Source organism: Sulfuritalea sp. (genome assembly GCF_031426875.1).
Lineage (GTDB): Bacteria > Pseudomonadota > Gammaproteobacteria > Burkholderiales > Rhodocyclaceae > Sulfuritalea.
On record NZ_JASJPC010000008.1, the window covers coordinates 1 to 55279 of the forward strand.

The 55279-nt window shown below is 65.3% G+C and carries 58 protein-coding genes (1 of these 58 cut by a window edge); 34 read left to right on the forward strand and 24 right to left on the reverse strand.

The features are described from left to right. Positions 1–155 precede the first annotated feature (155 nt). The 8 genes from RMO95_RS03535 to RMO95_RS03570 all read right to left on the reverse strand — a co-directional run bounded on the left by RMO95_RS03535 (position 156) and on the right by RMO95_RS03570 (position 9815). Positions 156–2264, reverse strand: coding sequence for a sodium:solute symporter family protein (locus tag RMO95_RS03535; RefSeq protein ID WP_310449210.1), 2109 nt, complete (start codon positions 2262–2264; stop codon positions 156–158). After that, positions 2264–2527 carry a DUF4212 domain-containing protein gene (locus tag RMO95_RS03540; protein ID WP_310449211.1) on the reverse strand — a complete coding sequence of 88 codons (264 nt, stop codon included), beginning with the start codon at positions 2525–2527 and terminating at the stop codon, positions 2264–2266. Before RMO95_RS03540 ends, RMO95_RS03535 begins: the two co-directional genes overlap by 1 nt. Positions 2528–2707: 180 nt before the next feature. Further along, positions 2708–4234, reverse strand: coding sequence for a sensor histidine kinase N-terminal domain-containing protein (locus RMO95_RS03545; RefSeq protein ID WP_310449212.1), 1527 nt, complete (start codon positions 4232–4234; stop codon positions 2708–2710). Continuing rightward, the gene (locus tag RMO95_RS03550) at positions 4221–4925 is read right to left on the reverse strand and encodes a response regulator (RefSeq protein ID WP_310449213.1); all 705 of its coding nucleotides are present in this window, start codon (positions 4923–4925) and stop codon (positions 4221–4223) included. Before RMO95_RS03550 ends, RMO95_RS03545 begins: the two co-directional genes overlap by 14 nt. Positions 4926–5048: 123 nt before the next feature. Next, complete coding sequence (locus tag RMO95_RS03555) at positions 5049–5648, reverse strand: hypothetical protein (RefSeq protein WP_310449214.1); 600 nt, start codon at positions 5646–5648, stop codon at positions 5049–5051. Positions 5649–5676: 28 nt separating this feature from the next. Next, positions 5677–7563 carry a DUF294 nucleotidyltransferase-like domain-containing protein gene (locus RMO95_RS03560; protein ID WP_310449215.1) on the reverse strand — a complete coding sequence of 629 codons (1887 nt, stop codon included), beginning with the start codon at positions 7561–7563 and terminating at the stop codon, positions 5677–5679. A gap of 238 nt (positions 7564–7801) precedes the next feature. Next, positions 7802–9454: a chaperonin GroEL gene (gene groL / locus RMO95_RS03565; RefSeq protein ID WP_310449216.1), complete on the reverse strand. Its 1653-nt coding sequence runs from the start codon at positions 9452–9454 to the stop codon at positions 7802–7804. Between the two features lie 70 nt (positions 9455–9524). Continuing rightward, a complete protein-coding gene (locus tag RMO95_RS03570; protein ID WP_310449217.1) occupies positions 9525–9815 on the reverse strand; it encodes a co-chaperone GroES in 291 nt (96 codons plus the stop codon). Positions 9816–10156: 341 nt separating this feature from the next. Between RMO95_RS03570 and arsS the strand changes: the two genes are divergently transcribed. The 15 genes from arsS to RMO95_RS03645 all read left to right on the forward strand — a co-directional run bounded on the left by arsS (position 10157) and on the right by RMO95_RS03645 (position 20838). Then, positions 10157–11152 carry an arsenosugar biosynthesis radical SAM (seleno)protein ArsS gene (gene arsS / locus RMO95_RS03575; RefSeq protein ID WP_310449218.1) on the forward strand — a complete coding sequence of 332 codons (996 nt, stop codon included), beginning with the start codon at positions 10157–10159 and terminating at the stop codon, positions 11150–11152. Further along, entirely contained in the window at positions 11137–12216 is a 1080-nt protein-coding gene (locus tag RMO95_RS03580) for a methyltransferase domain-containing protein (protein ID WP_310449219.1), read from the forward strand. The genes arsS and RMO95_RS03580 overlap by 16 nt, the downstream gene beginning before the upstream one ends. A gap of 185 nt (positions 12217–12401) precedes the next feature. After that, entirely contained in the window at positions 12402–13514 is a 1113-nt protein-coding gene (locus tag RMO95_RS03585) for an inorganic phosphate transporter (RefSeq protein WP_310449220.1), read from the forward strand. Between the two features lie 10 nt (positions 13515–13524). After that, positions 13525–14211: a haloacid dehalogenase type II gene (locus RMO95_RS03590; RefSeq protein ID WP_310449221.1), complete on the forward strand. Its 687-nt coding sequence runs from the start codon at positions 13525–13527 to the stop codon at positions 14209–14211. Beyond that, positions 14212–14526 (forward strand): hypothetical protein, encoded by a 315-nt coding sequence (locus RMO95_RS03595; RefSeq protein WP_310449222.1) that lies wholly within the window; start codon positions 14212–14214, stop codon positions 14524–14526. Positions 14527–14578: 52 nt separating this feature from the next. Beyond that, positions 14579–16861, forward strand: coding sequence for a selenide, water dikinase SelD (gene selD / locus RMO95_RS03600; protein WP_310449223.1), 2283 nt, complete (start codon positions 14579–14581; stop codon positions 16859–16861). Between the two features lie 620 nt (positions 16862–17481). Further along, positions 17482–17649, forward strand: a complete 168-nt coding sequence (locus RMO95_RS03605; RefSeq protein ID WP_310449224.1) for a hypothetical protein — start codon at positions 17482–17484, stop codon at positions 17647–17649. A gap of 39 nt (positions 17650–17688) precedes the next feature. Further along, positions 17689–18171 carry a TVP38/TMEM64 family protein gene (locus RMO95_RS03610; RefSeq protein WP_310449225.1) on the forward strand — a complete coding sequence of 161 codons (483 nt, stop codon included), beginning with the start codon at positions 17689–17691 and terminating at the stop codon, positions 18169–18171. Between the two features lie 139 nt (positions 18172–18310). Further along, positions 18311–18574, forward strand: a complete 264-nt coding sequence (locus RMO95_RS03615) for a thioredoxin family protein (protein ID WP_310449226.1) — start codon at positions 18311–18313, stop codon at positions 18572–18574. 10 nt (positions 18575–18584) lie between these two features. Beyond that, a complete protein-coding gene (locus RMO95_RS03620) occupies positions 18585–19007 on the forward strand; it encodes a heavy metal-responsive transcriptional regulator (protein WP_310449227.1) in 423 nt (140 codons plus the stop codon). Then, positions 19004–19261 carry a thioredoxin family protein gene (locus RMO95_RS03625; RefSeq protein WP_310449228.1) on the forward strand — a complete coding sequence of 86 codons (258 nt, stop codon included), beginning with the start codon at positions 19004–19006 and terminating at the stop codon, positions 19259–19261. The genes RMO95_RS03620 and RMO95_RS03625 overlap by 4 nt, the downstream gene beginning before the upstream one ends. Beyond that, positions 19254–19958: a cytochrome c biogenesis CcdA family protein gene (locus RMO95_RS03630; RefSeq protein WP_310449229.1), complete on the forward strand. Its 705-nt coding sequence runs from the start codon at positions 19254–19256 to the stop codon at positions 19956–19958. The genes RMO95_RS03625 and RMO95_RS03630 overlap by 8 nt, the downstream gene beginning before the upstream one ends. A gap of 15 nt (positions 19959–19973) precedes the next feature. Next, positions 19974–20327: a mercuric transporter MerT family protein gene (locus RMO95_RS03635; RefSeq protein WP_310449230.1), complete on the forward strand. Its 354-nt coding sequence runs from the start codon at positions 19974–19976 to the stop codon at positions 20325–20327. A 12-nt stretch (positions 20328–20339) separates the two neighbouring features. Further along, positions 20340–20615, forward strand: a complete 276-nt coding sequence (gene merP, locus RMO95_RS03640) for a mercury resistance system periplasmic binding protein MerP (protein ID WP_310449231.1) — start codon at positions 20340–20342, stop codon at positions 20613–20615. A gap of 7 nt (positions 20616–20622) precedes the next feature. Beyond that, positions 20623–20838, forward strand: a complete 216-nt coding sequence (locus RMO95_RS03645; RefSeq protein ID WP_310449232.1) for a GDCCVxC domain-containing (seleno)protein — start codon at positions 20623–20625, stop codon at positions 20836–20838. 714 nt (positions 20839–21552) lie between these two features. On the opposite strand, the gene RMO95_RS03650 is transcribed toward RMO95_RS03645, so the two are convergent. The 3 genes from RMO95_RS03650 to RMO95_RS03660 all read right to left on the reverse strand — a co-directional run bounded on the left by RMO95_RS03650 (position 21553) and on the right by RMO95_RS03660 (position 24844). Continuing rightward, positions 21553–22164 (reverse strand): hypothetical protein, encoded by a 612-nt coding sequence (locus RMO95_RS03650; protein ID WP_310449233.1) that lies wholly within the window; start codon positions 22162–22164, stop codon positions 21553–21555. Between the two features lie 702 nt (positions 22165–22866). Continuing rightward, positions 22867–23898: an STAS-like domain-containing protein gene (locus tag RMO95_RS03655; RefSeq protein WP_310449234.1), complete on the reverse strand. Its 1032-nt coding sequence runs from the start codon at positions 23896–23898 to the stop codon at positions 22867–22869. Positions 23899–24004: 106 nt separating this feature from the next. Next, a complete protein-coding gene (locus tag RMO95_RS03660; protein WP_310449235.1) occupies positions 24005–24844 on the reverse strand; it encodes a cupin domain-containing protein in 840 nt (279 codons plus the stop codon). A gap of 138 nt (positions 24845–24982) precedes the next feature. Between RMO95_RS03660 and RMO95_RS03665 the strand changes: the two genes are divergently transcribed. The 5 genes from RMO95_RS03665 to RMO95_RS03685 all read left to right on the forward strand — a co-directional run bounded on the left by RMO95_RS03665 (position 24983) and on the right by RMO95_RS03685 (position 30202). Then, positions 24983–25552 (forward strand): carboxymuconolactone decarboxylase family protein, encoded by a 570-nt coding sequence (locus tag RMO95_RS03665; RefSeq protein ID WP_310449236.1) that lies wholly within the window; start codon positions 24983–24985, stop codon positions 25550–25552. A gap of 111 nt (positions 25553–25663) precedes the next feature. Then, positions 25664–25978 (forward strand): DUF2282 domain-containing protein, encoded by a 315-nt coding sequence (locus RMO95_RS03670; RefSeq protein WP_310449237.1) that lies wholly within the window; start codon positions 25664–25666, stop codon positions 25976–25978. 142 nt (positions 25979–26120) lie between these two features. Beyond that, entirely contained in the window at positions 26121–26642 is a 522-nt protein-coding gene (locus RMO95_RS03675; protein ID WP_310449238.1) for a DoxX family protein, read from the forward strand. Positions 26643–26717: 75 nt separating this feature from the next. After that, positions 26718–28097: a glutathione-disulfide reductase gene (gene gorA, locus RMO95_RS03680; RefSeq protein ID WP_310449239.1), complete on the forward strand. Its 1380-nt coding sequence runs from the start codon at positions 26718–26720 to the stop codon at positions 28095–28097. Between the two features lie 23 nt (positions 28098–28120). Further along, positions 28121–30202 carry an EAL domain-containing protein gene (locus RMO95_RS03685; RefSeq protein ID WP_310449240.1) on the forward strand — a complete coding sequence of 694 codons (2082 nt, stop codon included), beginning with the start codon at positions 28121–28123 and terminating at the stop codon, positions 30200–30202. Here RMO95_RS03685 and RMO95_RS03690 read toward each other — a convergent pair whose 3' ends face one another. Next, complete coding sequence (locus tag RMO95_RS03690; RefSeq protein WP_310449241.1) at positions 30203–30571, reverse strand: hypothetical protein; 369 nt, start codon at positions 30569–30571, stop codon at positions 30203–30205. A 169-nt stretch (positions 30572–30740) separates the two neighbouring features. Here RMO95_RS03690 and RMO95_RS03695 point away from each other — a divergent pair, with 169 nt between their 5' ends. The 9 genes from RMO95_RS03695 (at position 30741) to RMO95_RS03735 (ending at position 39403) form a co-directional block, all read left to right on the forward strand. Then, positions 30741–32915 (forward strand): FAD-dependent oxidoreductase, encoded by a 2175-nt coding sequence (locus RMO95_RS03695; RefSeq protein WP_310449242.1) that lies wholly within the window; start codon positions 30741–30743, stop codon positions 32913–32915. A 2-nt stretch (positions 32916–32917) separates the two neighbouring features. Then, positions 32918–33733, forward strand: a complete 816-nt coding sequence (locus RMO95_RS03700) for a DUF547 domain-containing protein (RefSeq protein WP_310449243.1) — start codon at positions 32918–32920, stop codon at positions 33731–33733. Positions 33734–33784: 51 nt separating this feature from the next. Next, the gene (locus RMO95_RS03705) at positions 33785–34591 is read left to right on the forward strand and encodes a YiiX/YebB-like N1pC/P60 family cysteine hydrolase (RefSeq protein WP_310449244.1); all 807 of its coding nucleotides are present in this window, start codon (positions 33785–33787) and stop codon (positions 34589–34591) included. Continuing rightward, positions 34588–35319: a DUF3047 domain-containing protein gene (locus RMO95_RS03710; RefSeq protein WP_310449245.1), complete on the forward strand. Its 732-nt coding sequence runs from the start codon at positions 34588–34590 to the stop codon at positions 35317–35319. Before RMO95_RS03705 ends, RMO95_RS03710 begins: the two co-directional genes overlap by 4 nt. A gap of 57 nt (positions 35320–35376) precedes the next feature. Further along, positions 35377–36444, forward strand: a complete 1068-nt coding sequence (locus tag RMO95_RS03715) for a hypothetical protein (protein ID WP_310449246.1) — start codon at positions 35377–35379, stop codon at positions 36442–36444. A 49-nt stretch (positions 36445–36493) separates the two neighbouring features. Further along, the gene (locus RMO95_RS03720; RefSeq protein ID WP_310449247.1) at positions 36494–36799 is read left to right on the forward strand and encodes a zf-HC2 domain-containing protein; all 306 of its coding nucleotides are present in this window, start codon (positions 36494–36496) and stop codon (positions 36797–36799) included. Between the two features lie 19 nt (positions 36800–36818). Continuing rightward, positions 36819–37229, forward strand: a complete 411-nt coding sequence (locus RMO95_RS03725; protein WP_310449248.1) for a hypothetical protein — start codon at positions 36819–36821, stop codon at positions 37227–37229. A gap of 188 nt (positions 37230–37417) precedes the next feature. Further along, complete coding sequence (locus tag RMO95_RS03730) at positions 37418–38632, forward strand: methyl-accepting chemotaxis protein (protein WP_310449249.1); 1215 nt, start codon at positions 37418–37420, stop codon at positions 38630–38632. A gap of 189 nt (positions 38633–38821) precedes the next feature. Continuing rightward, positions 38822–39403 (forward strand): NnrU family protein, encoded by a 582-nt coding sequence (locus tag RMO95_RS03735; protein WP_310449250.1) that lies wholly within the window; start codon positions 38822–38824, stop codon positions 39401–39403. A gap of 104 nt (positions 39404–39507) precedes the next feature. On the opposite strand, the gene RMO95_RS03740 is transcribed toward RMO95_RS03735, so the two are convergent. Next, entirely contained in the window at positions 39508–40065 is a 558-nt protein-coding gene (locus RMO95_RS03740) for a flavin reductase family protein (RefSeq protein ID WP_310449251.1), read from the reverse strand. Further along, positions 40062–42038, reverse strand: coding sequence for an acetoacetate--CoA ligase (locus tag RMO95_RS03745; protein WP_310449252.1), 1977 nt, complete (start codon positions 42036–42038; stop codon positions 40062–40064). The genes RMO95_RS03740 and RMO95_RS03745 overlap by 4 nt, the downstream gene beginning before the upstream one ends. Positions 42039–42159: 121 nt before the next feature. Here RMO95_RS03745 and dacB point away from each other — a divergent pair, with 121 nt between their 5' ends. Then, positions 42160–43578 carry a D-alanyl-D-alanine carboxypeptidase/D-alanyl-D-alanine-endopeptidase gene (gene dacB, locus RMO95_RS03750; protein ID WP_310449253.1) on the forward strand — a complete coding sequence of 473 codons (1419 nt, stop codon included), beginning with the start codon at positions 42160–42162 and terminating at the stop codon, positions 43576–43578. Between the two features lie 109 nt (positions 43579–43687). After that, positions 43688–43927, forward strand: a complete 240-nt coding sequence (locus RMO95_RS03755) for a hypothetical protein (protein WP_310449254.1) — start codon at positions 43688–43690, stop codon at positions 43925–43927. Here the strand turns inward: RMO95_RS03755 and RMO95_RS03760 are convergent. Next, positions 43924–44754 (reverse strand): SIR2 family NAD-dependent protein deacylase, encoded by an 831-nt coding sequence (locus RMO95_RS03760; protein WP_310449255.1) that lies wholly within the window; start codon positions 44752–44754, stop codon positions 43924–43926. The two genes, RMO95_RS03755 and RMO95_RS03760, sit on opposite strands and share 4 nt — an antisense overlap. Before the next feature lie 32 nt (positions 44755–44786). On the opposite strand from RMO95_RS03760, the gene RMO95_RS03765 reads away from it, so the two are divergent. Both RMO95_RS03765 and RMO95_RS03770 read left to right on the forward strand, forming a co-directional pair. Beyond that, the gene (locus RMO95_RS03765) at positions 44787–45173 is read left to right on the forward strand and encodes a YchJ family protein (protein WP_310449256.1); all 387 of its coding nucleotides are present in this window, start codon (positions 44787–44789) and stop codon (positions 45171–45173) included. 353 nt (positions 45174–45526) lie between these two features. After that, positions 45527–45724 carry a hypothetical protein gene (locus tag RMO95_RS03770; protein WP_310449257.1) on the forward strand — a complete coding sequence of 66 codons (198 nt, stop codon included), beginning with the start codon at positions 45527–45529 and terminating at the stop codon, positions 45722–45724. Between the two features lie 18 nt (positions 45725–45742). On the opposite strand, the gene RMO95_RS03775 is transcribed toward RMO95_RS03770, so the two are convergent. The 6 genes from RMO95_RS03775 to RMO95_RS03800 all read right to left on the reverse strand — a co-directional run bounded on the left by RMO95_RS03775 (position 45743) and on the right by RMO95_RS03800 (position 51232). Further along, entirely contained in the window at positions 45743–46222 is a 480-nt protein-coding gene (locus RMO95_RS03775; protein ID WP_409574924.1) for a glutathione peroxidase, read from the reverse strand. A 181-nt stretch (positions 46223–46403) separates the two neighbouring features. Further along, positions 46404–46787: a DUF2237 domain-containing protein gene (locus tag RMO95_RS03780; protein ID WP_310449259.1), complete on the reverse strand. Its 384-nt coding sequence runs from the start codon at positions 46785–46787 to the stop codon at positions 46404–46406. A gap of 110 nt (positions 46788–46897) precedes the next feature. After that, the gene (gene metK / locus RMO95_RS03785; RefSeq protein WP_310449260.1) at positions 46898–48064 is read right to left on the reverse strand and encodes a methionine adenosyltransferase; all 1167 of its coding nucleotides are present in this window, start codon (positions 48062–48064) and stop codon (positions 46898–46900) included. 304 nt (positions 48065–48368) lie between these two features. After that, positions 48369–49142 carry an acyl-ACP--UDP-N-acetylglucosamine O-acyltransferase gene (gene lpxA, locus RMO95_RS03790; RefSeq protein WP_310449261.1) on the reverse strand — a complete coding sequence of 258 codons (774 nt, stop codon included), beginning with the start codon at positions 49140–49142 and terminating at the stop codon, positions 48369–48371. Beyond that, positions 49139–50233 (reverse strand): DegT/DnrJ/EryC1/StrS family aminotransferase, encoded by a 1095-nt coding sequence (locus RMO95_RS03795; RefSeq protein WP_310449262.1) that lies wholly within the window; start codon positions 50231–50233, stop codon positions 49139–49141. Before RMO95_RS03795 ends, lpxA begins: the two co-directional genes overlap by 4 nt. A 21-nt stretch (positions 50234–50254) precedes the next feature. After that, entirely contained in the window at positions 50255–51232 is a 978-nt protein-coding gene (locus RMO95_RS03800) for a Gfo/Idh/MocA family oxidoreductase (protein ID WP_310449263.1), read from the reverse strand. A gap of 80 nt (positions 51233–51312) precedes the next feature. Here RMO95_RS03800 and RMO95_RS03805 point away from each other — a divergent pair, with 80 nt between their 5' ends. After that, positions 51313–52182, forward strand: coding sequence for a lysophospholipid acyltransferase family protein (locus RMO95_RS03805; RefSeq protein WP_310449264.1), 870 nt, complete (start codon positions 51313–51315; stop codon positions 52180–52182). Here the strand turns inward: RMO95_RS03805 and RMO95_RS03810 are convergent. From RMO95_RS03810 to xsc, 3 genes are all read right to left on the reverse strand, one after another. Then, on the reverse strand, positions 52177–52908 hold the full coding sequence (locus RMO95_RS03810) for a sulfite exporter TauE/SafE family protein (RefSeq protein ID WP_310449265.1): 732 nt from the start codon (positions 52906–52908) through the stop codon (positions 52177–52179). The two genes, RMO95_RS03805 and RMO95_RS03810, sit on opposite strands and share 6 nt — an antisense overlap. 28 nt (positions 52909–52936) lie before the next feature. Beyond that, on the reverse strand, positions 52937–53986 hold the full coding sequence (gene pta, locus RMO95_RS03815; RefSeq protein ID WP_310449266.1) for a phosphate acetyltransferase: 1050 nt from the start codon (positions 53984–53986) through the stop codon (positions 52937–52939). A gap of 188 nt (positions 53987–54174) precedes the next feature. After that, on the reverse strand, positions 54175–55279 hold the 3' portion of the coding sequence (gene xsc, locus RMO95_RS03820) for a sulfoacetaldehyde acetyltransferase (RefSeq protein ID WP_310449267.1). 707 nt of this gene lie beyond the right edge of the window; 1105 of the gene's 1812 nt are visible here — the last part of the coding sequence; its start codon lies off the right edge, out of view — the gene reads right to left on this strand; its stop codon occupies positions 54175–54177.

Below are 55279 nucleotides of genomic sequence, written 5' to 3' on the forward strand. Positions count from 1 at the left end.
CTTGTCAGTCATGGCTTACAGCGATTCCACCTTCAATTTAACCGGACAGCAGTGAAGTCAGACATAAAAAAACCGGCCCTTGGTTTCCCAGGGGCCGGTCCAATGAGGGTATGGGTATGCTCCCTAGCCCTCCTCCTCCTCCATAAGACTTTTAATCAGACGCCCTTGGTGTCGATGTCGCCTTCCAGGTTCGGATAGCGCACATGGTCGACCAGGTCCTGAATCTCCTTGTTCGGCGCCGGGGAAATCAGGCTGCCGATGATCACGCCGAGGAAGCCGGCGGGAATGCCGAAGGTACCGGCAGCGATCGGGTTGATGTCCCACCACAGCGGAGCATTGACGCCGAAGAACGGATAGGTCAGGTACATGTAGTAGCCGCAGATGCCCAGACCCAAGCTCATGCCCAGCACCGCACCAAGGTAGTTGGCGCGTTTCCAGAACACCCCGCAGACCAGCGCCGGGAAGAAGCCCGAGGCCGCCAGCGAGAAGGCCGCGCCGACCAGGAACAGGATGTTGCCCGGCTTCAGGCTGGTGACGTAGGCGGCAATCAGCGCCACCACGAGCAACAGGCCCTTGGACACGGCCAAACGGCGTACCGTCGAGGCGTTCGGGTCGATCATCTTGTAGTACAGGTCGTGCGACATGGCGTTGGCGATGGTCAGCAGCAGGCCGTCAGCGGTGGAAAGCGCCGCTGCCAGACCGCCCGCCGCCACGAGGCCCGAGATCACGTAGGGCAGACCGGCGATTTCCGGGGTTGCCAGCACGATCAGGTCGCCGCCGATGACGATTTCCGCCAGCTGCACGATGCCGTCCTTGTTGATGTCGGCGATGTTCATCAGCGTCTTGTCTACGACAGACCAGTTGCTGACCCAGGCTGGCAGCGAGGCGAAGCTCGAACCCACCAGGTTGCTGTACACCTCATACTTGGCCAGGATGGCCAGGGCCGGTGCCGTGAAGTAGAGCAGGAAGATGAAGAACAGGCCCCAGAACACCGAGACGCGCGCCTCATGCACCGAAGGCGTGGTGTAGTAGCGCATCAGGATGTGCGGCAGGGCGGCGGTACCGACCATGAGACACATGATCAGGGCGAGGAAGTTCTTCTTCGCGATGCCACGCTTCTTCTCGATCTCCTCCGGCGTCCCACCACTGACCGCAAAGGCCTCGGCATGGGCCTTGACCGGCGCGGCTCGGGCGCCGACGCCCTTCTCGGCAGCCCAGGCCTTTTTGGCAGCCGCAGCATCAACCGGGAAGTCCTTGATGGCCTTCTCAGCAGCTTCGATCGCCTTCGCATCGGGGGTCGCCTCGGCCTTGAGCGCGGCAACCTTGTCCGCCAGCTTCTGCTTTTCAGCGGCGAGGAAAGCCGGGCCGTCCTTCTCCAGACCTGCCAGCTTCGCGGTCGCAGCAGCCGCACGCTCGCGGAATATGGCGCGCACCGACTCTTCCTTTGCGCCCTTGGGCGTGGTCTTGTCGTTGAATTCCTTTTCCAGCGCCGCAATCTTCGGCATCGAGTGCGTGTAAGCAACGATCTGCGGGATCGGGATGCCGGTATGCTTCACCGACAGCCACACCACCGGGATCATGTAGGCCACGATCAGGATGATGTACTGGGCCACCTGGGTCCAGGTCACCGCCTTCATGCCGCCGAGGAAGGAGCACACCAGGATGCCGGCCAGACCGACGAAGACGCCGACCTGGAACTCGAGGCCGGTGAAGCGCGCGGTGATGATGCCGACGCCGTAAATCTGCGCAATCACGTAGGTGAAGGAGCAGACGATGGCCGCAATCACGCCGATGAAGCGCGGCAGATGGCCGCCGAAGCGCGCGCCGAGGAAGTCCGGAATCGTGAACTGACCGAACTTGCGCAGGTAGGGCGCCAGCAGGATTGCCACCAGGCAGTAGCCGCCGGTCCAGCCCAGCACGAAGGCGAGGCCGTCGTAGCCGGACAGGTACAGGGTGCCGGCCATGCCGATGAAGCTGGCAGCAGACATCCAGTCGGCGCCGGTCGCCATGCCGTTGAACAGGGCGGGCACGCGTCGGCCGGCGACGTAGTACTCGCCGACGTCCGCCGTCTTCGACATGAAGCCGATGCCGGCATACAGCATGATGGTGGCGAACAGGAAGATGTAGCCGAGGACCTTGTTCGGCACGCCCAACTGTTCGAGGATGCCGACGAGGATGACGAAGGCAACGAAGCCGCCGGTATAGAAGGTGTAATAACGCTTCAGGTTGGCGGCGAATTGCGATTGGGTGACTTGTCCGGCCATTATTCGAGCTCCCCTTCGTGGACGCCGTATTCCTTGTCCAGGTTGTTCATGTAGTAGGCGTAGTAGGCGATGATCGCGACATAAATGATCAGCGAACCCTGTGCCGACATGTAGAAGCCCAACGGGCCGAGAAAGGTGATCTCGTTGAGTTCGCGGGCAAACCAGCCCATGACGAACGTGGACACGAACCAGACGACAAGCAAGATGCTGCTTATCTTCAGGTTGATGTTCCAGTACTGCTTATGCTTCTCAGTGAGTTGCATCTGGCACTCCTCCTTTTTGGTATGCGGCGAACCGGATCAGTTCGCCGTTCCTGTAACGCACGTCGGGATTCCCCTCTATCGCGCGCCGGTTTTCCCCCGGAGCAGTACCAACGTTATAGATGACCAACGCCAATTGCCCCAAGATGCCTGCATTGTCCGCCGAAAATCCTGACGTGAAGCTTACAGGCCGATGGGGAAGTTTCCGGCACTCGGTTTTTGCGGCGCTGCAGCATGCTGGCCCACCGCATGCGGCCGCTCCGGAAAGCTGACCCGAAACAGGCAGCCACGGCCCTTGGTGCCCGGCAACAGCTCGATGCGCGCCTGATGCAGCTCGGCAATCTCGGCGGCGATCGGCAGGCCCAGTCCGCTGCCATCCACATCGGTGCCGAGAACGCGATAGAAGCGCTCGAACACATTGGCACTTTCCTCCACGGGAATGCCGATGCCGTCATCATCGACCTCGACCACGGCCCGATTGCCGCCGTGCACACGCAGGGTGACGCAACCATGCCGCGGCGTGTACTTGATCGCGTTGTCGACCAGGTTGGCCAGCAGTTCGCGCAGCAGCAAGGGCACGCCCGAGACCATCAAGGGTGCGCCGTTGCCCTCGAAACCGAGGTCGATCTGTTTCGCCAGCGCACGCACCACCCATTCGCCGGCGACGTCTCGTGCCAGGGCGTCGAGGTCAACCGGAACCACACGGTGCAGCTTTTCGTGACTGGCCTCGGCGCGCGCCAGGATCAGCAACTGGTTGATCATGTGCGAAGCGCGGTCGGTGCTTTCGGCAATCAGTTGCAGGGCATGGCGCATCTGTGCCGGATCGGTTTCGGAGAGCGCGATCTCGGTCTGCGTCTTGAGCCCGGTCAGCGGGGTTCGCATCTGGTGCGCGGCCTGGGCAATGAAACGCTGCTGCGCCTGGAGATTGTCTTCCAGCCGTCCCATCATTTCGTTGAAGGCGACCACCAGCGGTCGCACCTCGTCCGGTACCGGATAAACCGGTATCGGCGACAAGTCCGTGGGCCGACGGCGGCGGATCCGGTCGCGCAATTTGTGCAGCGGCGCAATACCGCGCGTGAGGCCCAGATAGACCAGGATCACCGCCAGCGGGATGATGGCGAACTGCGGCAGCAGCACCCCGGAAATAATCCGCGAAGCAAGCTCCTCGCGCTTGCGCAGGGTTTCCGCCACCTGCACCACGACCGGCGGCAAGCCGCTCTTTACCGGAATGAAGGCATAGGCGATGCGCACGTTGTCGGCTTCGATACGGTCGTCGCGGAACAGGACCTTGCGCGCCTCGACCTGCGGCGGCAGATTGGGCCAGGGTATTTCCCGATCGCCGTGTAGCAGCTTGCTGTTGTGGCCGACCACCTGATAGAACAACATATCGGTATCTTCGGCATGCAGCAGGGTGCGTGCCGACGCCGGCAGGTTGACGGTGACCCGGTCGCCGTCGATGCTCACCAGGCGCATGATCGAGGCGACATTGTCGGCCAGTGCCTGGTCGTAGGGTTGGTTGGCGATGTAGCTGGCAACGTGGTTGGTGGCGGCAATCGATATCGGCCACAGCAGCAGCAATGGCGCCAGCATCCAGTCGAGTATCTCGCCGAACAGCGAATTCGGGTATTCGCTGTGCTGGAACGGATTCGAATCGCGCCGCACCTTCGCCGCGGGCGCCGCAGCGGCTGCAGCGGCGTCAGGCTCGGTCATCGGCGGCAGCGGCGGCAACGGCGGAATCGGCGGGCTTCTCCAGGCAATAACCAAGACCGCGCACCGTGGTGATGCGGGCGCCGCCCGGTTCCAGCTTCTTGCGCAGGCGATGGATATAGACTTCGATGGCGTTATTGCTGACCTCCTCACCCCAGCTGCACAACTGGTCCACCAATTGCTCCTTGCCCACCAGGCGCCCGGCGCGCAGCAGCAGTATCTCCAGCAGCGCCAGTTCGCGCGCCGAGAGCTCGACGATCTCGCCGTTGAGGCGGGCCATGCGCTCCGACTGGTCGTAGGACAGGGTGCCGACTTCGATCAGCGTCGGATTGCCGGTACCCCGCCGGGTAAGCGCCCGCGCCCGGGCAAACAGCTCCGGCAGGGCGAAAGGCTTGGTCAGGTAATCGTCGGCTCCCGCATCGAGCCCGCGCACGCGGTCCTCGACGCCATCCTGGGCCGTCAGCACCAGTACCGGCATGGTCAGCTTGCGCGCACGCAGGCGTTTGAGGACTTCGATGCCCGACAGGCGCGGCAAGCCCAGATCGAGAATCAGCAGGTCATATTGCTGGGACAGCAGGGCCGTATCGGCATCGGCGCCGTTATTGACATGGTCGACCGCATATCCGGATTTGCGCAGGGCGGCGATAAGCCCCTGGGAAATGATGCGGTCATCCTCTGCAAGCAATACTCTCATGGCGGCCTCGCGAAACAGGGTTTGGAGCGACGTTCGGTACTACGTTTCGGTGGAGACCAGGGCCCGCCTGAATCGCCTCAAGCGCTGCGGCCGAAACTAGAACCTCGTCGAGCTTGCCACAAATCAGGCCGAGGGCAAGCGGGCGCTGACGCCCGCCCAGAATTCGTCGGCCTTTTTCCTTCCTGCCATGCCCTGAACGACCTGACGACATTTTTCGAGTCTTGCGGTGAGATCTGCGACGTTCGTACATTTCTCGACCAGCGCGGTCAGATCGTCGGCTCCTGGTCCCAGATAGGTAACCAGCGCGCGGCAGGCAAAGCGCGAGGCCGATACCAGCGAAACCTCGACGGGCGGCGCGCCGGGCACCGCTTCAGGCGTTGCGGCTGCCGTCGACGCTGCGGGTGCAGCGGCCGGCTCGGCGCCGGAAGCGATCTCGATATAACCGTCCGCCAGCAGGTTGTTGAGTATGCCTTCGCTGGTCGGGTGGGAGTTCTTTGTCAGCAACTCGCGCCGGGTGGTCTTGTCATCGACCATGATCAGCATGGTCCGTTCCCGCATGCCGAGTCTGTTCGCGCGGGTGGCGATCTCGGTTCTTCCTTTTTCGGTTTTGCGATAAATACCCTCGCTACCCATGGAACTCCTCCTAGGAATACAGGCTTCCGCCAAATGATAGCGTGTCCGCCGCCGCGCCGGGGAGTAGTTTTGCGCGCCGCGGATTTCCATTACAAGCAGTGCTTGAGCTGGCTGTCCGTCAGAGCTGGTAGTTCATTTTCAGGCGCTGCTGCAGCGCCCTGGCCTGGCGGAATGCCTCCTTCAGGATTCGGCGGTCGAGCTGATTGAGGCGGCCGATGAAAATCCGGTTGTCGCCTGGCCGTCCCTGGCCGGCTTCCAGGTGCTGGTGACGCAGACGCAATAGCTGGATGTAATGGAAGGCGTCGATCAGGCTATCCACGCCGTCGCCGCCGGGCAATTTTTCCGAGCGCCGCAGGCGCGTGACGGTCGATGCGGCATCGATGCCGTGGGCCAGCGCGAGCACGCGCGCGGCATCGACGAACAGCCGCGCGCCCGACTTCTTGAGATCGATGTAGGCCTTGCCCTGTTCGTCGCTCTCGGTGACGAAGTCGCGGATCATGCCCAGCGGCGGGGCGACCGTCAGCGCGTTCTGCGCCAGCATGCGCTGGAAGGCCGAATTCGCCATGCTCAGGCCGAACAGGTGTTGGTGCATGCGCGCGGCGAGGTCCCGCTTGCCGTAGATCGCGCGGAAATCGAAGAAGATCGTGGCGTTGAGCAGCGCCTCGGGCTGGGGCGAGCGTATCCAGTGGCTGAACTTCTGGCGCCATTCGTCGAGCGTCAGGCACCACTCGGGGTTGCCGGCCATGATGTTGCCCTTGCACAGCGGAAAGCCGCAGCGGTCGAGATCCTGGTTGACGTTCCGGGCGAAGGCCAGCAGGCGTGCGCGGAAGGCATCGCGCCGGGATGCATCGGCGGCCAGGAAAACGATGCCGTTGTCCTGGTCGGTGGCCAGCGTCTGTTCCTCGCGGCCCTCCGAGCCGAATGCCAGCCAGGCCCACTCGATCTCGTCCACGGCATGACGGCGCAGGTTCAGTTGCAGGATGCGCGCGGTCGCCGCATCGTTGAGCGTCGAGATGTACTGCGTCATCTGTTCCGCGCCTACGCCCTGCGCCAGCATGTTGAAGGCCGATTGCTGCACGTCGCGCAGCGCCGCCAGCAGCGCCTCGATGTCGTCGGCGGATTCGATGGCGCGGCGCACCTGGCCGACGCCGACCCGTTGCAGGGCGAACAGGTCGCGCTCCGAAATCACCCCCGACAGGCGCCCCGCCTGATCGACCAGCAGCAGGTGGCGGATGCCGCGCGAGGCCATGGTGAATATCGCGTCATAGGCCGTGGCGGTTTCCGGCAGCGTGGCCGGACTGTGCGACATCACCTCGGTCAGCGGCTGCTCCAGCGGCACCCGGCCCAGCACCACGCGCCGCACCACGTCGGACTGCGTCATCAGGCCGATCGGCGCACCGTCGCCATTGACCGCGACCACCGAGCCGGTCTTGTGCTCGCCCATGATTTCGACCGCGCGCCGGATCGGCGTTGTCGCTTCGACCGAGATCGGGGCGCGCTTGATCAAATCGATCAGCCGGGTATTGAGCGACTGCGTCGCGTTGGCCTGCTGCGCAAAATGCGCCTGCAACTGCTGCCGCGACTGGCTCACCAGCGACGCCAGATAGCCGGTGCAATGCCGGCTGAAGGCCGGGCTCAGCGCCAGCAATTGATGGAAGTCGGCGGCCGGCAGCAGCCAGGCCTCGACCCCGGTGAGCGCCGTATAGACATTGGCCGACGCACGGCGGCCGGAGAGCGCGCCGATCGGAAAGCATTCGCCGACCGCAAGCGTCAGCTCGGTCTCGCCCGCAGTGCCGGCGGCGCCGGCCGAGACGGCCTGGACCTTGCCGCGGACGATGATGAACATCGCCTGCGCCGCGCCCTGCTCGGGCGACACCATCACGGCGCCGGCGGCAAACTTCGCCGGCTGCAGATGCCCGTCGAGAAAGGCCAGCGCCTCTGGCTCGAAACGGTCGAAAGGCGGGTAGGGACGCAGGGTTTCGGCAAACGACGGAGCAGTCATCATCGCGGGCAACAGGCTTGAGGGAAGCCCGATTCTAATGGACCCGCGCCGCACCGCAACATGCGCGCCACATGCCGACGCCGTACCGCCAGCGCCAACTTTCGCGCCTCAAAAGCAAAACCCCCGCCCCTGTTTCCAGAGTCGGGGGTCTCGCTAAAGCACGGCCCCAGTAGGACGGGGGTACGGGGGGAACCTGGGTTCCCCCTGTTCGTAACTTTGGATATGCAATCGGTAAAACCGATTACATATCCATGCCGCCCATGCCGCCCATGCCACCCATACCGCCCATGCCGCCCATGCCGCCGCCGGCCGGCTTGTCTTCGACCAGCTCGGCCACCATGCAGTCGGTGGTCAGCATCAGGCCGGCCACCGAAGCGGCGTTCTGCAGCGCGGTGCGCGTGACCTTGGTCGGGTCCAGCACGCCCATCGCCACCATGTCGCCGTATTCGCCGGTCGCGGCGTTGTAGCCGAAGTTGCCCTTGCCTTCGAGCACCTTGTTGATCACCACGGACGGCTCGTCACCGGCATTCGCGGCGATTTCGCGCAGCGGCTGCTCCAGGGCGCGCAGCACGATCTTGATGCCGGCGTCCTGTTCGTGGTTGTCGCCCTTGAGCGAAATCGCGGCGCGGGCGCGCAGCAGGGCCACGCCGCCGCCGGCGACGATGCCTTCTTCAACGGCGGCACGCGTGGCGTGCAGCGCGTCTTCGACGCGGGCCTTCTTTTCCTTCATTTCCATTTCGGTCGCGGCACCGACCTTGATCAGCGCAACACCGCCGGCCAGCTTGGCCACGCGCTCCTGCAGCTTTTCCTTGTCGTAGTCGCTGCTGGCTTCCTCGATCTGGGCGCGGATTTGCGTGACGCGGCCCTTGATCGTGTCTTCGGCGCCGGCGCCGTCGATCAGCGTGGTGTTTTCCTTGGCGACTTCGACGCGCTTGGCCTGGCCCAGATCCTTCAGGGTGGCTTTTTCCAGCGTCAGGCCGACTTCCTCGGCGATCACCGTGCCGCCGGTCAGGATGGCGATGTCTTCGAGCATGGCCTTGCGACGGTCGCCGAAGCCCGGGGCCTTGACGGCGACGGTCTTGAGGATGCCGCGGATGTTGTTCACCACCAGGGTGGCCAGAGCTTCGCCATCGACGTCTTCGGCGACGATCAGCAGCGGACGGCCGGCCTTGGCGACTTGCTCGAGTACCGGCAGCAGGTCGCGGATGTTGGAAATCTTCTTGTCGTGCAGCAGGACGAAGGGATTGTCCAGAATCGCGATTTGCTTGTCCGGGTTGTTGATGAAGTAGGGCGACAGGTAGCCGCGGTCGAACTGCATGCCTTCGACCACTTCGAGTTCGCTTTCCAGTGACTTGCCGTCTTCGACGGTGATCACGCCTTCCTTGCCGACCTTGTCCATCGCATCGGCGATGATCTTGCCGATGTCGGCGTCGGCGTTGGCCGAGATCGAGCCGACCTGGGCGATTTCCTGGGTCGTGGTGCACGGGCGGGAAATCTTCTTCAGCTCTTCGACGACGGCGATCACGGCCTTGTCGATGCCGCGCTTCAGATCCATCGGGTTCATGCCGGCGGCGACGAACTTCATGCCTTCGCGGACGATCGACTGGGCCAGCACGGTGGCGGTGGTGGTGCCGTCACCGGCGACGTCGGAGGTCTTGGAAGCGACTTCCTTGACCATCTGCGCGCCCATGTTCTCGAACTTGTCCTTCAGTTCGATTTCCTTGGCGACCGAAACGCCGTCCTTGGTGATGGTCGGGGCGCCGAAGGAGCGCTCCAGAATCACGTTGCGGCCTTTGGGGCCGAGGGTCACCTTGACTGCGTCGGCGAGGATATTGACACCACGAACCATGCGTTGACGCGCGGAATCGCCAAATTGAACTTCTTTAGCTGCCATTATTTAATCTCCTAGAATTCTGTATCGATATGTCCCGGGCAGGGCCTGGGCACGGTATCCCCTGGCGGGATTAGAGCTCGACTACGCCCATGATGTCTTCTTCACGCATGACCAGCAGTTCGTCGCCGTCGACCTTGACGGTCTGGCCCGAGTACTTGCCGAACAGCACGCGATCGCCAACCTTGAGCGACATCGGGCGAACTTTGCCGTCGTCCTGGATCTTGCCGTTGCCGACAGCCTTGACTTCACCTTGATCGGGCTTTTCCGCGGCGTTGTCGGGAATGACGATGCCGGAAGCGGTTCTCTTCTCTTCTTCGAGGCGCTTGACGATTACGCGATCATGCAAGGGACGGATTTTCATGGGGTGATCTCCTCTTAAACTGGGTTGGAACAGAAATGAGCAGTTGCGGCCGGGCCGCAAGACTGAATCGGGCAGAGAGCCGTGATTGGCACTCATCGCCAGCGAGTGCTAATAATAGGGCCTTATGTCCCGTTCTTCAAGGGGTTCCCGAATAAATTGCTGTCGCCACCGACGCGTGCGGGGGTGGCCGCGACCCGAACTTTGGCGTCTCGGGGCTGCCGTATAACAGCGGTTTGCCGCGCCATGACCGGCGAACCGGCTCGGCTTGGTCGCCTGTAAGGATAAGCCGCCCAGTGCCGACCAAGGACCACCAAGAATAATCACGACCCCGGAGCCCACCCATGCGCGACACCTACCACCTGCTGCAGAAGACCGATTTTCCGGCCTTGCGCCGCGGCCGGCTGGAAACCCTGCAAGCCAATCTCGGCTATCGCTGCAACCAGTCCTGTTTTCATTGCCACGTCGCGGCCAGCCCCAAGCGCACCGAGGAAATGGCCTGGGACACCATGGAACTGATGCTGCAGTTTGCCCGCCGCCAGGGCATCGTCACGCTCGACCTGACCGGCGGCGCACCGGAACTCAATCCGCATTTCCGCCGCCTGGTGCAGGCCGCCCGCGCCCAGGGCTTGCGTGTCATCGACCGCTGCAACCTGACCATCCTCAATGAACCCGGGCATGAAGACCTGGCCGAATTCCTCGCCGCCAACGCGGTCGAGATCGTCGCCTCGCTGCCCTGCTACCTGGAAGAGAACGTCGACCGCCAGCGCGGCGACGGGGTGTTCGATTCAAGTCTGGCCGGCCTGCGCAAACTCAATGCCCTGGGTTACGGCCTGCCGGACAGCGGCCGGATCCTGAACCTGGTCTACAACCCGGTCGGCGCAACCCTGCCGCCGCCGCAGGAACCCCTGGAGGCCGCCTACAAGGAGCAACTGGCGATCCGCTACGGCATCGTCTTCAATCGCCTGTTCGCGCTGGCCAACATGCCGATCCAGCGCTTCGGCAGCCAGCTCGTCTCGCGCCAGCAATTCGACGGCTACATGGGTTTGCTCAAAGGCGCGCATCGCGACGAAAATCTGGCCGGCGTGATGTGCAAGACGCTGATTTCGGTAAGCTGGCAGGGTCAGGTCCATGACTGCGACTTCAACCAGATGCTCGGCATGCCGCTGGGATGCGCCGCAGCGCCCGTGCATCTGGCCGATTTGCTCGACGTCGACATCAACAACATGCCGATCCGCGTCGCCGGCCACTGCTACGGCTGCACCGCCGGCCAGGGCAGCAGTTGCGGCGGCGCGCTCGATTCACATTCGCCCCAGGAGGAAACATGCACGAACTCGTGAAGGACTACTACGGCAAGCAGCTTTCCGGCACCGCCGACCTCAAGACCAGCGCCTGCTGCGACGCCTCCAGCGTGCCGGGCTGGCTCAAGCCGCTCTTGGCGCGCATCCACCCCGAGGTGCTGGAGCGCTACTACGGCTGCGGCCTGGTGGCGCCGCCGCTCTTGGCCGGTTGCCGGGTGCTCGACCTCGGCAGCGGTTCCGGGCGCGACGTGTATGCGCTGGCGCAGCTCGCCGGCGCGGCGGGCGAAGTGGTGGGCGTGGACATGACCGACGAGCAACTGGCCGTGGCGCAGCGCCATCGCGAGCATCATCGCGTCGCCTTCGGCTATGAGCGCGACAACGTGCGCTTCCTGCACGGCTACATCGAGCGCCTCGACGAACTGGATCTGGCGCCGGGCAGCTTCGACGTCATCGTCTCGAACTGCGTGGTGAACCTCTCGCCCGACAAGGAGGCGGTGCTGCGCGGCGTGCATCGCCTGCTCAAGCCCGGCGGCGAGTTCTACTTCTCCGATGTGTATGCCGACCGCCGCGTGCCGGAAAGCGTAAAGAACGATCCGGTGCTCTATGGCGAATGCCTGGGCGGCGCGCTGTACTGGAACGACTTCCTCGGCCTGGCGCGCCAGGCAGGCTTTCGCGATCCGCGCCTGGTGGAAGACCGGCCGCTGCTGGTCACCGATCCCGAACTGGCGCCGCGCACCGCCGGCGTGAACTTCCATTCGGCCACCTACCGCCTGTTCAAGCTCGACGGACTGGAGTCCGACTGCGAGGATTACGGCCAGGCCGTGGTCTATCGCGGCAGCATCCCGCAGCACGCGCAGGCCTTCGTCCTCGACAAGCACCATCGCATCGAAGCGGGGCGCGTGTTCCCGGTCTGCGGCAACACTTTCCGCATGCTCAAGGAAAGCCGGCTGGCGCCGCACTTCGATTTCATCGGCGACTTCTCGCGCCACTACGGCCTGTTCGAGGGTTGTGGCAAGGCGCTGCCGTTCAACGTAAATGCGGACGCCAATGCGGGAGCCGGCAACGGCACCAGCAGCGGCGACGAAAGCTGCGGCTGCTGCTAGCGGTCGGCGATGCGGACGTCGATACTTTGTGGGGCCGGCCTCACCCGGCCGGGGTGGATGGCGCTGTAGGGCCGGCTTCAGCCGGCCAGGGGTGGATGGCGGACTGAAGTCCGCCCTACGGTCCGCCCTACGGTCCGCCCTACGGCCCGCTTAACGATGACACTTGCTTGGAGAGCACTGCACTCATGGAACCCGTCCTCATCGGCATTGCCCTGTTCCTCGCCTTCGGCAACGGCGCCAATGACAATTTCAAGGGCTTCGCCACGGTCTGGGGTTGCGGGCTGCTGAACTACCGGCGCGCGCTGGTCCTGGCGACGCTGGCCACGGTAGCCGGCAGCCTGGTCTCGCTGGTGCTGGCGCAGTCCCTGGTCGCGCAATTCACCGGCCGTGGCCTGGTGCCCGATGCCGTGGCAGCCGCGTCGAGCTTCATGCTGCATGCCGGAGCCGGCGCCGCCTTGACGATTTTCGCGGCGACGCGCGCCGGCCTGCCGGTGTCGACCACGCACGCGCTGATCGGCGGCCTGATCGGCGCCGGCCTGGCCGAGCCCGGCGGCGAGATGCGCTATGGCGCGCTCGCCAGCCTGTTCCTGTTGCCCCTGCTGATGAGCCCGCTGCTGGCCGCGGCGCTCGGCATGCTGGCGTCGCGTGGGCTGAAGCTGCGGCCAGACGTGGACTGCGCCTGCATCATCGCGCCGGCGCCGGCCTGCGTCGCACAGGGCGACGGCAGCCTAGCGCTGGCATCGACCGCCGTGTCGCCAGCGCCAACTTTCGTGATTGACGCGGACGCGCATTGCCAACGGCAACCCGGCCTGATCGCCCGACTCTCGCTGCCGGATTTCGCCGACCGTGCGCACGTCCTCTCGGCCGCAGCGATCTGCTTCGCCCGCGGCGTGAACGACACGCCCAAGCTGGCCGCGCTGCTGCTGGCCGGGCAGATCATGGACGCCTCGACGGCGGTATTCGCCATTGCCGCCGTGATGGCCGCCGGCGGCATCATTTATGCGCGTCGGGTTGCCGAAACCATGAGCCGGCGCGTCACTCGCCTGGACAACGGCCAGGGCCTGGCCGCCAATCTCATCACGGCAGCGCTGGTGTTGCTCGCCAGCAAGTTCGGTCTGCCGGTGTCCACCACCCATGTCTCGGTCGGCTCGATCGCCGGCGTCGGCGCGGCCGCCGGGACGCTGGACTGGACCACCGTGCGCAACATCGCTCTGGCATGGATAATCACGCTGCCCCTGGCGGCCGCCATCGCATGGCTGGCCGCGAACCTCTTCGTAAGCTTCGCAACTCTCGCGTAGGATGTCCGACATGAACGAGCAAGCACTGAAGCATATCGCCGCCTGCGTCTTCGATGCCTACGGCACCCTGTTCGACGTCAGCAGCGTCGCCCGTGGCGCGCAGGACGCGCTGGGCGAACGCTGGCAGGCGCTGTCCGACCTGTGGCGCACCAAGCAGTTGCAATACACCTGGTTGCGCGGCCTGGGCGGGCATCACGCCGACTTCTGGCAGGTGACCGGCGATGCCCTCGACTTCGCCATGGGCACGCTCGGCATCGAGGATGACGCCCTGCGCGCGCGGCTGATGGATCTCTATTTGCGCATCGCCGCCTACCCCGAGGTGCCGGCCATGCTGGCCGAGTTGAAGTCGCGCGGCATCAAGCTGGCGATCCTCTCCAACGGCACGCCGCAGATGCTGGCGGCGGCCGTCGCCAACTCCGGAATCGCGGAGTATTTCGACGCCGTGCTGTCGGTCGAGGAAGTCGGCGTCTTCAAGCCGCATCCCAGCGTGTATGGCATGGCGCCGCAGCGACTCAAGGTGAGCAAGGAGCAGATCTGCTTTCTCTCGTCCAATGGCTGGGATGCATTCGCCGCCAAGGCCTTCGGTTTCCGCGTGTTGTGGTGCAACCGTTTCGGCCAGATGCCCGAGCGCATTCCCGGCACGCCGGACGGCGAAATTGCCGATCTGTCGCTGCTGCCGGCCCGGCTTGCGCGCTGAATGTTTCGCCAGGATCTGTCGCAAGCCTTCACGCGCACCATGGGCTGTAGCGGCAGCGAACTGGCCGCCTGGTTGCAGCGTGCCTTGCCGCAAGCCAGCCTGGCCATCGAGTCGAATGCCGCGATTGGACACTGCCGCGCGAGTTATGCCGATGGCGAACTGCTGATCGAATGGCACGCCCTGGAGCCGCGCCGGATCGCCTTGCTCAGCGTGCCGCAACTCGAAGTGCAATTCAGCTACAGCGGCATGCCGCAAGAACGGCGACAGGCGATCCAAACTTACTTCGATCGCGCCACGCAGCGCGGCGGTGGCTAAGGGTGCCCGCCTGGTGATCCTGCGCGCCGCCGACCAACCGGGAGCGCACTGAATGCACGCCATCGGCAGCCCGGTGCTGCGCGACATCGTGCTGGTGGGCGGCGGCCACAGCCATGTCATGGTGCTGCACATGTTCGCCATGCGGCCACTGCCGGGCCTGCGCCTGACGCTGATCTGCACCGACACCGACACGCCTTACTCGGGCATGCTGCCGGGCTACATCGCCGGGCATTACGGCTTCGACGAGGTGCATATCGACTTGCGCCGGCTGGCCCAGTTCGCCGGCGCGCGCTATTACCGCGATGAAGTCGTCGGCATCGACCGCGCCGCGCGCCAGGTGATCTGCCGCGGGCGACCGCCGGTAAGCTACGACGCGCTGTCGATCAACATCGGCTCGACGCCGCAACTGGGCGGCGTGCCGGGTGCCACCGACCATGTTGTACCGGTCAAGCCGATCCGCCGCTTCAACGAACGCTGGCTGGCGCTGTTCGAACGCGTGCGCAGCCACGCCGGCACAAGGACAATCGCCGTGGTCGGCGCCGGCGCCGGCGGCGTCGAACTGACGCTGGCGATGCAATACCGCTTGCGCCAGGAACTCACCGCGCAGGGCCGCGATCCCGACGAATTGCGCTTCCATCTTTTCTCGGCCGAGACGGAGATCCTGCCCACGCACAATGCCGCCGTGCGCCGCGCCTTCGAGTCGGTACTTGCCGAACGCGGCGTCTCGCTGCATTGCAATGCCGAAGTCATTCGCGTCGATGCCGGCCGGCTGCAAACGCAGTCGGGCGAAACACTGGAAGCCGACGAAATCGTCTGGGTCACCCAGGCCGGCGGCGCGCCCTGGCTGGCCGACACCGGGCTGGCGCTGGACCAAAGCGGATTCATCCGCGTCAATGAATCCCTGCAAAGCGAAACCGATCCACTGATTTTCGCGGCCGGCGATTGCGCGGCAATGAATGGTCATCGCCTGGAAAAGGCCGGCGTCTTCGCCGTGCGGCAAGGCCGTCCACTGGCCGAAAACCTGCGCGCCAGCGTCACCGGGCAGCCGCTGCAGCGCTATCGCCCGCAGTCGCGCTGGCTGGCGCTGATCAGCACCGGCGACCGGCACGCCATCGCCTCGCGCGGCGCGCTCCATGCGCGCGGCGACTGGGTCTGGCGCTGGAAGGACTGGATCGACCGGCGCTTCATGCGCCAGTTCACCGAGCTTGAGCCGATGGCCGCCACGGCACCGGCGGCACCAGCGGCAGACGCGGTGCCGCTCGCCGCCGAGGAACAGGCCCAGGCCATCTCCGCCGTCGCCATGCGCTGCGGCGGCTGCGGCGCCAAGGTCGGCGCCACGGTGCTGTCGCGCGCGCTGGCCAACGTGCACCCGATCGAGCGCGACGACGTGCTGATCGGCCTGCATGCGCCGGACGATGCCGCAGTCATGCGCGTGCCGCCGGGCAAGGCCATGGTGCATAGCGTCGATTTCTTCCGCGCCTTCATCGACGATCCTTGGGTGTTCGGCCGCATCGCAGCCAACCACGCGCTGGGCGACATCTTCGCCATGGGCGCCGAGGCCCAGTCGGCCACGGCCGTTGCCACGGTGCCGCCGGGGCTGGAACGCAAGGTCGAGGACACCGTGTTCCAGATGATGGCCGGCGCCGTCTCGGTGCTCAACGAAGCCGGCTGCGCCCTGGTCGGCGGCCACACCGGCGAGGGCAGCGAACTCGCGCTGGGCTTCGCCATCAACGGCCTGATCGACGAGAAGCTGGCCGGCGTGCTGACCAAGGGCGGCATGCGCCCCGGCGACGCGCTGATCCTGACCAAGCCGATCGGCACCGGCACCCTGTTCGCCGCGCACAAGCTGCTCAAGGCGCGCGGGCGCTGGATAGACGCGGCACTCGAATCGATGCAGGTCTCCAACCGCGCCGCGATGCCCTGCCTGATCGCGCACGGCGCCACCGCCTGCACCGACCTCACCGGCTTCGGCCTGCTCGGCCACCTGGTCGAGATGACCAAGCCCTCGGGCGTCGATGCGGAACTCGACCTGGCCGCGCTGCCGCTGCTGGCCGGCGCCGTCGAATGCGTCGCCGCCGGCGTGCTGAGTTCCCTGCAGCCGGCCAACCTGCGCTTGCGCCGGGCGCTCGCCAACCGGGAAGAAGCCCTGTCGCACCCGAACTACCCGCTGCTGTTCGATCCGCAAACCGCCGGCGGCCTGCTCGCCAGCGTACCCGCCGAGCAGGCCGGAGCTTGCCTCGCCGCGCTGCGCGCCGCCGGCTACCCGCAGGCCGCGCGCATCGGCCGCGTGCTGGCGCAAGGCGACAAGATCGAGCCGATACGACTGATTGTTTAGAGAGTTGGCGCTGGCGACACGGCAACGCGGGCGCCGACGGCAAGCTGGAAATCTCAATTCAATCCGCAGATGACGCAGATTATGCAGATTAAGTAGAGGGAACCACGAAGTGGCCGGCGCCCACGGCTCACCCGGCAGGTAGTACGAGCTGCCCAAGCGACGCCCTGATCCATCTGCGTCAATCGGCGAAATCTGCGGATCAAATGCTTTTTGCAGGATCGATCGAAGCCCTCGTTCCGCGCGCGCAGCAGCAGATCGGCCCAGCGCGACAGCGTGCCGGGACCGCCGGGGCCGCGCGCGGCGTTGGCGGCAACGCCGTTCCGGATGGCGTCGCTGTTGCAGCTGAACATCGGCTGCGGCGGCGCGACGCATGCGTCGCGAATTCCCGCCTCGCCCCCTTGAAAGGGAAGGAACAGGATAAGTTAGCGCTTATGCCCCGCGAGGGGAGGATAGGAAGGGGCGGGCCCACTTGCCAGCTTGGGGCCCTACGACGTCAAAGTATTTCATGATGCGGGGTGGTTCATCGAAGTCGTGAGCGCCAGGAGGAGCTCTGTTGCCATGTCGTTTCTGAAGTCATCGCCGCCCGCGAATTTGGCCAGCCGCAACCAGCGGGCGAGCGCATGACGGACGGAACGTCCAAGGCGTACGGCATGGTCGGCATCGTTCTGGCCGCGGGGCTGCTGTTGCTGCTTGCCGTCGGCATCGGCGCCTGGTGGCTGTGGCCGATGGAATTCAGCTTCGGCGGCGAAAATTCGATCGAGGGAATGGTGGCGCAAATACGTTCCTGAGGGCCATGGGCCGCGCTGGGCTCGATTGCGCTGATGGTCATGCACTCGTTTCTGCCGTTCCCCGCGGAAATCATCACGCTGGCCAACGGCATGGTGTTCGGACCGCTCTGGGGGACGGTGATCACCTGGGTCGGGGCGATGCTCGGCGCCATCGGCACCTTTGCTCTGGTGCGCCTGCTCGGCCGGCCGTTTGTGTATCGGATGCTCTCGGAAAGCCAGTTGCGCCGGCTGTCGGAATGGTCATCGACCAACGGCGGCAAGGCGCTGTTGATGGGCCGCCTGATTCCGGTCGTCGCCTTCAATCTGCTCAATTACAGCGCGGCGCTGACCGATATCTCCTGGTGGACCTTTATCTGGGCCACCGGGCTCGGGATACTGCCGCTGACCATCTTGCTCAATGTTTTCGGCAGCAGCATTTTGACCATGGCCCAATCGTTCTGGCTATGGCTGCCGCTGGGCGCGCTTGCCGTTCTCGGCTGGGCGCTCGCAAAACGGCATTCGAGGGCGGACAAAGGCCGGTAATTTGCCTGCGCGGGCCGAATCAGCGAAACATTGAATTTCCGCTTGACTCTAAAGTCCACTCCAGGGTTTACGCTTGCATCGTGACGTGACGACCGCGCTGCGGACCGCCCAACGTCAGACGCATGCAAGGAGTCTGGAAATGACTGTCAAACGCAAAGTTGAAGTCTTTAGCGCCGGTTGCCCGGTCTGCGCCGACGTGGTCGAACTGGTGCAGCGGCTGGCCTGTCCCGCGTGTGGCGTGGAGGTGCTGAACATGAACGATATCGAGGTCGTGAAGCGCGCCAGGGCGCTCGGCGTCCGCTCGCTGCCGGCGGTGGCCATCGACGGCCAGCTTGCCGGCTGCTGCGCCGGGCGCGGCGTCGACGAGCAGGCGCTGCGCGCCGCCGGACTCGGCCAGCCCTGAGGAGGCGTCGGTGCTGACCATCGGCAAACTGGCGGCGGCAGGCGAAATCAGCCCCGATGCCCTGCGCTATTACGAGGCCGAGGGCCTGCTCGCCCCGACGACCCGGACGGCCAGCGGCTATCGGCTGTATGGCGAGGACGCGCTGCGCCGGGTCCGCTTCATCCAGCACGCGCAAGCCTGCGGCTTCACCCTGGCGGAAATCCGCGAACTGTTGCAACTGCGCCAGACGGACAAGGCCTGCTGCAACGACGTGCGCCAGCGCGCCATCGAAAAACGCCTGCAGCTCGCCGCCAAGATCCGCAGCATGCAATCCATGTCCGCCGCGCTCGACCGGCTGATCGCCGAATGCGCCGACGGCAGCCAGTCGGTCGATGACTGCCCGATCATGGCCGCGCTGGAGCAGATCGACGGCGGCGCGGAGCCGGCGCGATGAAAGTGGAACTGATCTACGCCCCCGGCTGCGCCGAGTGTATGACCGCCAGGACCGGTCTGCGCTCCGCCGCCGAAGCGGCGGTCGCCGGTGTCGAGTGGACCGAAATCAACGTACTCGATGCGCTCGACTATGCGGTCGAACTTGGGGTATTGACCCTGCCTGCGCTTGCCATCGACGGCAGCCTGGTCTTCGCCGCGCTGCCGGCGCCGGCGCAATTGCGCGACGAACTGCTGAAGCGCGCCGGCCATGATTGATCTCACGCCCGAAGCACTGAGCGCCGCGGTCGAGGCGACGGGCTTTGCCGCGGCCGGCATCGGCTTCCTCGCGGGCTTGGCATTCAGCGTCAACCCGGTGGCGGTGGCCGCCATCCCCATGATGCTGGCCTATGTCACCCAGGCGCGCGAAACGCGCGAGGCCGTGCGGCTGGGCGGCATGTTCATTCTCGGCATGTTGCTGACCCATGCCGGACTCGGGCTGGTCGCCGGCCTCGGCGGCCGGTGGGTAGCGTCGATCATGGGACGCGGCTGGGGCGCACTGCTCGGGCCAGTGTTGATCCTGCTGGGACTGTTGTGGGCCGGCTGGCTGCGCCTGCCGTTGCCGGCGCTCGCACTGCGCGCCAAACGGCCGGCCGGCGCCTGGGGCGCGTTCGCGCTCGGCATTCCGTTCTCGGTCGCCGTCTGCCCGGCCTGTACGCCGGTCCTGCTGGCGCTGCTGGGCGTGGTGGCGGCCATCGGCTCACCCTCGCTCGGCGTGGTTTTGCTGCTGGCTTTTGCCCTGGGCCGGGCGCTGCCGATCATCCTCGGCGCCTGGACGGTCGGCTGGCTGGAAGGCAAGCCCGCGCTCGGCCGCTTTCACCGCGCCTTCGACGTGGCAGGAGGCGTGACCCTGGTGGTGACCGGGCTCTACCTGCTCAACGCCTATTACTTTCTGATTCCCGAACTGGCGGGATGAGTGAACACGAGGTTTATGGACATGCAAATGACAACTGGAAGTCGAACCTTGATCGCCGGTACATTCGCCGCCATCGGCGCATCGGTGTGCTGTGTCGGGCCGCTCGTGCTGCTGGCGCTCGGCATCGGCGGCACCTGGGTCGGCAGCCTGACGGCGATGGAGCCGTTGCGGCCCTTCTTCATCGGGTTGACGCTGCTGTTTCTCGGCTTGGCCTTCCGCAAGCTCTATCTGGTGGCCCCGGCCTGCACGCCGGGCACGCCTTGCGCCGATCCGCGCACCATCAAACGCCAGCGGCTGATCTTCTGCATCGTCGCCGTCTTACTGCTCGGCCTGTTGGCCGTGCCGTCAATGGCCCCACTGTTCTACTGAAAGGAGCTTCCCATGCGCAAGCTGTTGATCGCCGTCCTCGCCGCTGTGCCCCTGGCCGCGCCGGCCGCCGCCCCGAACACCGTCACCCTCGATGTCAGGAACATGAGCTGCGAAGTCTGTCCGATCACGGTCAGGAAATCGCTGGAAAAGCTACCCGGCGTAAGCGGCGTCAAGGTCGACTTCGACCGGAAGACCGCCACCGTGACTTATGACCCGGACCAGGTTCGCCCCGAGGTCTTGAGCAAGGCGACGACGAACGCAGGCTATCCCTCCACCGTCCACAAGTGAGGCCGCGATGAGCGCCGTCGTTCTTGAATCCGTGCTGACCTGCCCGCAATGCGGCCACGTCAAAGCCGAGACCATGCCCACCGATGCCTGCCAGTGGTTCTACGAATGCGAAGGCTGCCACGTGCTGCTCAGGCCCAAGCCCGGCGACTGCTGCGTGTTCTGTTCCTACGGCACGGTGCCCTGTCCGCCGATCCAGGAGCATGGGCGCGGGCACTGCTGTTGAGGAGTGCGGTCAGTGGCGCCTTGTCGGCCATTGCTGCCCCTGGCCTGGCTGGCGGCATCGGGCGGCAATATGCTGGTTACCTGCCGCTCGGCCGAGAATCACGTTGGAGGGCCGCTCACCGATCCGGCAAATTCACACTCCCGACCCTGAGAGGTCAATCGGGATTTAGAGGGTTCATTCGGCAACTGGGCTCAGCAACGCCCTTTGTTAGCGCCGAATAGAAAATGATGCTGATTACGCTTCAGCGAATTGAAACGCAATGTAGAAATGAAACCGGGGCCCGAAGGCCCCGGTGTGCTGCTAGTTACTACCCGCGACCGCTCTTGTTGTTCGTGCGATCTGCTATCGAGTAGGTCGTGCCTGCTTTCTGGCTTGGCGGGAATATATGTCCCTTTGGCACCGTAATTTCCTTGCTAGTGCTGCCAACCTTGTACTGCGCTGAAGCTGGGGCGGTTTGCCCTGGTTTGAACGTCTTATTGGTCATGGTCAAATTGCCTTAGATGTATTGCCGTTTAAGACGGCATGCTTTACATTCGGCAAATCCCCGGTTCATTGGGGATGCCGCGATGAGTGGCCACCTGGACCCCGGTAATCTCTGTCCCCGCCAAGAGTCAGAAAGATTGCCGGGGTCTTGTTTCTTGGCCGTCGCCGGGCGGCTTCAACGACGGCCGTATTCTCTTCTGTTCATTTTCATCTCCTTTTGAATGTGTGCCATTAGGTAGTAGCTGGTGAGTCAGACGGTGGCGGCGGCGGTGCGGCATTTATCGCTTGGGCCGCCGCAGTTTCCGCTTTCCAGTGCTCTCGGACGGCTTCAATTTCACCAAAGGCTCCAATGTCAGCGACCCGGTCTAAGAAGCGCGCATAAAGTCCATCTTGCATAAGACCCGAATCCCGCAACCATTCCATGGCGACGTTCGGATTGATGAGAAGTACGTAATGAAATTCCCCTGATGGCCCAGGCTTCGTGGCGATAAAGAAAAGCTCGCGCAGTTTCTTCATCCTCTTCCGCCATGTATCAACCGCCCGTTCGCCAACAAAACCGGCTTCGCAAGCGAAAGTCATCGGGTTCTCGATGGTGACAAGGGTATGGTCAGGGGATCGCGCCCAGAGACAGAACAGGGTGTGCCCAGCTGGCTGACCCTTTGTCTGCGCATCAATGGCCTGCATTGCAATCGGTAGCGTCCGGGGTAGGGTCGTATAGCCATCGTTCGTCTTGCGGTGCCACAAGAAAACACGTGGCGCATTGGGAAAATGTATATCCATCTGCTGCTGCGCGCGTTCAGCCATTTTCATTCGCTTAGCGGTTGCCTGTTTGCCGTTTGCCATGATTGAATCCTCCACTGGTTCTGATACCGAACTATCCCTTAGCCGCTGCATGTTGGCAACGATTGATTACGCACAATATCGCCGTACTCATCCATCGGAGTTGCTGATTTGACTACATTAATTGTCGCTATAACAGTTAGATACAACAGTATCAGATAGCACGATATGGCGCACTAATATTTTATAAGTAGATATTAATCATAGTGTTATTGAAGCATTGCGTGCTCCAGTGCTCGATGTGCTCATCGTGCTCGATGTGCTCACCGTGCTCCTGGGGTTGCAAGGGGGCGCTACAGGTACCTTCTGGACTCGTCAATTTGAAGGAAATGGTGTGAGTTTGTGTTCGCCGTGCCGCGAAGTGGTCGCATATCACCCGCTGTGGCCGGGGCTATCGGCCGCTGACTACGCGGCATCTTTTCGCTCGAATGGAGGCTTGGAGAAGTTGCGCCAACATCTCTTGAAGGGGGGATGCTGACCGAACGGCAGGTAACCGACGCAATGCTGACCGAAGCGGGATCGGACTCCAACGGCTGGAGTGGCCGACAACCTGTCGTAGTCGATATCCTCACCAAATCCACCAAGAGTTGGCGCTGGCGGGACGGCGGCAAGAACCCACCACCCCAGTCCAACTCGGCGCGTTGCCACGAAGCAACCCTTCACTGGCTCAATGGAACGACCATCACGACCACAAGAAGTGGCCGGCTACTCGTGTTTCGCGTCCTGCCCGGCGAGAACCCTGTTCGTCATGTCCTGCACTGCGGTTGTCATGTGCATGGGCACCAGATCGATCGTCGGATGCGCGGTGGCGAAAACCCGGAACAGTTCATCGGCGAATCCCTGGCCGATGCTTTCAACGCCGGTGAAGTCAAGAATCACGGTCTTGAATTTCTCGAATCGCGCGGTTAGCCGTTTCGCCTGAGAGCGTGACACCAGCTTTTCGCCTTCGTACTGCGCCAGCCGTACCGGAACGACTGTCTTGTCGAAGCTGAGCTCATCGGGAGCGGCATATTGATAGAACACGTCGTTGGTGCTGCGTGTGCTGTCATTGGCCAGCTTCATGAACACGAATGTTCCTGTAGCATTCGTTGGATGTTCCACCAGGAAATCCCTCGACCCGTCGTCGTGCAGGAAACGCAGGTTTCCTGAGAAAATATCGAAGGAATCGAACATCTTCGATGCAAAGAAAATTCCTTCCCCGGTGTGGTGCTTCGGGTCGGTAGTCAGCTTGCCCTTGGCGAGTTCCAGAATCGACTCCCGCGGGTCCGCAAGGCCGAGCGCACGCTGAATCTTCAGGAAGATGCCCTCGCCGTCATCCGCCACCCATCCCAATGTGTGCAGCGCCGTTTGCCGTATGGCCACGTGGATGCTCGGCGAACCCGAGTGATCTATCGCATTGTTGATCATCTCGGTCATGCCGTAGTGCCAGATGTCGCGCACATTTTCCGGCAGGTCTTTTACCACCGGAGCGCCAATGGACCGCCAGACAAGATCCTCGGCCAGCCCTTCCCGAGGAAACGATCGAGCGGCCTCCTGCTTGATTGCCGCTTGATAGATGCGGGCCTTGGTCAGCCCGGAAGGAACAATATCGCCGTCCTTGACGAGTTGCATCAGATGCTGGTTGGCCGCCTGGCGCGAGATGTGGAATTCCGCCACCAGCGCCGCGGCAAGGTTCTTCCCGCCGGCCTCGGCAAGGAGAAGGGCGCGCTTGCGCAATGCTTGTTTATCTATTGCCATGGCCGGAATTGTCAATCAGCCGCTGTTTATTGTCAATCTCAGCAACAATTATTGTCAATTACACGGTTGACAATCAATCCGCCCGGACATGCGAACGGGCAACGGATCAAGGCGCGCCTGACGCCAGCGTCCGTACCCAGGCCGACGGGCTCATGCCGGTCTCGCGGATGAAGGCGCGCGAGAATGCGGGCTGGCTGCCGTAGCCGGTTTCATCGGCGACCAGCGCCACCGGACGGCCCTGCCGCAGCAGGCGTTGCGCGAGGACCATGCGCACGCGGGTGAGGAAATCCGCAGGAGTGATGCCGACCACCTTCCTGAATTCCTGCGCAAAGCCGTTGCGCGAAAGGTGGGTGCGCGCGGCCATGCTGTCCACCGTCCATGACGCGCGCGGATCGTCGAGCAGTTCGATCAGCAACGGCGCCAGGCGCGGATGCGCGAGGCCGGCCAGCACGCCGTGCTGCACCCATTCCTGTTGAATGGCGTAGCGGACGATCTGGATCAGCAGGATGTCGCACAGGCGATCGAGCATGACCTGGCGCCCGGGGCTGTCGTCGCCGGCTTCGGCGAACAGCGCGGTCAGCGTCGGCTCGATGCGCCGCAGGCCGCTGAAAGGAATCATCACCACCGCCGGGAAGGACTGGGTCAGGGGGTTTTCCTGTCCGGCGTCGTAGCGCACGCTGGCGCACAGCACGTCGGCCGTCACCGCGTCGTCGACGTCGAGCCGATGGTTGATCGGGCGCGGGTAGAACAGCAGCGTCGGCTCGCTGAGCTGGATGTCCGGGTGGCCCGCCTGTACCGCGCGCATGGCGCCGGCGCGGATGACGTGCAGGTGGCCGACGCCTTCGTCGGCAGCGAAGTCGTGCAGGCCGCACAGCGGCCCGGCGTAGAAGGTGTTGGCGCGCAGGCCGATGTGGTCGAGCAGGCGCGAGATGCCGTCCGGGTTCATGGCAGGAATGTACGAATGGTTATGAAAGATGTACGAATGATAACCAAACCGCGTAGCTATAACCGTAATCTGCAACCGTGCCGCGAGAAACGCGGCGCCTCATTCACAACCCACGGTTCCATTCATTCGGAGAACATCATGACGCAACACTTTGTCGCCCGGACCCTGTGCGGGGTCACCCTCGATTCCGCCGACGCCACCCAGAAGGAAGTGCTCGAAGGCGCACTGAAGGCGGTCGGCTTCATTCCCAACATGTACGCCAACATGGTCAACGTGCCCGGCGTGCTGAGCACCTACCTGCACGGCTACGCGGCCTTCCGCCAGAAGTCCGGGCTGACGCCGGCCGAGCAGGAAGTGGTCTTCCTTGCCATCAGCCAGCAGAACGGCTGCAACTACTGCACCGCAGCACACAGCATGCTGGCCGACAAGATGTCGGGCGTGCCGGCGCCGGTCCTGGCGGCGATTCGCTCCGGACAGCCGATTCCGGATGCCAGGCTGCAGGCGCTCTACAGCTTTACCCAGGAGTTGGTGAAGACGGCCGGCAAACCCGGCCAGGCGGTTGCCGACGCTTTTCTTGCCGCCGGCTATACGGAAGCGACGGCGCTGCAGGTGATCCTGGCTGCGGCGGTGAAGACGCTGTCGAACTACACCAATCACCTGTTTCAGACCGAGGTCGATGACAAGTTCGCCGCCTACAAGGTGGCCTGAGTGTAAGTAATGCGCGGCGGACGCGACTAAGTGGCTAGCAGACCCGCCAGCGCGCTTCGGGGGTCTGCTACCCACAGAAGCTTCCCAGCAATCATTACAAGGAGATTCACCATGACCAAGACCATGACCGCCGCTTCGCTCGCCCTGGCTCTGGGCGCCGCCCTGACCGTCGCTTCTGCCCCTGCCTTTGCCGCCTCTCACGGCGGAGCCATGAAGATGGAAACGGAAAAGTGCTTCGGCGTTGCCATGAAAGGCAAGAACGACTGCAAGGCCGGCGCCGGTACCTCCTGCGCGGGAACCTCGAAGATCGATCACCAGGGCAATGCCTGGTCGATGGTTCCCAAGGGCACCTGCGAAAAGACCACGTCGAAGACTTCGCCCACCGGCATGGGCCAGCTCGCCGACTTCAAGGAAAAGAAGGCCTGATCGTCTGACGAAAGCTGAGGGTCGCGCGCCAAAAGCCGCCAGGTCCGCAGCTTGCGCGCCAGGCATGGCCTGGTATCGCTGCGGACCGTGCACCGCCCTGAATCAGCCGCGCCGGCGCAAAACTTCCGAGGAGTACAAACCCATGACTAGCCCTGTACCCGACGCCGTACCACGCGGCAGCATCTTCCGCCCGCAGAATCTGATTCGTTTCGGGATCGGCCTGGCCGAGCGTATTCCGCATTCGCTGATCGCCCTGCTGGGCCGCTTCTCGATCGCCGCCGTGTTCTGGAAATCCGGCCAGACCAAGGTGCAGGGCTTCGCCATCGACATCGTCAGCGGCGAGTTCCATGTCGGGATGCCGCGGCTTTCCGATTCGGTGGTCGCACTGTTCCGCGACGAATACCGCCTGCCACTGGTCCCGCCGGAAATCGCCGCACCGATGGCGGCCTTTGCCGAGCACCTGTTCCCGCTGCTGATCCTGATCGGGCTGGCCACGCGCTTTTCTGCCGCCGCCTTGCTGGTGATGACCGCAACCATACAGTTGCTGGTCTATCCCGACGCCTATCCGACGCACGGCGTCTGGGCGGCGGTGCTCTTGTTCCTGATCGCCCGGGGACCGGGTGCGGTGTCGATCGATCGCCTGATCGCCAGGCGCTTCGCCTGATGGGGTGGGCGCAGAACGATACGACGGCGTGGGGAGGAGCGTGTAGAGTCGGGATCTATCTATTGGAGATATGCCGTGAGCGATTTCGAGTTTGATTTCTTCGTCATCGGCGGTGGTTCGGGCGGGGTCCGCGCCGCCCGTGTTGCCGCCGGTCTCGGCGCGCGCGTGGCGATCGTGGAAAGCAGCCGCTACGGCGGCACCTGCGTGATTCGCGGCTGCGTGCCGAAGAAGCTGCTGGTGCAGGCTGCGCATTACGCGGAGGACTTCGCCGACGCAGCCGGCTTCGGCTGGACCGTGCCGCCCACCGCGTTTTCGTGGCCGCACCTGGTGGCGGCGAAGGAAACGGAAATCTCGCGCCTGAGCCGGATCTACCAGGACCTGCTCGGGCGCTCCGGCGTCACGGTGCTGCAGGGCGCGGCGCGTTTCATCGATCCGCATACGCTGGACGTCGATGGCCGCAGGATTCGCGCCCGCCAGATCCTGATCGCCACCGGCGGCAAACCCAAGCGACCGGCCGTGCCCGGCATCGAGCACGCGATCACCTCGGACGAGGCTTTCGATCTGCCGGTGTTTCCGCAGCGCGTGCTGATCGTCGGCGGCGGCTACATCGCGGTCGAATTCGCCGGCATATTCAATGGCCTCGGCGCCGAAGTCACGCTGTCCTACCGCGGTGAACAAATCCTGCGCGGCTTCGACGACGACGTGCGGCGGCATCTGCAGGAGGAAATGGGCAAGAAGGACATCAGCATCCTGCTCGGGAGCACGGTGGCACGGCTCGATCGCCAGGCCGACGCAAGGCTTTTGGCATCCTTCACCGGAGCAAGCGAGGGCGCGTTGCCCTTCGATGCCGTGATGTACGCCACCGGGCGGGCGCCCAATCTCGGCAGCCTCGACCCCGCCGCGGCGGGGGTCGAACTGGCGCCGGGCGGCGGCATCCGCGTCGATGCCTGGTCGCGCACCAGCGTCTCCCACATCTATGCGGTCGGCGATGTGACCGACGGCATCGCACTGACGCCCGTGGCGATTCGCCAGGGTGCGGCCGTGGCCAACAACCTGTTCGGTCCGACGCCGCTGGCTGCCGATCTGGCGCTGGTGCCGTCGGCCGTGTTCAGCCAGCCGCCGATCGGCACCGTGGGACTGTCCGAGGCCGCGGCGCTGGAACAGTTCGCCGAGGTCGACATCTACCAATCCAGCTTCAGGCCGCTGCGCCATGCCTTGAGCGGCCGCGACGAGCGGACTCTGATCAAGCTGGTGGTGGCGAGCGAAAGCCAGCGCATCCTCGGCGCCCACATGGTCGGGCCGGATGCGCCGGAAATCATCCAGGGCCTGGCGGTGGCGCTGCGCATGGGCGCGACCAAGGCGGATTTCGACGCGACGCTGGGCATCCATCCGACATCGGCCGAAGAGTTCATGACCCTGCGCGACAGGCAGACCCGGCGCCGGCACGCGCAGTAGATTTACTCGCAAGCTCTGAGATCATGTCCAGCCAGTTGCTCGCCATCGGCTCCATCCGCGCCCGCCTGGTCCTCGGCTTTGCGGTTCTGCTCGGCCTGCTGTTCGCCGTCGCGGCCGTGCCGCTGCAGCGGCTGGAGGATTTGACGGCGCGCACCCGCGACATCGTCGACCGCCAGGCGCAGCTCGCGATCCTGTCGCAGCGCGCCAACCAGCATTCCCAGGCCGCGGCCATCGGCCTGCTCAATCTGATGCAGACGGCAGAGCGCGAAGCGCGGGTGCCGCTGTACGCGGCGATGGATGCCGAACTCGCGGCGGCCGACAGCGCGGTCGCCGGACTCGAAATGGCGATGCTGACGCCGGCGCTGCGGGCCGACGTCGAACGCCTCACCGATCTGCGGCGGCGCTACGGCGAACTGTTCCAGACCACCGTGGAACTGATCGAGATCGAAGGCAGTGCGCCGGCGCGGCGGCATTTCGAGGACCGCACGCAGAAGGTGCTGAACACGCTGCTGTTCGAAACCCAGGCGCTGGAAGCCCGGCTGCAACAGGCCATGCAGGCCGAACTGGAAGAGCTGCGGCAGGCGGCGACGAATGCCCGGCGCCTGGTAATCATTCTCGCCCTCGGCGCGCTGGCGGCCGGCGCCGTCATGGCCTGGGCCATCGCCCGCAGCATCGTCGGGCCGGTGCGCGAAGCGGTTGCCGTCGCCGAGCGGATCGCCGGCGGCGACTATCAGGCCGCGATACCCGCCGGCCGGCGCGACGAGATCGGCGCCTTGATGGGGTCGCTCGCCACCATGCGCGACAGCATCGCCAGCCGCGAGGAAAGGATTTCGCGCCTGGCCTATGTCGATCTGCTGACCGGCCTGCCCAACCGCACGCGCTTTCTCGAAATCCTCGGCCTGCTGCCGGCCGGCAGCCGCGGCGCGGTGTTCATGCTGGGCATCGACCGCTTCGCGCCGATCAACAATGCGCTGGGCCACGCGATCGGGGACAGCCTGTTGTGCGAGATCGCCGCGCGCCTGTGCCAGGCGCAAGGCGGGAATTGCGTGCTGGCCCGCCTCTGGGGCGACGAGTTCGTCATGCTGCTGGAAGATGCCGACCAGCCTGCGGCGGCGCGTCACGCCGAGCGCGTACTCGCGGCACTGCGCGCGCCCATGATCGTCGAGGGCCAGCGCCTCGACATCGATGCCAGCATCGGCATTGCGCTGTACCCGCGCCAGGGCGAAAGCAATACCGCGCTATTGCGGCGTGCCGACCTGGCGATGGCCAGCGCCAAGCGGCGGCATGCAGGCTCGGCCTTCAGCACCGGCAACGAAAGCGAGCCGCCCCACGAAGAGCTGTCCCTGATCGGCGAAATGCGCGAGGCGCTGGCGCGCGGCGAATTCCTGCTGCACTACCAGCCCAAGCTGCATCTGGCGCAAGGTCGCATCGCCAGCGCAGAGGCGCTGGTGCGCTGGCGGCATCCGGACAAGGGCATGATTGCGCCGGGAGGCTTCATCCCCTTTGCCGAGCAGACCGGCTTCATCCGCGAGATCACGCCCTGGGTGCTGGCGCGGGCGATCGCCGACGCCGCGCGCTGGCGGCGGGACGGCATCGCGGTGGTCGTCTCGGCCAACCTGTCCGCGCTCGATTTGTTGAACCGCGACCTGGTCGACCTGGTGCGACGCCTGCTCGACGAATCCGCGCTGCCCGCCGACCGGCTTTGCCTGGAAATCACCGAGAGCGCCTTGATGGATGAGCCGGAACTGGCCCTGCAGCACCTCGACGAACTGGCCGCGCTCGGCGTCAAGCTGTCGATCGACGACTACGGGTCGGGCCAGGCCTCGCTGGCCTACGTCAAGACCCTGCCGGTGCATGAACTCAAGATCGACCGCGCCTTCGTCGATGGCGTCGATACCGATTCGAAAAATGCCGCCATCGTGCGCTCGACCATCCTGCTGTGCCGCGAGCTCGGATTAACGGTTGTCGCCGAAGGCGCCGAGACACCGGCGGAACTGGCCTGGCTGCGGACCAACGGATGCGATCTGGTACAGGGCTACGTCGTGGCGCGGCCGATGCCGCTGGAGGATTTCCTGGCCCGGATACGCGACTACAGTGCTGCCTGACTACAGGCTGAAACTGCCGCGCCAGGCGCCGCCGACATGATCGATGCTGACCCGCTTTGGAGCGATGCGCCGCGTCGCCGGCGTGTCGATGTCCATTTCCGGCTGGCGGCCGAGGCGCTCGGCGGTTTCGAAGCTGCAGGCGGTCGAGGTCACGGGGCGAAAATAGAGCTGCAGCATGTCGGCGGCCGCCACCGTCTGCCTGCCCCGCGAATCCTCGCGGAAATGCACGAACTTCTTGACCAGGCAGGAGAAGTAAAGCTCCAGCTCGACGATCAGCGGCGCCGTGCGGCGCGCCAGCTCGCGCGCCGCAGCCGGCGTCCATTCCACGACGACCTCATGATTGTTGATGCTTACGGTGGCGCGTTGCATTTCCGTTTCCTCCTCGACTATTTGTCCTTGCTTGGTCGTACATGCCCCCTTGGACCTTACACGCGGGGGCCGCACTGCAACTCTGTAAGCTTTCGTACTACCGCCCGACCAAGCTGCAAGACCGAAGACAAACAAGTTTAGTGTCGGCACATCTGCCCAGGGAGATTAAATGTCATTGCGCAAACTGCTTGCCCTTGCTGTCGTCACCATCGTCGTGGCCTTGTATTTCGTGCTCGATCTGGGCCGTTACTTCAGCCTCGATACGCTGAAGGCCCAGCAGGCGGCGATCGAAAACTACCGTCAGGCGAATCCCTGGCTGGCCGCCGGAATTTTCTTCGCCATCTATGTGGCGGTCACGGCCCTCTCGCTGCCCGGCGCGACGGTGATGACCCTGGCCGGCGGCGCGGTCTTCGGCCTGCTCTGGGGCACCGTACTGGTCTCCTTCGCCTCCAGCCTCGGCGCCACGCTGGCCTTCCTTGCCGCGCGCTTCCTGCTGCGCGACTGGGTGGCCGCGCGCTTCGGCCAGCGCCTGCAGGCGATCGACGCCGGCATCCGGCGCGAGGGCGGCTTCTATCTCTTCACGCTGCGCCTGGTGCCGGTGTTTCCCTTCTTCGTGATCAACCTGCTGATGGGCCTGACGCCGATGCGCACGGCGACCTTCTACTGGGTCAGCCAGCTCGGCATGCTGGCCGGCACCCTGGTGTATGTGAATGCCGGCACCCAGTTGGCCGGCATCGCCAGCCTCTCCGGCATCCTCTCGCCGGGGCTGATCGCCTCCTTCGCCCTGCTCGGCATCTTCCCGCTGATCGCGAAGAAAATCGTCGACACCGTCAAGGCGCGCAAGGTGTATGCGCGCTGGACCAAACCAGCGAAGTTCGATCGCAACCTCATCGTCATCGGCGGCGGCAGCGCCGGGCTGGTCACGGCCTACATCGCCGCCGCGGTGAAAGCCAAGGTGACGCTGATCGAAAAACACAAGCTGGGCGGCGACTGCCTCAACACCGGCTGCGTGCCGTCCAAGGCGCTGATCCGCTCGGCGAAGTTCCTCTCGCACCTGTCGCGCGCCGAAGAGTTCGGTTTTCACTCAGTGACCAACATGCGCGCCAGCGCCAACTTTTCATTCGCCGAGGTCATGGAGCGCGTACAGCGCGTGATTCGCCAGGTCGAGCCGCACGATTCCGCCGAGCGTTACAGCGGCCTCGGGGTCGACGTGGTCGAGGGCTCGGCGAAAATCGTTTCGCCCTGGGAAGTCGAAGTCACGCGCCAGGACGGCACCACCCAGACGCTCAGCACGCGCAGCATCGTCATCGCCGCCGGGGCGCGGCCCTTCGTGCCGCCGATTCCCGGCATCGAGGAAGTGGCTTATCTCACCTCCGACACGGTGTGGGCCCTGCGCGAATTGCCCAAGCGGCTGGTGGTGCTAGGCGGCGGGCCGATCGGTTGCGAACTGACGCAGGCCTTCGCCCGCTTCGGCAGCCAGGTCACGCAAGTGGAAATGTTGCCGCGACTGATGACCCGCGAAGACGTGGAAGTCTCCGATCTGGTCGCCGCGCGCTTCCGCGCCGAAGGCATAGACGTGCTGCTGAACCACAAGGCCAAGCAATTCGTCGTCGAGCACGGCGAGAAGGTATTGATCGCCGAGCACCATGATGGCAACGGCGGCCGCGAAGTGCGCATCCCCTTCGATGCCGTGCTGGTCGCGGTGGGCCGCGTCGCCAACCTCAAGGGCTACGGCCTGGAAGAGATCGGCGTCAGCACCGGCCGCACGGTGGACACCAACGACTTCCTGCAGACCAATTACCCGAACATCTACGCCGCGGGCGACGTCGCCGGCCCCTACCAGTTCACCCACACCGCTGCACATCAGGCCTGGTATGCGGCAGTCAATGCGCTGTTCGATCCCCTCAAAAAGTTCAAGGCCGACTACTCGGTGATTCCCTGGGCCACCTTCGTCGAGCCCGAAGTGGCACGCGTCGGCTTGAACGAACTGGAGGCGAAAGAGAAAGGCATCGCCATTGAGGTCAGCCGCTACGACATCGACGACCTCGACCGGGCGATTGCCGACAGCGAGGCGCACGGCTTCGTCAAGGTGCTGACGGTGCCGGGCAAGGATCGCATCCTCGGCGTCACCATCGTCGGCGAACATGCCGGCGACCTGATCGCCGAGTACGTGCTGGCGATGAAGCACGGCATCGGCCTCAACCAGATACTCGGCACCATCCACATCTACCCGACCATGGCGGAAGCCAACAAGTATGTCGCCGGGGTATGGAAGAAGGCCCATGCGCCGCAGGCGCTGCTGGAATGGGTGGGCCGCTTCCATGCCTGGCGGCGCGGAGCCTGACGGTGCCGCTGCGCCCCCTCCTGCTCGTCATGGCCCTGCTGTTTCCCTTCATGGCGCAGGCCTTCGATCATACCCACGCCGCCTGGCAGGGCCTGCTGACGAAGTACGTCAAGCCGCTTGTCGGCGACAATGCCAGCGCCGTCGACTACGCCGCGCTGAAAGCCGAACGGACGGCGCTGACGGCCTATCTCGCCGGTCTCACGGCAGTCGGCGAAGCCGAGTATGCCAAGTGGAACAAGCCGCAGCGCCTGGCTTTCCTGATCAACGCCTACAACGCCTGGACCGTCGAACTGGTCCTGACGAAGTATCCCGGCATCGAATCGATCAAGGATCTCGGTTCGCTGTTCCAGTCGCCGTGGAAGAAGAAGTTCTTCAGCCTGCTCGGCCAGGAGCGCAGCCTCGACGACATCGAGCACGGCATGATCCGCGCGCCCGGCGCTTTCGACGATCCGCGCATCCACGCCGCCGTGGTCTGCGCCTCGATCGGCTGCCCCATGCTGCGCGCCGAAGCCTTCGTCGCCGAGCGCCTCGACGCCCAGCTCGACGACGGCCTGCGGCGCTTCCTCGGCGATGCCACGCGCAACCGTTTCGATGCCGCCTCGGGCCGCCTGCTGGTGTCGAAAATCTTCGACTGGTACGGCAAGGATTTCGAGCAGGGGCATCGGGGCTACGACTCGCTGAAGACCACCTTCGCCCGTCACGCCGAGCAACTGGCGACCGCACCCGAGGCGCGCGCCCGCCTGCGCAAGGGCGATTACCGCGTCGACTTCCTCGACTACGACTGGCGGCTCAACGACCTGAAGCGGGCGCTGCGCTGACATCATGGGCGGCGACGCGCTCAACGCCACCGCACCACGCGGACGCCGCCGATGAACCGGGCATCGAACTGGCTGGGCGGCTGGCTGGCGCGCTGGTTGAGCAGGCAGGTGCATGTCTGCAGTTCCTCGCCGGCGACCGACATGAAGCTCCTGGCCGACGCGCTGCAGCCGGGCGATGTGCTGCTGGTCGAGGGCAGCAGCCGCATCAGCACGGCAATCAAGTACCTGACCCAATCCACCTGGTCGCACGCCGCGCTGTACGTCGGCGATGCCTTGGGGCGCCGCGACAAGGAGGGGGCGCCCTTGTGCTTCGTCGAAGCCGATATCGTCGAAGGCGTGCGCGCCGTCGGCCTCTCGGTGTTTGCCGGTTTGCATTGCCGGATCTGCCGGCCGGTCGGGCTGACGGATGAAGACCTCCGCCGCCTCATCGAAAATGCGCGTGCCCGGATTGGCCATCTGTACGACCTGAGGAATGTCATCGATCTGGTCCGTTACCTGATTCCGACGCCGCCGGTACCGTTGCGCTGGCGGCGCCGCATGCTGGCGCTGGGCAGCGGCGAGCCAACCCGGGCCATCTGCTCGACGCTGATCGCGCAGTGCTTCCAGTCGGTGCGCTACCCGATCCTGCCGCTTGTCTCCAGCCGCTCCATCGATAGCCCGGAATGTCCCGGCTGTCGCGCCGAGGTGCTCAGGATTCGCCACCACAGCCTGTTCGTGCCGCGGGATTTCGACGTTTCGCCCTACTTCGCGGTGGTCAAACCGACGCTCGCGGCGGGCTTCGACTATCGCCTTGCGCAGTGGGCAGGGGGGGCCGAGCGGGCCGAGGCCGATAGTGCAGTCGCGGAAGGCCGGAGATGAGGAGCGCGTTCTATGCCTTCCTCGCGCTGCTGCCCCTGCCGGTGTTTTCCGCCGCGGTCTGGGTCGGCGACTTCACCTCGCCCGATGGAACGATTCCGCCGCCGTGGCGCATCGAGCGGCCGAACCCGGAAGTGCCGCCCACGAACTATCGCACCCGGCTGTGGGAAGGCGTGCATGCCGTCGAGGCCCATGCCGTTAGGAGCATGGCGCTCCTGGCGCGGCCGGTGACGATCGACCTGGCGCGCACGCCCATCCTCTGCTGGCGCTGGCGTATCGATGCCCCGCTGCAGTCCGCCGACATGACGCAGAAATCCGGCGACGATTACGCGGCGCGGGTTTACCTGAGTTTCGCGGTGACGCCCGAGCGGCTCGGTCTCGGCACGCGCATGGGCCTGGCGCTGGCGCGCAGCATCCACGGCGACCAAGTCCCGGATGCCGCCCTGAACTACATCTGGGACAACCGCCATGCCGTCGGCACCTGGCAGCCGAATGCCTACACCGAGCGTGCGCGCATGCTGGTGCTGCGCTCCGGCAGCGCATCCGCCGGGCGCTGGGTGGCGGAACGCCGTGACGTCAGCGCCGACTTTCAAGCCGCCTTCGGCCATGCACCCCTGACGCTGACCGGCGTCGCCATCGCCACTGATACCGACAACACCGGCGAGGAAGCGCGTGCGGGCTTTGCCGATTTCCGCTTCGTCGCGTCGGCGGACGATTGCGCGCCGGTGTAAGGCTCGGGGCTTTCTCCCGACTGCCCCATACAAGCACCCTGATCGAGGACGTCATCGATGAACAGCAAACGTATCCAGAATTTCTGGCTGGCCACGCAGGATCAGAAGCTGCGCAGCCAGCTGCGGGCGGCCCTGACTTCCCAGGGGCTGACGCCGCTCGACATCAAGCCGGAGCAACTGTTCCCGTCGGCTGCCGGCCCTGCCGGCGTCGCGCCCGAGCCCCGCAGCGTGCTGCTGCTCGACCTGGCGGCCGAGGCGATCGCGCCCTACCGTGCGGCCGAGGCGATCCGCCTGGTCCGGGCCTTGCCCTGGCGGCCGCGGGTGCTGGCGATTGCCGGCACGGAACGGAGCGTCTGGGCCAATCAAGCGGCCTGGGCCAAAGGTCTGAGCGGCGACACCCTGCTGCCGCGACCGGCGAATTCGGTCACTGCCTTCCTCGCCCTATTGCTGAAGGAGCTGGAACTTGGCGAAGCCGACGTGCGGCGCCTCGACACGCACCTGCGCGTGATGCTGAACGCCGGCGAGGACAAGGCGCCGGAAGCAATGGTCCGCCACCTGACCGGCGGGTCCGCGCAAGACCTCGCGGCGGCGCTGCTGGCCGGCGGCAATGTCGCCGATCGCCGCTACCACCTGAAGAAATACCCCGAGTGCATGGTCGGCGAGGATGCAGTCGGCTGGATGTGCAAGCGCTATGACGTCAGTCGCGAGGATGCCGTGCGGCTCGGCGAGGCGCTGCTGCGGACCGGGCACCTGCATCACGTGGTCAAGGAACAGCCGTTTGCCGACGCGGAATTTTTCTATCGGGTTGCAACGCAGGGTCGCTTCGACGCGATCCCGCTCGACGCCGCCACCGCCTTCCTGCGCGGCGCCAAGGGACTGGTGGCCGACCGCGCCTGGCACGGCGTCAACTTCCCGCAATGCATGGTCGGTTCCGCGAGCGTGGACGCCCTCGCCGCGCAGTTCCGCCTGACGCGCGCCGAGGCCACGGTGCTCGGCCAGAGCCTGCTCGACCTGGGGCTGCTGCGCCACGTTGCCGACGAGCATCCGTTTGTCGATGCCAACCTGTTCTACGAGCTGCAGCCCGAGCCGCAGGTGGCGGCAGCGGTCGCAGGAATCCGCTCGTGAATCGCCGCGTCGGCGTGACTATCCTGGCCCGGGCGTCGATGCCATTCGCGTGCGCAACCGGTCGGTCAATGTCAGCGCGCCGGAGGAGGACGAGGCCGAACTCGACGAAACATTTGCAGCCCCGTTCAAGACCGACGTCATGTTGAGTTGCAAGGAAGCCGCCCAACGCATGTCCGAGGCCCAGGATCGCAATTTGAGCCTGTCCGAAAAGCTTCAGCTGAAAATGCATCTGGCCATGTGCGGCGGCTGCAGCAATTTCGGCAAGCAGCTGGACTTTCTGCGCTCGGCATGCAAACGCTATACCGAAAAACCTGTGCAGGACGAGAACAGCAATGCTCGTGACAACCCGCCTTGACCGTCCAGGCCGCAGCCACATGCCCGGCGCCATGCGGCAGGCCGGCCGCTTCCTCGCCGCCCTGCTGGTTGCGGCAAGCCTGCCGGCGGGTTCGGTGCACGCCGTCGACGGCGTGGAGCAACGCTATCCCGATGTGATTGCCGCGAGCGTTCAAGCCAGGGATGCCGAGACCTTCGACTTCGATGTCACGGTATCGTCGCCTTACGATACGCCGCAACGCTACGCGGACGGCTTTCGGGTCGCAGGCAAGGATGGAGCGGTCTACGGCGAGCGCAAATTGCTGCATGACCATGCTGCCGAGCAACCCTTTACGCGCGATCTCCATGGCGTCCGGATCCCGCGGCACATTCGCAGCGTCGTGCTGCAGGCGCGCGACCAGAAGTTCGGCTACGGCGGCAGGGCGCTGGAGCTGATTCTGCCGGGGCGCTAGGCAAAACTGTCCGCTGGTGATTTGCGGGGCGCGATCCGGTGCGCCATAGAACAGGCCGGCGAATGAATAAACTTGAAAAATCGATTCCCCCTGATGCAAACCTTGGTTAAAGTCCCTGCTGCCACCTGGGGCAATCGTGCCCTGTCGACCCGTCGCCTCGATGGGTTACTGTCAGAAAGAGGTCTGTAATGAGCTTACGCAGGGAACTCATTTTCGTACTCACCGTTCTGGTAATCGCCACGCTGGTGGCCAACGGGTTCAGCTTCTACGTGGTTTCCAGTCTCGGCGAAGCCGCACAGAAGGTCGATGCGGGTCTTGCCACCCGTGCCGCCGATGCGCGGCTTTGGATGGGCGTGGTCACCGTGCTTGCCTCGATTTGCGGATTTGCCGCCTTCCTGATGCTGGTGCGAATGCTGCTGCGCCTGCTGGGCGGCGAACCGCAGTACGCGGCTGGCGTGGTGCGGCGCATCTCGGAGGGAGACCTGGCCTTCAAGATCGAAGTCGGCGCCGACGGCAGCCTGCTGGGTGGAATTGCCGCCATGCAGGCCAGCCTGCACGAGATGGCGAGCCAAATCCGGATGGCGGCGGACCGGCTCAACGGCGGCGCCGACCGCATGCGCGCGACCACCGGCAGCATCAGCCGCGGCAACGATCAGCAGTGCGCCACGGTGATCGAGACGACAGCCACCATAGGCAACGCCGAGGGCATCGTGCGCCGCGTCGCCGACAGCGCCGCGGAGGTCCGCGAGTTGTCCGCGGCGAGCATGAGCCGCATGCGGGAGGGCAACGAAAGCCTGTCTCGCCTGATTGGCGAAATCGACAGCGTGGAAAGTTCCGTGGATGAGATCTCCCGCACCGCCGACGCCTTCATCGACAGTACCCTGGCCATCGCGGGGATGACCCAGGAGGTCCGCGAGATAGCCGACCAGACCAATTTGCTGGCCCTGAATGCAGCCATCGAGGCCGCGCGAGCGGGCGAACAGGGACGCGGCTTCGCGGTGGTCGCCGACGAGGTGCGCAAGCTTGCCGAAAAATCGGCGCAGACGGCAACCGAGATCAACAAGGTGACCGCCGCCCTGAAAGACAAGTCGGCCATCGTCGAGCGCGCCATCGAACACGGCAGGGACGCGCTGCGCTCCTCGCAGGCGCATCTGGAGAAGGTGGCGGAAGGCCTCAGCGAAGCCAACCAGGCGGCGCAGCGCACCACCCAGGGCATGGAAGAAATCTCATCCTCGGTCATCGAGCAGACCGCGGCCAGCACGGAGATCGGCAACAATGTCGAACGCATCGCCCGCGTCGCGCGGGAACTCAGCGTGCCGATCGGCCATGCCGAGCAGGAGGGATTGCAGCTGCAGGCGCTGGCGGCCGAACTGAACGGGATGCTGAACCGCTTCAAGTTGTAGCCGGGGCCGCGCCGGCCCTCCGCCGGCGCCAGTGGCCAGTTCCTCGCCGGCGGCAGGCGGACATTGACGTGGAGCGGCGCGGTCACCCATCCCCGGCATCGGACCGGTGATCCCGCGACCGGCGATGCTGCCGGATCGTTGAGATCGCAAGTAAGATTGCCGAACTTCAATATTGCAGAAAGAGCCCCAATGAGCGTCCTGATCCTCGGCCTGGCGCTGTTCCTCGGCGCCCATTCGGTGCGCATCTTCGCCGGCGGCTGGCGCGATGCCCAGCTCGCGCGGCTCGGCGAGGCGCGCTGGAAAGGCCTGTTCTCGCTGCTCTCCGCCACCGGCCTGGGCCTGATCGTCTGGGGCTATGCCATGGCGCGCGGCGGGGCGCCGATACTGTGGACCAGCCCGTCCTGGACGCGGCACCTGGCCGCCCTGCTGACGCTGCCGGCCTTCGTTCTGCTGGTCGCCGCCTATCTGCCGCGCAGCCACATCCAGGCGGCAATCGGCCACCCGATGGTGGCCGGGGTCAAGCTGTGGGCGCTGGCACATCTGCTGGCCAACGGCGGCCTGGCCGACCTCGTGCTGTTCGGCGCCTTCCTGGCCTGGGCGGTCGCCGATTTCACCTCGGCGCGGCGGCGCGACCGCCTTGCGGGACGCACTTATCCGGTCTGCTGCTGGACGCGCGACGCCAGCGTGACCGCGATCGGCCTGCTGGCCTGGACGCTGTTCGCGCTTTGGGGCCACGCCTGGCTGATCGGCGTCAAACCCTTCGGCATCTAGTGTGGCGCTTGCGAAATAATGGTTCCACTTGTAGGGCGGACTTTAGTCCGCCATGGCCGGCTGAAGCCGGCCCTACAGTGGTTCAACATCTCCGAGGCAGACCTCTAGGCGTCGAAAGCCTCGCCGGTGGCGAAGAATCGGCCGCCGGCCTGGTAGTGGATGCTGCGCCGTGCCGCGTCCGCAAACTGCCAGCGTCCATTGGCGAAGGCTTCCGGGTCGGCCCAGGCGGCAACTACTTCACCGAGAAACAGGTCGTAAGTCTGCTGGATGTGCGGCTCGGCAATAACGCGGCATTCGAGCCAGGCCAGGCAGCCCTCGATCAGCGGCGCGCCGACGACGCTGGCCGCCGTAGCGCCAACGGCAACTCTCGAAAACTTGTCGATCTCGCGCCCCGATTGCGTGCCGACCGCCAGCGTCATGGCGGCCTGCTGCCTTGCGGGCACGTTGAGCACGAACTCGCCCGAGGCCTCGACCAGCTCGCGCGTCAGCGTGGCTTTGTCGATCACCACGGCGACCTTGGGCGGATCGAAATCCAGCGCCATGTTCCAGGCCGCGGCCATGACGTTGCGCCTGCCGCCGTGCGCGCTGGAGACCAGCACGGTCGGCCCGTGGTTGAGCAGCAGATAAGCCTTGGGCAGCGGTACGGCGACGCGACCAGTCATATTGCATTCTCCGCGGCGGCGCGGCGTGCGGCGAAATCGACGAACCACTGCAGGCTGGCGGGATTGGCCATGGCGTCGGGATTGGCGATCTTGTCCAGGGCATGGCCGAGCAGCAGTTTCTTCACCGGCAGCTCCATCTTCTTGCCCGACAGCGTGCGCGGAATCTCGGCGATGTGGAAGATCTCGTTGGGCACGTGTCGCGCCGACAGCGCGACCTTGATGCGCTCCTTCAGCGTGGCTACGAGCTGCGGCGTCAGTTCATGGCCGGGGCGCAGCACGACGAACAGCGGCATGTAGGATTCGCGGCCGAGGAATTCGAGATCGACCACCAGGCTGTCGAGTATCTCGGGCAATTCCTCGACGGCACGGTAAAGCTCGCTGGTGCCCATGCGGATGCCATGGCGGTTGATGGTCGCATCCGAGCGTCCGTAGATGATCGCGCCGCCGCGCGGCGTGATGCGCAGCCAGTCGCCGTGGCGCCAGATGCCCGGGTACATGTCGAAGTAGCTCTCACGGTAACGGCGGTCTTCCGCGTCGTTCCAGAAGCGCAGCGGCATCGAGGGCATCGGTGCGCTGCAGACCAGCTCGCCGACCTCGTCGATCAGCGGCCGGCCGGCTTCGTCCCAGGCCTCGACCCGGGCGCCGAGGCAGCGGCATTGCATCTCGCCCAGATACACCGGCAGCGTCGGCACGCCGCCGACGAAGCAGCCGGCGAAATCGGTGCCGCCCGAAATCGCGTTGAGCCAGAGGTCGCGGCGCACATGGTCGTAGATCCACTGGTAGCCCTCGGGCGGCAGCGGCGAGCCGGTGGAGCCGACCGCGAGCAGGCGCGACAGGTCGGCCACATCGTTGGGTTCGACATGGGCCTTGAGGCAGGACAGGAAGAAGGCCGCGCCGGCGCCGAAGAAGGTCACGCCGGTTTCGCCGACGAAACGCCACAGCGCATTCCAGTCCGGCCAGCCCGGGTTGCCGTCGTAGATGCAGATGGTGCTACCCATCAGGAGGCCCGTCATCTGGCAGTTCCACATGATCCAGCCGCTGCTGGAAAACCAGTGGAAGCGGTCTTCGGGGCCGAGGTCGAGATGGAAGGCGCCGAGCTTGACGTGCTCGACGACGATGCCGCCGTGGCAATGTACGATGGGTTTCGGCAGGCCCGTGGTGCCCGAGGAATACACCACCCACAGCGGATGGTCGAAGGGCACGTATTCCACCTGCAAGGGCGCATTGCCGGCCGTGGCGGCATTCCAGTCGATGCACTGGGCGAAGTCGGCGGCGTCGGCCGCCGAGCCGAGGCTGGGCAGCAGCACCATGTGGTCTATGCTCGGCAGTTCTGCCAGCAGTTCGTGGATCAGCTCGCGCCGGTCATAGGCCTTGCCGCCGTAGCGGTAGCCATCGACTGCGATCAGCACCTTGGGCGCGATCTGGCGGAAGCGGTCGAGCACGGCGATGCGCCCCATGTCGGGCGAACAGGCCGACCAGATCGCGCCGATGCTGGCCACCGCCAGAAAGGCGACGACGGTTTCGGGAATGTTGGGCAGGTAGGCGACGACGCGGTCGCCGCGCGCCACGCCCATGCCGCGCAAGCTGGCCGCCAGGGCGCCGACCTGGCGCTGCAGTTCGGCCCAGCCCAGCTCGCGCTGCTCGCCTGCCTCGTTGCGCGCGACGATGGCCGGGCGCAGCACCGTGGCATGGCGGAAGACCTGGTCGACGTAGTTCATCGTGACGCCGGGAAACCATTGCGCGCCGGGCATCCGCGCATCGGTCAGCACCGCCGTGCGCGGCGTTGCGGCGGGAATCGCGAAGTAATCCCAGACCGCACCCCAGAAGCCTTCGAGATCTTCCACCGACCAGCGCCAGAGCGCATCATAGTCGGCGAAACGCATCCCGCGCTCGGCCGCGAGCCAGTCGGTGAAGGCGGTCAGCTTGGCCGCGCGTATGGTGGCGGCCGATGGCTGCCAGGCCGGATTTCCCATGGCTGTTTTTCCCCTCGTTTTTCGACTGATTCTATATGTCCCGGCGCGAGCCAGGGACGGTATCCAGGTGATCTGTCCCGGGCGGCAGCCGGGGACGCTATCCAGGCGATAAGATAGGCTCATGCTCAAAGTATTTCTCTCCCTGGCCTGTTGGTGGACCCTGCATGCCGTCGCCGGCGACTTGCCCGCCCCCGTGGCGCAGGCGCTCGGCGGCGCCGGCATACCCGTGGCGGCAACCGCGGTCTGGGTCAGGGAAGTGGACGCCGCCCGGCCGCGCCTGGCGGTGAATGCCCGTGCGAGCCTGAACCCGGCGTCGACCATGAAGCTGCTCACCACCTTCGCCGCGCTCGACCTGCTGGGGCCGGCCTATGTCTGGAAGACCGAGGCCTTTGCCAACGGCATACAGAGCGGGGAAGTGCTGAACGGCGACCTGCACCTGAAGGGCGGCGGCGACCCGAAACTCACCTATGACCAGTTCGCGCGGCTGTTGCGCCAGATTCGGGCGCGCGGCATCCGCGAGATTCGCGGCGATCTGGTGCTCGATCGCAGCGCCTTCGCCATCGACGCGAGCGACCCGGCCCGCTTCGACGCGCAACCGCTGCGGCCCTATAACGTCGCGCCCGATGCCCTGCTGCTGAATTTCAAGTCGGTCAGGCTGCAACTGATTCCCGATCCGGCGCAGAGAACCTTGACGATCGCCATGGAGCCGACGCCGGCCAATCTCCATCTGATCAACAAGCTCGTACTGGGCAACGGCAACGGCTGCGGCGAATGGCGCGAACGCCTGCGCGCGGATGTCTTCAGCCATGGCCCGAGCACGCGGCTGGTGCTGACCGGCGTCTATCCACAAATTTGCGGCGAGCAGCGCTGGAACATCGCCGTGCAGGAACATCCGCAATTCGTGCTCGGCGTGTTTCAGCAATTGTGGGCCGAACTCGGCGGCAGCCTCGCCGGCGGCGTGCGCGAGGGCCCGGTGCCGGCCGAGGCGCGCGCGGTCGGCGTGCTGCCATCGGCAACTCTTGGCGAAGTGGTGCGCGACATCAACAAGTATTCCAACAACGTGATGGCGCGCCAGTTGTTCCTGACCCTGGGCATGGAGGCCGGGCGCCGCCCGGCCGGCGCCGCCGATGCCGAAGTCGCGCTGCGCGCCTGGCTCGATGCACGCGGCCTGGCGCTGCCCGAACTGGTGCTGGAAAACGGCGCCGGCCTGTCGCGCCAGGAACGGATTTCGGCTGAGGGCCTCGGCCGTGTGCTGCAGGCCGCCTGGCGCAGCTCGGTGATGCCCGAGCTGATGGCCTCGCTACCGGTCACCGCGACCGACGGCACGATGAAAAAGCGCCTCAAGCAAAACGGCGTCGCCGGCCAGGCGCACATCAAGACCGGTTCGCTGGAAGGCGTGCGCAGCCTCGCCGGCTACGTGCTGGACCGGACCGGGCGGCGCTGGATCGTGGTCTTCTTCGTCAATCACGCCAATGCCGGGGGCGCCCAGGCGGCGCAGGACGCCCTGCTGCAATGGGTATATGAAAGCGGCGGGGCATGAGCGCCCTGCACGGCCGCCCGAAGGGGCGCCATCCATCACAAGGAGCCGCGCAGCGGCGAACCGTGGTCACCCCCTGCCTCGGGCAGGGGGTTGGGGGGATGGTAGTCCGATGAAACGCATTGCGCTGCTGGGCGCCGGCTTCGCCTACATGGTGCTGCTGATCGAAGCCATCCGTGCCGCCGTGGCCTGGTGGCAGGGCGAACTGGCGCAGCCGGGCTGGAGCGACATCGCGCTGATCGCCGCCTTGCCGCCGCTGGTCTGGATCTGGTGGCGCTACATCTCGCCCTTCGGCCGCGACTGCCAGAAATGCGCGCTGCCGCCCGAGTCGGGCCCGCGCCAGGACAGCTAGTTCCAGACCGTCGCCAGCAGTTGCGGCAGGACCTGCGCCGCGGTGCCGGGCAAGGCCGTCACATGCGGCGTCAGGGTTGTCGGCTGGGGATTGATCTCGATCACCGTCGCGCCACGGCGCAAGGCGCGCCAGGGCAGGCTGGCGGCCGGCTCCACTTCGAGCGAAGCGCCGATGCAGAGCATGGCGTCGCAGGCATCGACGGCATTCATCGCGGCATCGAGCACCTGCGGATCGAGCATTTCGTTGAACCAGACCACGTCGGGCCGCAGGCGCGCGCGGCAGCAGGGACAGCAGGGCACCGGACCGGCCGCCAGACGCAGCCGGGCGAAATCCTCGCGGCTGGCCCAGGGGTCGCAGTCGCGCCACGCCGCGTAGCCGTCGCAGACGCGGCAGATCACCGGCGGCTCGGCCGCGGCAAACGCGGCGTCCTCGTCGATGAAGGGCTTCAGGCGGAACAGGTTGCCGTGCAATTCGATCACGTCGCGGCTGCCGGCCGCCTGGTGCAGGCTGTCGATGTTCTGCGTGACGACGCTGAGCCGCGGCTGCTTGCCGGCGAGTTCGGCTATTGCCTTGTGCCCGGCATTGGGCTGCGCCGCGCCGACGGTCGAGGCCAGATGCACATGCCAGTCCCAAACGCGCTGCGGATCGCGGCGGAAGGCCTGCGGCGTCGCGACTTCGGTCGGATCGGTGTGCGCCCAGAGCCCGGTGAGCCGGTCGCGAAAAGTCGGGATGCCGCTTTCCGCCGACATGCCGGCGCCGGTGAACACCGCCAGGTGCTGTGCCCGGCGCAGGCGGTCGATCAGGCTGGCGTTCAGAGTGGCTATCATGGGCGATATCTCCGCCTGCATTGTGCCACCCCGTGAAATCCAAACCGCCCGAGCCCTGCCCCTGCGGCCGTCCGCTGTCCTATGCCGCCTGCTGCGGCCGCCATCACGCGGGCGTCCCGGCCGCCGATGCCGAATCGCTGATGCGTTCGCGCTACAGCGCCTATGTGCTGGGGCTGGAGGACTACCTGCTGGCGACCTGGCATGCCTCGACACGTCCCGCGGCGCTGGATCTCGAACTCGGGCCGCAGCCGAAATGGCTGGGACTGGAGGTCAGGGCGCGGACCAAAACTGACGACACGGCGACCGTCGAGTTCGTCGCCCGCTGCCGCGTCGGCGGGCGCGCCCAGCGCCTGCATGAGCTCAGCCGCTTCGTGCGCGAGGCCGGGCGCTGGTATTACGTCGACGCAGCGACGGATTGATCCGGAGCCACGGCGATAAATATAGCCATAACAATCAATTAAATAGCCGCGACGACCGAGCCATGAAACAAGTTGTTTCAATTAAGCGTTGAACCGATCGCCACCGCCCCCATCTACCGATGCATGGCAATCATTCCAACGGAGCCGAACATGAAGTCAGACGCAATCCTGAAGTTTCTCGCTGATTCCCGCCGCTACCTCGACCGCTAGCGCCAACAGTTCTCCCGGCGGCTGGTTTTCCTCCTTCCAGTCGCCCGAAGGCTCCTTGCTTAGGAGCCTTCGCCCGTTAACGAGGACGTGACCCTGGACATCGAAACTCCAGCCATAGAAAACCTGCAACCCAGGAGCCGCAAATGACCCACCGCGCCATGAGTCTTATGGACGTTCTCGCCCCACCCGGAAACAACTGGCTGAAAGAACTTTCGCGGCGCAAAACCGATCTGCCGGCTGGCGTGCATATCGTGCGCTTCAGCGACAGCGACGACGAAGCGGCAACGGATGAGGAAAGCGCCGGCGCCAAGTCGCGACGCCGGCAGCCGCGGGCTGCCTGAGGATTCGGGCGCCTGCGCCTAAAGCAGGCGTTCGATGTCGGCCGCGATGTCCTCGGGCTTGTGCGCCGAGGCATAGCGCGCGACCACCTTGCCCTCGCGGTCGACCAGGAACTTGGTGAAATTCCACTTGATGCCTTCCGTGCCGAGCACGCCGGGCGCGGCGGCCTTGAGGAAGGCGAACACGGGATGGGTCTGCTCGCCATTGACGTCGACCTTGGCGAACATCGGGAAACTCACTTCGTAGTTGAGGCTGCAGAATTCACCGATGGCGGCTTCGTCGCCGGGTTCCTGGGCGCCGAACTGGTTGCAGGGAAAACCCAGCACCACCAGGCCGCGCTTGCCATAGCAGCGCCACAGTTCTTCCAGCCCCGCGTACTGCGGCGTGAAGCCGCAGCCGCTGGCGACATTGACGATCAGCAGCACCTTGCCCGTGTAATCCTTCATCGACTGCTTGCCGCCGTCGAGGCGACGTGCGGACAGCTGATACAGCGCGCTCACTGGACCACCCTCCCCCCTGCCCCGGCCCCACGGCCGGCTCTGCATAGCCGGCCGGCTGCGGCAGCGCAGAGCAATGCTCTGCGAAACCCTGCCTTCGCCCCAAGGCAAGGGGTGATGGCGGTTCGCCGCTGCGCGGCTCCGAGTCGTGGCTGGCGCCCCTTCGGGCGGCCGTGCGGCGCGCTCATTTTGCCGGGTCGAGCTTGGCCGCGTAGCGTTTGAGATCGGCCAGGCGCAAGACTTCGAGCGCCGCTGCCGAGGTGGATTCGAGCACCACCAGCGGCGCCTTGCCGGCCTCCAGGGCTTCCTGCCAGCGCGCCGAACACAGGCACCAGCGCTCGCCCGGCTTGACGCCGGGGAAATCGAATTCGGGATGCGGCGTCGACAAATCGTTGCCGCGTGCGCGCGAGAAGGCCAGGAACTCCTCCGTGGCGACGATGCAGACACCGTGGTTGCCGATATCCTCCTCGGTCACCTGACAGTCCCCGGTGCGGAAGAACCCGGTCATCGGGTCGGTGCTGCAGGGCTGCAGGACGCCGCCCAGGACATTCTTTGCAAGATCATGCATGTTGTTCTCCAGAGTCTTCCGGATTATTGACCACGGGCGCAGACATAGGTTTGCCGACGGCAAAAAAAATGGCCCGCGAACGGGCCATTTCCCATGCTCGACAAAAGGGCTTAGAGACCGGCGTCGTCCCGCAGCGCCGCTGCCTTATCGGTGGCTTCCCAGGTGAATTCCGGCTCGTCGCGGCCGAAGTGGCCGTAGGCGGCGGTCTTTTCGTAGATCGGGCGCAGCAGGTCGAGCATCTGCACGATGCCCTTCGGCCGCAGGTCGAAATGCTTCTTCACCAGTTCGGCGATGGTCGCGTCGGCGACCTTGCCGGTGCCCTGCGTGGTGACCCAGACCGAGGTCGGCTCGGCGACGCCGATGGCGTAGGAGATCTGCACCAGGCACTTGCTGGCCAGCCCGGCGGCAACGATGTTCTTCGCTACATAACGGCCGGCATAGGCAGCGGAGCGGTCGACTTTCGACGGGTCCTTGCCGGAAAAGGCGCCGCCGCCGTGAGGCGCCGCGCCGCCGTAGGTATCGACGATGATCTTGCGCCCGGTCAAGCCGCAGTCGCCCTGCGGTCCGCCGACGACGAAGCGTCCGGTGGGGTTCACCAGGTACTTGATCTCGCCCTTGATGAGCTCCTTGGGCAGGATGGGCTTGATGATTTCCTCGATCACGGCTTCGCGGATCTGCTCCAGCTCGATGTCGGGGGCATGCTGGGTGGAGATCACCACGGTGTCGATCGAATGCGCCTTGCCGTCCTGGTAGCGGATCGTTACCTGCGACTTGGCGTCGGGGCGCAGCCAGGGCAGGCGGCCGTCGCGGCGCAGCATGGCCTGGCGCTCGACCAGGCGGTGCGAGAGGTAGATCGGCAGCGGCATCAGCACCGGGGTTTCGTCGCAGGCGTAGCCGAACATCAGGCCCTGGTCGCCGGCGCCCTGGTTCAGGTTGTCGTCGTAGGCCTTGTTCACGCCCTGGGCGATGTCCGGGCTCTGCTTGTCGTAGGCCACCAGCACGGCGCAGCCCTTGTAGTCGATGCCGTATTCGGTGTTGTCGTAGCCGATGCGCTTCAGCACATTGCGCGCAACATTGATGTAATCGACATTGGCGCTGGTGGTGATCTCGCCGGCCAGCACCACCAGACCGGTGTTGCACAGGGTTTCGGCGGCAACGCGGGAATGCGGATCCTGCGCCAGGATGGCGTCGAGGATGGCATCGGAAATCTGGTCGGAAACCTTGTCCGGGTGGCCTTCGGAAACCGATTCCGAGGTGAAGAAGTACTCGTTTGCCATAGTGTCCTGCTCCAGAAACTGAAACGCCCCACAATTGGCGAGGCCAGCTATGGGGCGAGAGCAGGCGACGCTTTAGCGATATTTGTTTTCCGACCGCCGCTTTTCCCCGGGGGTCTTCTCCGCCTCGCAAGTTGTCTTTTTAACTCGGCGGAACAGCGCGCATTGTAGGTCCGGACCGCGGTGGGCGTCAATCCGGACGAAATGAATGACCTTGCGCCACGGTGGGCTATCCCCTGCCGCGCCCGGCGCGAGGTGTCGATCATCGGTCAGCGGCCGCGGCAGACCGAAGTCTGCCCCACATTGCTTAGCGGGTGGGGTGGGCGAAGCCGCGCTTCGAGCCGGCGATGAAGTCGGCGACTTCGGCCACGGCGGCGCTGCCCATGCTGCGCATTTCGGCCAACGCCTGTTCCAGCGGCACGCGCGCATACAGCATCCGGTAGGCCCCCTTCAGTGCGGCTATCTCGTCCTTGCCGAAACCGTTGCGCTTGAGGCCGACCAGATTGAGGCCGCGGGCGCGGCCCGGGTTGCCGTCGGTGATGCAGAAGGGCAGCGCGTCCTGCACCACCTTGGCCGACAGCCCGATCATCGCGTTCCTGCCGATGCGGCAGAACTGGTGCACCGTGACGGCCGCCGAGATGAAGGCGCGGTCGTGCACCACGACTTCGCCGGCGATGCCGGCGGTATTGGCCATCACCACATTGTTGCCGACCACGCAGTCGTGCGCGACGTGGCTGTAGGCCATCAGGAAGCAGCCGTTGCCCAGGCGAGTGACGCCGCCGTCGCGTGAGCCGCGATGCACCGTGACGCCCTCGCGCAACCAGTTGTCCTCGCCGATCTCGGTGTAGGAGACGCAGTCCGCCTTGAACTTGAAGTCCTGCGGATCGCCGCCGATCACGGCGTGCTCGGCGATGCGGCTGCGCGCGCCGATGCGCGTATGGCGCTTGATCACGGCATGCGCGGCGACTTCGCAGGCATCGCCGAGCACCACGTCCTCCTCGATCACGGCGAAGGGGCCGATGCGCACGCCGGCGCCGAGCTTGGCGTCGGAAGCGACAACCGCGCTGGCGTGAATAGTCATGCCAGGGCCTGGCGGATCGCGCCGGCGATGCGCCTGATCTGCTCGTCCTTCAGCATCGGCGAGATCGGCAGCGAGAGGCAGCGCTGCGCCGTGCGCTCGGTGACCGGCAACTTCACGTCGCCGTGGCTGGCGGCGAACATCTCCTGCCGATGCAGCGGCACCGGGTAATACACGGCGCAGGCGATGCCGGAATCGCTCAGCACTTTCTGAATCACGTCGCGGCGGTCGGACAGTATCGTGTACTGGTGATAGACATGCCGGCCATGGCCGTCGGCGTACGGCGTCTCGACCAGTCCCGCGAGCTGCTCGTTGTAAGAGTTGGCGATGGCGATACGGCGCTCGTTGAAATGGTCGAGGCGCTTGAGCTTGACGCGCAGGATCACGGCCTGGATTTCGTCCAGGCGCGAGTTGTAGCCCAGCACATGATGGTGGTAGCGCACGCGCGAACCGTGGCTGGCCAGCACGCGCATTTCCGCCGCGAGCTTGTCGTCGTCGGTGATCATCAGGCCGCCGTCGCCGAAAGCCGAGAGATTCTTCGAGGGATAGAAGGACGTGCAGCCGATGTCGCCATAGGCACCCGACTTGCGTCCGGCATAGTCGGCGCCGAAGGACTGCGCGGCATCCTCGATGAGTTTCAGGCCGTGCTTTGCGCACAGGGCCTTGAGCGGCGCCAACTGCACCGGCTGGCCGAAGATATGCACCGGCAGGATAGCGCGGGTAGCGGGCGTGATCGCGGCCTCGACCTGGTTCAGGTCGAGGCTGAAGGTACGCGGATCGATATCGACGAAGACCGGCCTGGCGCCGCACATGACAATGGTCGAGGCGGTGGCGACGAAGGTGAAGGGCGTCGTGATGACCTCGTCGCCGGGTCCCAGGCCGATCGCGCGCAGCGCGATCAGCAGCGCGTCGGTGCCCGAGGCGCAGGAGATCGCGTGCTTGACGCCGGCATAGGCGGCGGCTTCGGCCTCGAAGGCCTTGACGTTGGGGCCGCCGATGTACTGGCAGGCGGCCAGCGCCTCGCACACGGCGGGTTCGATTTCGTCCTTCAGCAAGGCGTACTCGGCCTTGAGGTCAAGCATCGGGATGTTCATGGTTATGGCTTCAAGAAAGCGTTAGCTTCGGGAAAGTGAATTCTGGCGCGCGGCGATCATGCGGTCGATCTCCAGCGCGATGGCCAGCGCGTCGCGGCCCTCGCGGCCGCTGACCACCGGCGCAGTACCGTTCGTCACCGCGGCGACGAAGGCTTCGATCTCGGTCATCAGCGCATCGCCGGGGGCTTGCTGGAAGGTCTCGGTGTCGATTGGTTCCTCGCCTTCCACCAGGGCTTCGCGGCGCCGCGAAATGCCGATGCGGCGGTCGCCGAAATCGACGGAAATGTATTCGTGGTGCTGAAATACGCGCAGGCGGCGCAAGGATGCGGTCGAAGTGCGGCTGGCGGTCAGGTTGGCGACGCAGCCGTTGGCGAATTCGATGCGCGCGTTGGCGATGTCGATGCCGTCGGTCAGCACCGAGACGCCCGAGGCGCGCAGGTCCGCGACCGGGCTGACGACCAGCGGCAGGATCAGGTCGAGATCGTGGATCATCAAGTCGAGCACCACCGAAACGTCGATGCCGCGCGCCTTGAACGGCGCCATGCGGTGGGCCTCGATGAACACCGGCCGCTTGATCTGGTCCTTCACCGCGAGCCAGGCCGGATTGAAGCGTTCGAGATGCCCGACCTGCAGCACCAGATGTTTCGCGTCGGCCAGCGCGATCAGTTCGTCGGCCTGCGCCACGGTCACGGTGATCGGCTTTTCCGCGAGGACATGGACGCCGGCGGCGAGGCAATCGCGCGCCACGGCATGATGGGTTTCGGTGGTGCTGGCGACCGAGACCAGGTCGATCTTTCCGCCGGCGAGCAGCTCGCGGTACTCGGTGAAGGCCGCGACGCCCAGCTCTTTCGCCACGCGCTGCGCGGTTTCGGCATGGGCATCGACCACGCCGACCAGTTCCACGCCGCGGTGCGCAGCACTGAGCGCGGCATATTTTTGGGCATGGAAGCGGCCCAGGTAGCCGACGCCGATTACGGCAGCACGCAGTTTCTTGGTCATGACGGGGAAATCGGAGGGGTGGTTTGAGGGGCGGACAGTAGGCGATAATTCTACTTGCTTTGGCACCTTCCCATTCTTCGATGCCCTCCCTGTTCCCCGTTGTATTCAAGGCGCTGGCCCGTTTGCCGCTGCCGCTGCTGCACAACCTCGGCGCGCTCGCCGGCTGGCTGGCGTGGCTCCTGTCGGCCACCTACCGGCGCAATTTTTTGCGGCACATCGAACAGGCCGGCCTGACGCAGGCGAAGACGGCGGCGATTGCCGAGGCCGGCAAGGCGCTGCTGGAACTGCCGAAAATCTGGCTGCGGCCGCAGCAGGAAGTGGTCGGGCGCGTGGTCAGGGTTTCCGGCTGGGAACTGGTCGAAGACGCCTGGCGCCAGGGACGCGGCATCCTGTTCCTGACGCCGCACCTGGGCTGCTTCGAGATCGCCGCGCAGTACTACGCGGCAAGGAAGCCGATGACCGTGCTTTACCGCCGGCCCAAGCAGGACTGGCTGGCGCCGCTGATCGAGGAGGGGCGCGGCGCCAACCTCAAGCTGGCGCCCGCCGACCTGTCCGGCGTGCGGCGCCTGCTGAAGGCGCTGAAAAGCGGTGAGGCCGTCGGCATGCTGCCCGACCAGGTGCCCGGCAACGGCGAAGGCGCCTGGCTGCCCTTCTTCGGCCGCCCTGCCTACACCATGACGCTGGCGGCGCGCCTGGCGCAATCCGTACCCGGCGGCGCCACGGTACTGCTGGCCTATGGCGAACGCCTGCATTACGGTGCCGGCTTCCACCTCAAACTGTTTGCGCTGTCGGCGCCGCTGGCCGGCGACCTGGCGCAACGCGCGACGCAGCTCAACCGCGAGCTGGAGACGCTGATCCGCCAGTGTCCCGCTCAATATCTGTGGGGCTACAACCGCTACAAGGTGCCGGCCGGCGCCGAGCCGCCACCCGAAGCCGACGCGCACTCATAGGCCGCTCGACACAAGCGCGATTCCGGATATCAGCAGCAGGCCGAAAATCAGCCTCTGAAAATCATGATTCGTGAATCGCCGGAAGATTCGCGATCCCAGCCAGGCGGAAATGATGATCGGCAGGGCCGCGGCCAGAACCAGTTGCAGGCTGCGCGCGTTGACCAGTCCCGTGGCGAGGTAGAAGCCGACGATCAGGACCTGGATGCCGATGAAGAATGACTGGGAGGTTGCGCGCTGGGTTTCCTTGTCCCAGCCGCGCAGGGCGCACCAGAGGATGACCGGTGGCCCGGGAATTCCGGTTGCGCCACCCAGAATTCCGGCCAGCAGCCCGACTCCGCCGTCGGCGCGTTTGTTGCCACGGCGGAATACCGGCAGTTCCTTGATTCCCAGCATGACACTGCAATAGACGATGAGGACGATGCCGATGCTGGCGCGAAACGCGGTTGCGTCGAGCAGCGGCAGCAGCAGTACGCCGACCGGAACGCCAAGCACGCCGCCGATCAGAAAGGGCGTCGCATGCTCGGCCCTGAGCCTGGTCCCGACACTCGACAGCGAGGTGATCTGCCCCAGCAGTGAGGTGATGACTACGGTGGGGGCCAGCACCTGCGGCTCGACGATCCAGGCCAGCAGCGAGGTGGCGACCAGGGCAAAGGCGAATCCCGACAGGCCCTGGATGAACCCGGCCAGCGTCGCGACCACGATAACCTGAACAATGACTGGATCCATGGCGGTCGGCTGCCTTACGGCAAGGCCGCTATTCGGCGCAGGTCGCGCGCCCGGATGCCGGCGAGCTCGGGAGCGAAGAAGGCGGCTCGCCCGCCTGCACCACGGTAACCGCGATCACATGAAACACGTCCTCGCTGCTGCAACCCCGCGAGAGGTCGTTGGCCGGCTTGGCCAGCCCCTGCAGCAGCGGCCCGATGGCGACGGCGCCACCGATGCGCTCCGCCAGTTTGTAGCCGATGTTTCCCGCTTCGAGGTTTGGGAAGATCAGCACGTTGGCGCGACCCTTCACCCGCGATTCCGGCAGTTTGCGACTCGCGATGTGGGCAACGATCGCGGCGTCGAGCTGAACGTCGCCATCGATGCATAGACCGGGCCGCCGGGCCTTGACGCGATTCGTGGCGGCGACCACCTTATCCACGGCGGCGTGTTTCGCGCTCCCGTCCGTGGAGAACGAAAGCATGGCCACCCGGGGTTCTTCCATCAGGAGGCTGCTCGCACTATCGACAGCCGCCAGGGCGATTTCGGAAAGCTCTTCGGCGTTGGGATCGACCACGAGGCCGCAATCGGAAAAGATCAGTCCTCCCTTCAGCGAGTGGAAGGGTTCGCACAACATCATCAGGAAGAAGCTCGACACCAGCTTGATGTCGGGGTTTACGCCGATTACCTGGATTGCCGTGCGCACGACATCGGCCGAGGTACGGACCGCGCCGGAGACGGTGCCTTCGGCGAGCCCCTGGCGAACCAGCAGGTTGGCGCAGACGAGGGGGTCCCTTGCGCTCGACTCGGCCTGTGCCATGGACAAACCCTTGTGGCGCCGCAGTTCGTACAGGGCCTGTGCCAGTTCCCGCTGGTTTGGGGCCTCCGCCGGATCGTGAAAGTCGATGCCGGCGAGTTCCAGTCCTTGCCTGCGGGCGGCTTCCGCGATGCGCGCGCGGTCGCCCACCAATATGATGCGGGCAATGCCTTGCCGTGTCGCGCGAACCGACGCCTCGAGAATGCGAGGATCTTCAGCTTCGGACATGGCGATGCGAACCGGGGCTTCTCGGGCTCGATCTATGATCCGGTGGAGCGCTTTCATCGGTCTAAATCCTCGCGCAGCTCGGTGACGAGTGCAAAAAAGAGCGGAACCACGATCCGGTCAGCATGGTTCCGAAAAAAGCTCAACCCGGAGGAGAAAGAGGGTGAGCGGAGAACATCGACGGTCCTTGCCGGCATCGACGCGAGATCACCGCCGCAGGGCGGTGATCTCCATGGCCCGGCCTCGCCTCAGACGTAGTCCTTGTATTTTTCGAGGTGGCGCACCGGTTTGGATAGGGCGTCGCGACGGAAGGGATCGCCGAGTTCCCGGGTGCACATGATCTCGATGATGCAGGTCTTGCCCTGGTTCATCTGCAGGTCGATGGCCTTTTTCAGTGCCGGGCCGACGTCCTCCAGCTTGTCCACCGTGATGCCCTCGGCGCCCATCGCGCGGGCGATGCCGGCGAAGGACTGGTTGTCGAGTTCGCCGGCGACGAAGCGGCGGTTGTAGAAATCGACCTGGTTCTTCTTTTCCGCGCCCCACTGGCGGTTGTGGAAGACCACAGCGGTGACCGGAATGTCGTGGCGCACGCAGGTCATGGTTTCCATCAGGCTCATGCCCCAGGCGCCGTCGCCGGCATACGAGATCGCCGGGCGATGCGGCGCCGCGACCTTGGCGCCGATGATGGTCGGGAAGGCGTAGCCGCAGTTGCCGAAGCTCATCGCGGCGAAGAAGCTGCGTGGCTTCTCGAAGCGCAGGTAGCTGTTGGCGACCGAGTTGATGTTGCCGATGTCGGTGGACACCATGACGTCCGCCGGCATGGCCTTTTCGAGTTCGCGCAGCACCTGGCGCGGGTGCAGGTAGCTGCCGCCGCTGAAGGGCTTCTCCTTGCCGTTCTCGTCGATCATGTCGAGACTGAAGGGATCGTGCTCGTGGGTCCATTCGTCGAGTTCCTTCTCCCACGCGGCCTTCTCGACCGCGATCGTCGCCGCGCGCCCGGCCTTGCTGGCGTCGCAGGCCAGCGTACGTCCGCTCAGGCGCTGCGTCAGCGCGATGGCCGCCGCCTTGGCGTCGCCGCAGATGCCGACGGAAATCTTCTTGACCAGGCCGAGCATCTTGTTGTCGGCGTCGATCTGGATGATCTTGGCCTTGGTCGGCCAATAGTCCATGCCGTGCTGCGGCAAGGTGCCGAAGGGGCCGAGGCGCGAACCGAGCGCGACCACCACGTCGGCCTGCGCCATCAGCTTCATCGCCGCCTTCGAGCCCTGGTAGCCCAGCGGGCCGCACCACAGCGGATGGCTGGCGGGGAAGGAGTCGTTGTGCAGGTAGCTGTTCACCACCGGCGCGCCGAGG

Excerpts from the sequence above, each read along its gene's own strand:
- merP (WP_310449231.1), top strand. The coding sequence starts at position 20,340 with ATGCGCAAGCTGTTGATCGCCGTCCTCGCCGCTGTGCCCCTGGCCGCG.
- RMO95_RS03665 (WP_310449236.1), top strand. The coding sequence starts at position 24,983 with ATGACGCAACACTTTGTCGCCCGGACCCTGTGCGGGGTCACCCTCGAT.
- RMO95_RS03660 (WP_310449235.1), bottom strand. The coding sequence starts at position 24,844 with ATGAACCCGGACGGCATCTCGCGCCTGCTCGACCACATCGGCCTGCGC.
- RMO95_RS03580 (WP_310449219.1), top strand. The coding sequence starts at position 11,137 with ATGCACGAACTCGTGAAGGACTACTACGGCAAGCAGCTTTCCGGCACC.
- RMO95_RS03715 (WP_310449246.1), top strand. The coding sequence starts at position 35,377 with ATGAACAGCAAACGTATCCAGAATTTCTGGCTGGCCACGCAGGATCAG.
- RMO95_RS03800 (WP_310449263.1), bottom strand. The coding sequence starts at position 51,232 with ATGACCAAGAAACTGCGTGCTGCCGTAATCGGCGTCGGCTACCTGGGC.
- RMO95_RS03685 (WP_310449240.1), top strand. The coding sequence starts at position 28,121 with ATGTCCAGCCAGTTGCTCGCCATCGGCTCCATCCGCGCCCGCCTGGTC.
- groL (WP_310449216.1), bottom strand. The coding sequence starts at position 9,454 with ATGGCAGCTAAAGAAGTTCAATTTGGCGATTCCGCGCGTCAACGCATG.
- RMO95_RS03590 (WP_310449221.1), top strand. The coding sequence starts at position 13,525 with ATGAACGAGCAAGCACTGAAGCATATCGCCGCCTGCGTCTTCGATGCC.
- RMO95_RS03725 (WP_310449248.1), top strand. The coding sequence starts at position 36,819 with ATGCCCGGCGCCATGCGGCAGGCCGGCCGCTTCCTCGCCGCCCTGCTG.
- RMO95_RS03745 (WP_310449252.1), bottom strand. The coding sequence starts at position 42,038 with ATGGGAAATCCGGCCTGGCAGCCATCGGCCGCCACCATACGCGCGGCC.
- RMO95_RS03690 (WP_310449241.1), bottom strand. The coding sequence starts at position 30,571 with ATGCAACGCGCCACCGTAAGCATCAACAATCATGAGGTCGTCGTGGAA.
- RMO95_RS03535 (WP_310449210.1), bottom strand. The coding sequence starts at position 2,264 with ATGGCCGGACAAGTCACCCAATCGCAATTCGCCGCCAACCTGAAGCGT.
- RMO95_RS03560 (WP_310449215.1), bottom strand. The coding sequence starts at position 7,563 with ATGATGACTGCTCCGTCGTTTGCCGAAACCCTGCGTCCCTACCCGCCT.
- selD (WP_310449223.1), top strand. The coding sequence starts at position 14,579 with ATGCACGCCATCGGCAGCCCGGTGCTGCGCGACATCGTGCTGGTGGGC.
- RMO95_RS03615 (WP_310449226.1), top strand. The coding sequence starts at position 18,311 with ATGACTGTCAAACGCAAAGTTGAAGTCTTTAGCGCCGGTTGCCCGGTC.
- RMO95_RS03550 (WP_310449213.1), bottom strand. The coding sequence starts at position 4,925 with ATGAGAGTATTGCTTGCAGAGGATGACCGCATCATTTCCCAGGGGCTT.
- RMO95_RS03675 (WP_310449238.1), top strand. The coding sequence starts at position 26,121 with ATGACTAGCCCTGTACCCGACGCCGTACCACGCGGCAGCATCTTCCGC.
- metK (WP_310449260.1), bottom strand. The coding sequence starts at position 48,064 with ATGGCAAACGAGTACTTCTTCACCTCGGAATCGGTTTCCGAAGGCCAC.
- RMO95_RS03610 (WP_310449225.1), top strand. The coding sequence starts at position 17,689 with ATGCACTCGTTTCTGCCGTTCCCCGCGGAAATCATCACGCTGGCCAAC.
- RMO95_RS03805 (WP_310449264.1), top strand. The coding sequence starts at position 51,313 with ATGCCCTCCCTGTTCCCCGTTGTATTCAAGGCGCTGGCCCGTTTGCCG.
- RMO95_RS03540 (WP_310449211.1), bottom strand. The coding sequence starts at position 2,527 with ATGCAACTCACTGAGAAGCATAAGCAGTACTGGAACATCAACCTGAAG.
- RMO95_RS03755 (WP_310449254.1), top strand. The coding sequence starts at position 43,688 with ATGAAACGCATTGCGCTGCTGGGCGCCGGCTTCGCCTACATGGTGCTG.
- RMO95_RS03605 (WP_310449224.1), top strand. The coding sequence starts at position 17,482 with ATGACGGACGGAACGTCCAAGGCGTACGGCATGGTCGGCATCGTTCTG.
- RMO95_RS03810 (WP_310449265.1), bottom strand. The coding sequence starts at position 52,908 with ATGGATCCAGTCATTGTTCAGGTTATCGTGGTCGCGACGCTGGCCGGG.
- RMO95_RS03635 (WP_310449230.1), top strand. The coding sequence starts at position 19,974 with ATGGACATGCAAATGACAACTGGAAGTCGAACCTTGATCGCCGGTACA.
- RMO95_RS03545 (WP_310449212.1), bottom strand. The coding sequence starts at position 4,234 with ATGACCGAGCCTGACGCCGCTGCAGCCGCTGCGGCGCCCGCGGCGAAG.
- RMO95_RS03695 (WP_310449242.1), top strand. The coding sequence starts at position 30,741 with ATGTCATTGCGCAAACTGCTTGCCCTTGCTGTCGTCACCATCGTCGTG.
- RMO95_RS03735 (WP_310449250.1), top strand. The coding sequence starts at position 38,822 with ATGAGCGTCCTGATCCTCGGCCTGGCGCTGTTCCTCGGCGCCCATTCG.
- RMO95_RS03655 (WP_310449234.1), bottom strand. The coding sequence starts at position 23,898 with ATGGCAATAGATAAACAAGCATTGCGCAAGCGCGCCCTTCTCCTTGCC.
- RMO95_RS03650 (WP_310449233.1), bottom strand. The coding sequence starts at position 22,164 with ATGGCAAACGGCAAACAGGCAACCGCTAAGCGAATGAAAATGGCTGAA.
- RMO95_RS03645 (WP_310449232.1), top strand. The coding sequence starts at position 20,623 with ATGAGCGCCGTCGTTCTTGAATCCGTGCTGACCTGCCCGCAATGCGGC.
- RMO95_RS03630 (WP_310449229.1), top strand. The coding sequence starts at position 19,254 with ATGATTGATCTCACGCCCGAAGCACTGAGCGCCGCGGTCGAGGCGACG.
- RMO95_RS03705 (WP_310449244.1), top strand. The coding sequence starts at position 33,785 with ATGAACCGGGCATCGAACTGGCTGGGCGGCTGGCTGGCGCGCTGGTTG.
- RMO95_RS03710 (WP_310449245.1), top strand. The coding sequence starts at position 34,588 with ATGAGGAGCGCGTTCTATGCCTTCCTCGCGCTGCTGCCCCTGCCGGTG.
- RMO95_RS03570 (WP_310449217.1), bottom strand. The coding sequence starts at position 9,815 with ATGAAAATCCGTCCCTTGCATGATCGCGTAATCGTCAAGCGCCTCGAA.
- RMO95_RS03670 (WP_310449237.1), top strand. The coding sequence starts at position 25,664 with ATGACCAAGACCATGACCGCCGCTTCGCTCGCCCTGGCTCTGGGCGCC.
- arsS (WP_310449218.1), top strand. The coding sequence starts at position 10,157 with ATGCGCGACACCTACCACCTGCTGCAGAAGACCGATTTTCCGGCCTTG.
- RMO95_RS03585 (WP_310449220.1), top strand. The coding sequence starts at position 12,402 with ATGGAACCCGTCCTCATCGGCATTGCCCTGTTCCTCGCCTTCGGCAAC.
- RMO95_RS03740 (WP_310449251.1), bottom strand. The coding sequence starts at position 40,065 with ATGACTGGTCGCGTCGCCGTACCGCTGCCCAAGGCTTATCTGCTGCTC.
- RMO95_RS03760 (WP_310449255.1), bottom strand. The coding sequence starts at position 44,754 with ATGATAGCCACTCTGAACGCCAGCCTGATCGACCGCCTGCGCCGGGCA.
- pta (WP_310449266.1), bottom strand. The coding sequence starts at position 53,986 with ATGAAAGCGCTCCACCGGATCATAGATCGAGCCCGAGAAGCCCCGGTT.
- dacB (WP_310449253.1), top strand. The coding sequence starts at position 42,160 with ATGCTCAAAGTATTTCTCTCCCTGGCCTGTTGGTGGACCCTGCATGCC.
- RMO95_RS03730 (WP_310449249.1), top strand. The coding sequence starts at position 37,418 with ATGAGCTTACGCAGGGAACTCATTTTCGTACTCACCGTTCTGGTAATC.
- RMO95_RS03795 (WP_310449262.1), bottom strand. The coding sequence starts at position 50,233 with ATGAACATCCCGATGCTTGACCTCAAGGCCGAGTACGCCTTGCTGAAG.
- RMO95_RS03770 (WP_310449257.1), top strand. The coding sequence starts at position 45,527 with ATGACCCACCGCGCCATGAGTCTTATGGACGTTCTCGCCCCACCCGGA.
- RMO95_RS03555 (WP_310449214.1), bottom strand. The coding sequence starts at position 5,648 with ATGGAAATCCGCGGCGCGCAAAACTACTCCCCGGCGCGGCGGCGGACA.
- RMO95_RS03780 (WP_310449259.1), bottom strand. The coding sequence starts at position 46,787 with ATGCATGATCTTGCAAAGAATGTCCTGGGCGGCGTCCTGCAGCCCTGC.
- RMO95_RS03595 (WP_310449222.1), top strand. The coding sequence starts at position 14,212 with ATGTTTCGCCAGGATCTGTCGCAAGCCTTCACGCGCACCATGGGCTGT.
- lpxA (WP_310449261.1), bottom strand. The coding sequence starts at position 49,142 with ATGACTATTCACGCCAGCGCGGTTGTCGCTTCCGACGCCAAGCTCGGC.
- RMO95_RS03625 (WP_310449228.1), top strand. The coding sequence starts at position 19,004 with ATGAAAGTGGAACTGATCTACGCCCCCGGCTGCGCCGAGTGTATGACC.